Source organism: Mesorhizobium sp. BR1-1-15, assembly GCF_020165475.1.
Classification (GTDB): Bacteria; Pseudomonadota; Alphaproteobacteria; order Rhizobiales; family Rhizobiaceae; genus Mesorhizobium.
Window position 1 is genome coordinate 400943 of the sequence record NZ_JAIUIF010000004.1, and the last position, 57671, is coordinate 458613.

Sequence of the window (57671 nt, forward strand, 5' to 3'; positions counted from 1 at the left end):
AAGGACGAGCCCGACCGCTACCGCAGCGCCTATCTTCGCGTCATGCCGCTGATCCTGCTGGTGGCGCTTCCCGGCGTCGCTTTCGCCACCGCCATGTCCGACATACTCATCCCTTTCGTGCTCGGTGAGCAATGGCGCGCGAGCGCCGGCATTTTCCTGGCGCTGGGCTTCGCCGGGCTGCTGCAGCCGCTCAACAATCCGGCCGGATGGCTGTTCGTCAGCCAAGGCCGTTCCGGCGACTTCATGCGCTGGGGCATCATCACGGCGGTGACGTCGGTGCTCGCTTTCGTGCTGGGCCTGCCTTATGGCGCGCTCGGCGTGGCGATCGCCTATGCCGTCAGCGAATATCTGCGCACGCCTTTCCTGTGGCTCTATGTCGGCAGGAGCGGGCCGCTGCGGGCAAGCCACGTGCTTCGCGCGGCGACGCCGTTCGTGCTCGGCGCGCATGTGGCGCTGGCGGTGGTCTGGTTGGTCAAGCCGCTGCTGCCGCAGCAGCATGTCATTGCCTTGGCCAGCGGCGCGATCCTTGCCTATCTCATCACCATCGTCATCGCGCTGGTCTTCGCAGCCGGCCGTGAAGCCTTGCGCGAGGCCTTGAAAATGCTGCCGGCAAGGCCGCCGGCGGCAGCACCGCGCGAGGCGCAATAATTTTGGCGCTTTCGACCCTTACCGTTCACCCGAGCATCAGGCCTGATCCATGCATTACCGATCGATCTCAGACATGAACGACGCGATCATCAGCAATCTTCACCGGTTGCCTCGCGACATCGACCTGGTGGTCGGCGTCCCCAGAAGCGGCGTGCTGGCAGCGACGCTGGTCAGTCTCGCGGCGAACATACCTATGACCGACCTGGACTCCTTCCTCGAGGGTCGCGTCTACACATCGGGCATCACCAAGCGCCGTGCGGTGCTCGACCGCAAGGTCGCGGAAATGCGCAAGGTGCTGGTGATCGACGACAGCGTCTCCGGCGGCAACGCCATGCGCGACGCCCGCGCCCGCATAGAGGGTGCCGGCATCGAGGCCGACTACACCTTTGCCGCCGTGTTCGGGCTTGAGCCGCAGCATGCCGAGACCGATGTCGTCTTCGAGGTCGTGCCGCATCCGCGCATGTTCCAGTGGAACTTCATGCATCACAAATTCCTGGCGCAATGCTGCGTCGACATAGACGGGGTGCTGTGCCTCGATCCGACCGAAGCGGAAAACGACGATGGTCCGGCCTACGAGAAATTCCTTAGCGAAGCGCGGCCGCTCCATACCGCGACCCGCAAGATCGGCTGGCTGGTGACCAGCCGGCTGGAGAAATACCGCGCCTTGACCGAGGCATGGCTGGCCAAGCACGAGATCAAGTACGATCATCTGATCATGCTCGACCTGCCGAGCAAGGCGGAGCGCCAGCGGCTTGGCGCGCATGGCAGTTTCAAGGCCGAATTCTACCGCAAATCCGATGCCATCCTGTTCATCGAGAGCGAGCACGAGCAGGCGCTGAGGATCACCGAGCTGTCGGGCAAACCGGTGCTGTGCGTCGAAACGCACATGGTCAGCTTTCCCAACGCGCTGTCGCTCCCGGCGCTCGGCCAGGCGGCGCGCAACCTGCCGGCCAGGTTGCGACAGGCCAAATCACAGGAAGGCCGCAAGGGCGCCGCCAAGGCCCTTGCCCGCGCCCTGCTTGGCGCCCGCGGCTACGAGACGCTGAAAAGCCGGGTCAAGCGCCTGGCCTGATCCGCCAAGGCTGCGAATCCAGATTAACGGGTTCCTTCGGAGTGTTCGCCGGCGCGCCGGTCGAGAAGCATCAAACCCTCCTGTGCAGCGGGTTTCCGGCGCAACTCAGCACCATAACCAAAAAACTACCATAGTTGCCTTCACCCTGTCAAGAAAAAATTCCTATTACAGGGCTGCCGAGGTCGGTTCCAGCCTAAGCCTCGGCTACGCCGCCTGTCGCGAACGCTGCTGTGTGGCCTTGTCCAGTATGGAAAAGAAGGTGAGGAACTGGCGGTCAGGATCGAGCTCCGGACGCTCGGAGAAGCTGCGCGCCGTGGCCGAGAGCCGGTCATATTCCTGGCGGTCGTTCCACAGCAGCCTGACAGCCGCGACCCAGTCGGTGAGCGGAGCTTCGTAATCGAGCACCACGCCGCCCGGTCCGATCGCTTCGGGCAGGCCGCCGCGCCGCGAGCCGATGACGGGAATGCCGCTGCAATGGGCTTCCGAGGCCACACGGCCCCAGGCCTCTTCCCATTTGCTGGGCGCCAGCAGGATCCTGGTGCGGCCATAGACGGTCTTCATGTCGCCGGTGCGGTTCTCCAGCCTGATATTGGAGAACGGGGCGATGGTTTGCTCGATGCGGGCGCGATGATCGTCGGCAAGCTTCCAGCTCTCCACGAACAGGAACGGAATCTCGGGGCAGGCGCCGGCGATGCGCACGGCGAGCTCGAAGCCTTTCTCCTCGTACGGATTGATCAAGGTGACGAACTGGCCCGTGGTCGGCGTGCTGTAGAGGGCGGCATTGATGGTCGGCGGCAGCACCGCCGCATCGATGCCGAACTTCTGTTTGTAGGCGCGCGCGGTGAATTGCGAGTTGGCGATGTAGAGCGCCGAATGCAACTCGCGCAGATCGCCGCCCAGCTCATGGAACTCGACATTCCTGAGATAGACGACCAGCGGCACGCCTTCGGCCTGCAGCGCCTTGCCCACCGGAACCGACTTGTGGCATTGGACGACGGCCACGTCCGGCTTCAATCTGCGGACGGCAAAGTCGGCCGCCTTCCAGGGAAACCAGGCCCGCACCACCGGATAGCCGGGAAAACTGTCGATGACCGCCGGCTGACGCAGCAGCTTCATCTTGGCGCGCGCCTTGAAGCCGAAGACACCGTCGCCGAACAGGGCGGCCAGTACGGCCGCCTCATGGCCGTGCTCGATCAACTGCTCGGCCAGATGATGGGTGCTCGACTGGACGCCGCCGCTGAATTCGGGCGTGTATCCGTTGCCGCCTGCAAAAAGAACTTTCATGGTTCCTGGCTCCTGGTTCTTTCGCGTTTCGTTCAATGTGGCCCGAGAGCTTGCTCCGGCACCGCCTCAGGCACTCTGTTGCTCGAGATTGGCGAACGGATTGGTGCATGGCTGCCATCCGGTGAACCGGATCGGATCGCCCGGCGAACTGCGCCAGGCGTAGTCGGTCAGCATGTGGAATTCGGCGATCAGCCAGCGGTCGAAATGCAGGAGGTCCTGCTTCTTCTGCTCCGGCAGCAGAGCGCGGGCTTTGCCCAGCCTTGTCTCCTCGAGCAAGGTGACGGCGTCGCTGAGTTTCTTGCTCGGGAATATCCACGGGTTCCTGTCGCGGAACGCCAGGACGAACTGCTGCAAATGCTCGATGCGCATGTTGAGCTTGCCGAAATATTTCTCGAGCGTGACGCGCACCAGATCCTCATCCGAAAACGAGGATACTGCCGCGTAGGCAATGCCGGTCGACACCACCCCGCCCGCCATGACGGCCAGTGCGGAGCGTCGCGAGATCTCTGTCATCTGGTTTGCTCCTCTCACGCCATCCGGCTCGCCGCCCGCAGGGACAGCGCTGCCGCGGTCAGGCTCGGATTGGCGCATGAACAGCTCGGATATGTGCTGGTGCCGACCACGACCAGGTTCCTGAGCTGGTGATGAATCATGCCGCTGTCGACCACCGAATCGGCCGGGCCCGTTCCCATCCGGAGCGTACCCTGGACATGCGATTCGGTTGGCCGGATGCCGCGATCGAAAAGCTGTTCGACCGGCAGCGGGGCGAGCAGCCCAGGCAGTTTCTCCAGCGCCCGCGCCATGCCCTTGACCGCGTAGTCCGACGGCGCCTTGAAGCTGACGAAGGCGTTGTCGTCCTCGTCGAGCGTGACGAAATTCTCATGGTCGAGCAGGTTCTCGGTCACCACGACGAGCGGCAGCGCCTGGCGCAACCGCCCCTTCTCGGCGCGCATGCCGTGTTGCCAGCGGTTCTCGAAATAGACCAGCGCCGCGGCGTGCTCGGACCGGTGCGGACCGTCATAGAGACCGAAATTCAAGCCGGTGGTGATGGTGCTGCCGTCGAAATTGTCGACACCGTCGAGATAGACCTCGAAATTCCAGCCATAGGATTCATGCAGGCCGCGGCCGACGAATTCGCCTCCCAGGCCGGAGCGCAGCATGATCGCGGCGCTCTGGATGGCATTGGCGCCGAGAATGAAGAGGTCGCCGCTGACCTGATATTCCTTGCCGGCGTGGACGAAGGTGACCGAGCGGACCGTCCCGCCGACATGATCGAGCCTGCGCACTTCCGAACCGAGGCAGACCGACACGTCGGGATGCTCGAAGACATGCATCAGGCCATTGTTGGCGGTGAACTTGGCGTCGACCGGGCATAGCCAGCATCTGAGGTTGGCGCAGCACGAGGTGCGCTGCGCGGTCGGCACGCGGGCGCGCGCGGTGGGCATAACGAAATGCTGGCCTGGCTGCGCCGCCTTCATCATCCGGTCGGGCGTCGACATGCGGTGCGGCGGCTGCGGAAAGGGCTTCGAGCGCGGCAGCATCGCCGCCATGTCGGGATCGCCCGAGATCGACATGATGTCTTCGGCGTCGCAATAGAACGGCTCGACGTCGTCATAGCTGATCGGCCAGTCATTGCCGATGCCGTAAGTGCTTTTCAGCCTGAAGTCGTTGGGATGGAATCTCGGCGTCTGCGCGAACCAGCAGTTGGTGCCGCCGCCCAGCCCGATCGTGTAGTTCCAGGGCTTGTCGGAATTGGTCTTGTAGGTCGACTCGTCCTCGATGTCGGTGTTGACGTTCTGCTTGAGCTGCCATTCATGCGTGTTGTGCCGGCCCCATTCCAGGAGCAGGATGCGCGCCTTACGCCGCTTCGTGAATTCGTGCAGGAAGAAGGCCGAACCGAAACCGGAACCGATCGCGACAACGTCGAAGTGGTCCTTGGTGATCTGCTCCGGCTTTACGTCCAGCACCATCAGCCGCAACTCCTTTCCGGGTCTTGTGTGTTCGTCATGGCAAGCACACCGGCCGGCCGCGGCGATCCCACATTGGATTGCCCAAACCCGGTCTCATGCCGCCATCCTGCCGATCGAGTGATATTCGATGCCGTGGCGGGCGATGACCTTGGGATCATAGAGGTTGCGGCCGTCGAAGATGATCGGCGTGGTCAGCGCGTCCTTCAGCGCGTCGAAGGAAGGCGCACGAAAACTCTTCCACTCGGTGGCGATCAGCAGCGCATCGGCGCCGCGCAGCGCCGCTTCCTTGGTGCCGCACAGAAGCAGGTCGTCGCGCAGCCCATAGATGGCTTGGCATTCCTGCATCGCCTCGGGATCATAGGCCTGCACGGTGGCGCCGACGTTCCAGAGTGCCTCCATCAGCGTGCGGGCGGGCGCCTCGCGCATGTCGTCGGTGTTGGGCTTGAAAGCCAGGCCCCAGAGCGCGAAGGTCTTGCCCTTGAGGTTGCCCTTGAAATAGCGGTTCACCTTGTCGAACAGCACGGATTTCTGCTCGTTGTTGCGCTCCTCGACGGCGCGCAGCAGCTTGGCGTCGAACTTGACGCCTTCGGCGGTCTTGATCAGGGCGCGCACGTCCTTGGGAAAGCAGGAGCCGCCATAGCCGAGGCCCGGATAGATGAAGTGGTAGCCGATGCGCGGATCGCTGCCGATGCCCTTGCGCACCTCCTCGATGTCGGCGCCAAGCTGTTCGGCCAGGTTCGCCATTTCGTTCATGAAGCTGATCTTGGTGGCGAGCATGCAATTGGCCGCGTATTTGGTGAATTCGGCGCTGCGCACGTCCATCACGATCATCTTCTCGTGGTTGCGGTTGAAGGGGGCGTAGAGCTCACGCATCACCGCCTCGGTGGCCTCGCTCGATGTGCCGACGATGATGCGGTCCGGCCTCATGCAATCGGCGACGGCGGACCCTTCCTTGAGGAATTCCGGATTGGAAGCGACGTCGAAGGTCAGGTCCTCGCGGCCTCTTTTCTTCAGCGTTTCGGCGATCCTGGCCTTGATCTTCTCGCAGGTGCCGACCGGCACGGTCGACTTGCCGACGACGATCTTGGGCGCATCCATTTCCCGGCCGATCGCCTCGGCGACCGCCAGCACATATTTGAGATCGGCCGAGCCATCCTCGCCGGGAGGCGTACCGACCGCGATCATCTGGATTTCACCATGCCTGACGGCGGCAGCCGCGTCGGTGGTGAACTTGATGCGGCCGGCGGCGTGGTTCTCCCTGACGATGCTTTCCAGGCCCGGCTCGAAAATCGGGACGAGACCTTGATTGAGCCGCTCGACCTTGTTCGCGTCGATGTCGACGCAGACGACCTGGTGGCCCACTTCGGCAAGCACAGCAGCCTGCACGAGACCGACATAGCCGATACCAAACACCGTCAAATTCATTCTGTTTTGTTCCTGTCCAGGGCAGCGGACCGTGGTCGGCCCGGCCGGTTCAAATCGACTTTTCCAATAGGTTCTATTTTACGCTGCATGCCAGCGATTCCGGAAACTGGCAGGGTTCGCCCTGCGCGGTGAAGGCGACGCGCTCGATCTGCAACGAAAGCTTGCGGCCGGGATCGGCGAATGCGCCCAACCATCCGGTCATCGTATCGCTGCCCCAGAGGCTGAAGAAGATCTTCTGAGCATGGCTGGGCAGCTTTGCCGGATCGGTGATGGTGTTCACCAGTTGGCCGTTGACGTACCAGCGCAAACTGTCCTTCTGCCAGACGAAGGCGTAGTCGTTGAAGGCCTTTTCCGTGCCGCCCGGCACGTCGACCAGCTTCTCGTTCTTGCCCTTGCCGGCGATGTAGGCATTGACCTGCACCTTGGACGTGTCCTTGGTCAGGATCTCGAAGTCAATCTCGTCCCAGGGCTGCTTGTCCGACGGGCCGATATAGGAGAAGAAAGCCGCGTTGAGGCCGGGACCGGTGTCGGTCTTCATGCGCGCCTCGTAGGTGCCGTAGCCGAAGCGCTGCTTGGTCTGGATTTCGCCGCAAGCGTAGTCGCGGTCCTTCGTCTTCTGCTTCTCGAAACCCAATGACAGCACGCCGTCCGCCAGGCTGACCTGCCCCTTCGCCCAGGTGCAATTCTGATGGCCGCCATTCGTCCAGCCATCGGAGACATACCAGCGCTGGCGGTTGAAGCTGGTGAAATCATCGACGAATGAGGGCGCCGACTTCAGATCCTGCGACCAGGATGGCGCCGGCCCGGCGAACAGGCCAGCGAGAGCGACCAGCGCGACCAGGGCAGCCCTGCGTCCGGTGGAACCGCCCGGGCGGGCTTGCCTGGCCTGGCGCGTTGACGATAGGCCGCGAACTGCGACGGTGAACGTGGTTCTCGGATCCGCATTCATACGAAACTCAACCTTTGCGCTGTGCATCCCCAACCCAAAGTAGCCATTCGAGCCGTTGCCAAACGGCGCTTTCTTTCTCTCGTCAGCCCCTCCCCAAGCTGCCTTCTCGCCTCGCGCCAAATCCACCCTTCAGCCTTCACCCTCTGCCGGCGCCTGCCGGTTTGGCGAGCCCCTCGCTGGCCGTCATATCGGACGACCCGTCCTCATCGAAAACCATATCCAGCGAATGACGAAGCTCCCGGACCATGCCGTTCTGGCGCGACAGCGCCGCGATGCGGCGCTCGCAATTCAGGATCGACGTCGTCAATTCATCGACCTCGGCGGAACGGCGCGCAGACGCCGAGCCGTTCTCCATGGCCTCGACCAGAAAGGCGGCGTTGGTGGCCGTCGCCTTGTAGCGATTCTCCAGCCCGTTTCGCTCGGCCTCGATCTCGGCCGCGATCTGCTCGAACAGCTTCGCCAGGCGGTCGAGGCGCGAGATGTCGGTCTGGCGGTCGCGGGCCGGATTCCTTGATCTGAAGCCGAATATCGAGGCCATGCGTTCAAAGTCCTGTGGTAGTCCGGCCGTCGGCCGGGCCCCTTACCGGTTCAATATCGGGCAGTCCGATCGGAGGCCGGTTCGTTGGCCATCCTAATTGCTGCACCGCAACATAGACTGCCATCCTCCGGCCGGCTAGGCAACCACCCAATTCGTAAACTCATAAATCCGCCGGAAATGCTTTGCGCGACGGGCTGGCAAGAGCGCGGCCGGACGCCCGCATTCAAGGCTGCTTGCCCGTGCTGGTGCCGGCCATGAGAAAACGCATTGGCGGCACATGTTGACGACGGGAGGCGAACCCGACGCGGCGAAACAGCGCCTCGAGCTTGTCGGACGCCACGCCCTGGACGATGGGAACCAGGTTGGATTGGCTTGCGAAGGCATAGGCCGCGGCCGACGCCAGGCCCCGCTCGGCCTTGACGTCGAGGAAATTGCGCAGCCGGTATTTGTCGCGCACGTGGCGCTCGTGGCGGCGCAGCACCGCTTTGGAACCCTCAGGCAGGCTGTCGATCGCCAGCAGCGCCAGGTCGGCGTCGGCAAGACGCTTCAGGTCCTGGGTCTTGTGGCGGCCGCTCAGCGAATCGGCCCGCACGATGGCGCCGTAACCGCAGGAGCGGATGACCTTGAAGCGCGCGCCGCTGGCGACCGCGCGCGCGTAGAGTTCGTAATCCTCGCCCAGACGCAAGCTCTCGTCATAGCGCAAGCCGTGCCTGTCGAGAAAAGCGCGGCTGATCACCGGCTTGAGGAAACCGAGTTCGCCTCTGCGCACGTTGCGCCTGGAGATGTTGCCTTCGACGAAGCGCTCCAGGTCGAGGAATTCCGGCTCGGCCGCGAACTGCGGTGCGACGATCTGGGTGACATCGCTCAAGGCGTCGTCCCTGATGAGCATGATGTTGTCGGCCGCGAAATCCCAGTCCGCGCCGGCAAACAGATTGTGAAATCTGCCCGCGAGAAAGAAGTCGTCGGCGTCCAGAATGGCGATGAATGGCGATTGCGAGGCGGCGATGGCGGCGTTGCGGGCGAAGGAGGGGCCGCGATTGACGTCGAGACGGATCACCGCGAGCCGGTCGCTGCCGTCATCGGCGGCGCGGGCGACTTGGGCCGTGTCATCGGTGGAGGCGTCATCGACGACGACGACTTCGGCCACTTCCGGTTCGCGCAGCGCGGACGCGATGGCGACCGCGATTGTTCGCGCCGCGTTTCGGGCCGCGATGATCACGCAGACCTTTGATTCCGTCATCGACATGAATTTGCCTCTTGCACAGGTTCCATTCTGCCCTCGCCCTGTACGTGTTCGATGCCCGACAGGCTTCCCGTCACGGGCTGCCCTGCCGTTCGAAGATGCGGCGGCTGATGTCGGCCGATGCCGCCCAGCCGGCTTCCGCCAGATAGCGGACCGGCGCACGACCGCACAACTCCCACAACACGGTGCGCCGCTGCGGCCAGCGCAGGGATGACAGCCATGGCGCGATGACCATGTTGAGCAGGTCCTCATTGCCGATCCGCGACAGCATCCGCGCGGCGCGCTGCGACAGGAGCGTGTCGGCGCCGCCGAGGAGCACGTCGGCGGCGCGCAGGCCAAGCAGCAGCGTGTCGTCCAGCCCCTGCGCCGCGGCGGCATCGAGCAGGCGCTGCTGCTCGGCTTCGTCCAGGCGGTCGGCGCTGGCGCGCACGTCGCAGACGTAACCGGCGCAGGGTTCCCGGTTGAAAAGCGCCTTGGCGACGCTGATGCAGGACAACAGCAGAGTGTCGGCCGCCGATGTGAACGGCACCTCGACGCCGGTGATCTCGACATGCCGTTTGCGCCGCAGGAAGCCATCCGCGTCGCGCGGGCTGGGCGAGCCGGGCTGCTGGAGCCGATAATGCAGATCGACAGTGGATTGCGTCGGCCCGTCGCCGCGGATCATGTGCTGTTCGCCGAGGAAACGGACCCACCAGACGGAGCGCGACTTGCCGGCGATCTCGTAGCCGATCGAGCGGAGCGCCTCGCGCGCCCTGAAAAACCCGGCCGGCGCCACCAATATGTCGACATCGCCCGAAGGCTTCATGAAATGATCGTCGTAAAGCAGATGCTGCTGGAAGGGACCTTTCAGGAAAACGAAATCGATCTGCCTGTCGCGCAGCGCCGCCTGGATCGCCATCGAATCCATGATGCAGGACGCGTTCATCGAAACGGTCTTCCGGCGGTAGGCGTCGAGCCATTGGGAGAGCTGGGCCGGCGGCCCGTTCGCGGGTGCGCTCGACAGCACCTTGAGGATAAAGGTCGCGACCTTGTTCAACCTGGCTATGTCGGTGACATTGGTTACGGAGAGGCCGGAGGCATCGCCGGGCGCGGCGCCGGATCGCGCCGCGAAGAACAGCCGCAGACAGGCCTGCACATAGGCGATCTCGCTGGCGCAATCGGCGGCGCGCAGTCGCTCATATGAACGTTCGGTCAGGGCCATCGGGCGCACGGTTCTCCAGAAGCGATCGGCGCGACGCCTATGCTGCAGGTGCGAAGCAAAGCATCGCCAAAAACTTTTGCGCCGTCCAGTTTTTCCTTTTGCAGCGCAAAAATCCGGCCCCGACGTTTATCGAAACCGGCTCGGGCGAACGATGAGGAGAACTGCTGGACCACAAGGGACGAGTGGCCTTTTCGGCGTTCCGTAGCAAACCTACCGGGAGACCCGGTGCTACGGCATTATTGTCGCCATGCCTTGAAGTGACAGGGCTTAAAAAGTTTATATATGCAAATCAATTTCTTATGCTGACCTAGTGCATTAGGCCCATATGCAGGGATCTCGAGGCGATCAAGGCCAAAGCTTGAGATCGTTACTCACGACTGTGTCTGCGCGCGCAGTCCATAATTGATTAATGCGCGGTAAATCAGGCTTGACTCATAAATGCTGCCATGCAGCTATTGCATCGCAGCATGAAAGTGCCGCCGGCAATCGACAGGCCGTTTCCAGTCCTTGATGGAGTGTAAAATGGAACAGAATGTTGAAAAACAGGAGTACGAAACGCCCAGCCTGACGGTTCATGGTTCGATTGAAACCATCACTCAGGGCGGTGGCGGCAACACGGCGCTCGACGCAGCATTTCCTGCGCACACGCCGATTGGCGACCTGACGTTCTCCTGAACCTGTCCTGATTCTGGAGGGACACGTTGGGCCTCTGGAATCCAAGAACCATACAGGGAGTCGGGGTGAAAATCCCGGCTTCTCTTCATTGCCTGACCCGGCTTTTCTTCATCGCCAGAATGGTCGGCACGCATTGCGGACAGTGTGTAGCAAACGAGGTTTTCGGATGAACTGGAACCCATCTGACCACGATCGCGTAAGTGCGACCAAGGAAGCGGTTGCCTGCGAATTCGGCAATGGCCTGGCGCTTCTTAACCTGAAATCCAACATCTACTACAGCCTCAACGGGGTGGGCACGTTCATCTGGGAGTTGATCCAGGAGCCGAAACCAATTGCCGAAATCCACCGGGCCGTGCTCGCGCGCTATGATGTCGACGCCGAGCGCTGCAGGGCCGATGTCGACGCACTGTTGAAAGGTCTGGCCGATAGCGGACTTGCGAGGCTGCATCATGAGGAACCTGTGTAAGCAGGTTCCGCAAAAGCGGGTCACGGTTTTGCGGCAAGAACCTGCGACGGAGAAAAGTCCCGGCCAGACGAAGCACCGGCGGCGCCTGCTTCGAGCTCTCTCCCTGAGCGGCCCGGAAATGCTGTTCCTCTGCCGCTGCCTGCTGGTGGTCGCGGCCGTTCGCCTGGGGCTGACCCTGTTCTCCTACAACCGCCTTCGCGGCATCGTCACCCGGCTGGAGGCGCGTGAATGCGCCAGCACGGGAGAACTGCGCCGTGTCGCCTGGGGCGTTGCCGCCGCGGCCCGCCTGGTGCCGCGCGCAAGCTGCCTCACCCAGGCGCTCGCCGGCCAGTACATTCTCGCCCGCCAGGGCAACGCCTCGAAGATCCGCATCGGCATCGAGCGCGACACCGGCCGGCAGCTGAAGGCGCATGCCTGGCTGATCAGCGGCAACCATGTCGTCCTTGGCGGCTCGATAGACAGGTTTGTCCCTCTCGTCGACTATGGTCAATGACCGATGAGCGGCGTGGCCGGTATCCTGCACGGGCACGAGGCGCCGGAGTCCGCAGCCGATATCCAGCGCATGCTGGCCCGCATGCGTCATCGCGCCCGCGACGGCAGTTCGTGGTGGACCGACAAGGCTGTCGCGCTCGGCCACGCCTGGCTCAACACGACCGATGAAGCCGGCCCCGGCCCGCTGACGATGGCGGGCGGCAAACTGGCCGTCACCGCGGATTGCCGCCTGGACAATCGCGACGAGCTGACGGCACGGCTCGGCGTCCGCGACGCATCGGTTGCCGACGCCGTGCTCCTGATGCGGGCCTATTTGCGCTGGGGCGAAGCCTGTCCCGTGCACCTGCAAGGCGATTTCGCCTTCGCCATCTGGGATGCCGAGCGGCAGGTGCTGTTTTGCGCGCGCGATCATTTCGGCGTCAAACCGTTCTACTATCACGCGGACGGGCAGCGCTTTGTCTTTGCCTCCGAGATCGGCCCGATCCTTGGCGTCACCGGGGCCGGCGCCCGCCTCAGCGAACATCAGATCTCGGGTTTCCTGGCAGGGCTGCCAGACGATCCGCAAGCGACGCCTTATACCGATATTTTCCGCCTGCCGGCGCGCCACAGCCTCACTGTGACGGGGCAGCGCGTGACGCTGCAGCGATACTGGCAGATCGAGCCGTCGTCGCGGCCTATGCGGCCGGACGCCGCCGAGGAATTCGCCCACCTCTTCTCGCAGTCCGTGCGCAACCGCATGCGCGGAAGCGCGGCGGTCGGGGCCATGCTGAGCGGCGGCCTGGACTCCTCTTCGATCGCCTGCGTGGCGGGCCGGCAAAACCTGTCCGAGGAAAAGCCGAGGCTGCCCACCTTTTCGCTGGTTTTCGAACGCGGTTCGGCGATGGACGAAACCCCCTTCATAGACGCGGTGCTGGAACAAGGGCGCGTCGACGGCACGCTGATCCCGGTCGGCAACTACGCGCCGTTCGCGGAATTCGAACGGGTGCTGGAAGAGCAGGAAGGAACGTTCCTGGCGCCGGGCCTTACGCTCACCCGGGAGGTATACAGGACGGCGGGCGCCAAAGGCGTCAAGGTGCTTCTCGACGGCCATGGCGGGGACGAAGTCGTATCGCAGGGGCACGGCCATCTGCACGAGCTTGCCAATGCAGGCAAGTGGCTGGAGCTGTGGCGCGAGATCCGCAGCGCTTCCAACACCTATGGCGACGGCATGCTCGGCATGTATTTCCAGTTCCTGACCATCTACGGGCCTGCCTGGCGCGTGGCCAGGCTCAGGCACGCCGCGAACCGGCTCCTGCACAGGCTGCGAAAGCCGGCCCAGGGCGGAAGCTGGCGCGACCTGATCAATGCCGATCTTGCCGGCCGCACCGAGCTCATCGAGCGGGTTCACCGAGCCGGCTACAAGCCGCCCGACGTCAGCGCCAGCGAGGCGCTGACCCACCGCTGGATTCTTTCCAACGGCTATGTGCCGCATGCTTTCGAAGTCCTCGACAAGGCGGCCGCCAATTTCGGCGTCGAACCTCGTTATCCCTTCTGGGACAAGCCGCTGGTCGAGTTCTGCCTGGCATTGCCGGGCGAGGAGAAGCTCAGCCGCGGTTTTGGCCGCTACGTGCTGCGCCGCGCCATGCAAGACGTGCTGCCGGCGGCGGTCCAGTGGCGGCGCGACAAGATCGATTTCACCGGCAATCTCGTCAACGGCATGCTGCGCAACCACCGCGACCTCCTGGAACAGGTGCTCGGCCCGGACGCCGGCCGCATCGAGCCCTATATCAACCTGCCGGCCGTGAACGCTGCCTATGCCCGGCTGCTCAGTCGGCCCGACCGGCCGGCGCCGCTCGACGTCCAGTATGTCTGGCGCTCGGCGTCGCTGTCGCTGTGGCTGCGGCAGGTGCAGCGTGCCGGGAGTGCCGCATGACGCCGTTGAACGAGCCGCTGGCCCTCCGCCCGCGCGCGCAAGGCTGGCCGCGCGGACAGCGCCGTTTTTATCGAGCCTACGGCCTGACCATCGCTTCCGAGGTGACATTGCCAGAACTGGAGCCGGCCGAACCCGCAGCGGCGGATATCGTGATCAGTGTCGGCGCGATCGATATGCCGAAGCCTTCGCCCGAGGCCGCGACCATTTTCCGCTTCGAACCGGATCGGCAATATCTGGCATGGCACGCTGTCGCCGCGTTCCTGATCAGCGACGCCTGCCGCATCGAGGTCGAGCCGGCGCCCGGCATCGACGACGCGCTGATCGCGTTCCCGCTGCTGGGACCGGTGATGGCGCTCATCCTGCACCAGCGCGGCCTGCTCGTGCTGCATGCCAGCGCCGTCGCGATTGCCGGCAAAAGCGCCATCTTCATGGGCGACAAGGGCGCCGGCAAATCGACGACGGCAAGCGCCATGATCCGTGCCGGACACGAACTGCTTACCGATGACGTCGTGGCGCTCGATCTCAGCCATCCGGACGAGCCGATGATCGTGCCGGGTTTTCCCCAGATCAAGCTGGCGGCCGACGCGGCTGCCGCGATTTCGCTCGAAGGGGCACAAGTGCGGCCGCAGGTGCATCCGGCTATCAACAAGGCCCAGCACCGATTGCACGGGGCGTTCTCGCGCGACAGGGTTCCGGCGACCCGCATCTATATTCTCGAGCGCGGCCAAAAGACTGAGATCTTGCCCATGCCCGGCATCGCCGCTTTGCCGGCCGTGATCAGATTTTCATACGTCACGCGTTTCGGCCGCGCCGCCCTGGTCGGCGATTTCGCGGCGGCGCATCTCGGGCATTGCGCACGGCTCGCCGATCGCGTCGGCGTGTGCAGGCTCGAAGTGCCGACGGGCCTCGACAGGATCGGCGAGGTCGTGAGCCTCGTCGAGCATGACCTGATGGCCGGACAGGGATAGCAGGAGATGTCGAAATCATCGCTCCTTCGCCCGTCATTGTTTCGGGAAATCGCCGGGTTCGGCGCCGTTATCGCCCAGATAGGCGGGCGGCGGGCCTGGACGGCGCTGCTCTTCCTGATCATGGGCAGCCTGACCGAAGGCATATCCATCCTGTTGCTGGTCCCGCTGTTGCAACTGGTCGGACGCTCCGGCCAGGATTTCGCGATCAAGCTGCCCGACAATGATTTCATGCGCTGGCTGGTGCCGGACGGCACGCTGAAGCTGACCACGATGTTGTGCATGCTGGTGGCGCTGGTCGCGCTGCAGGCCGCCTTCAACCGCTTCAAGTCGGTCTACATGGCCAGGCTTCTCTTCGATTTCATCAACCGCCTGCGCATGAACCTGTTCGAAAGCATCGGCAAGGCACGGTGGGGCGTCTTCACGCGCATGCGCGGCTCCGACCTCGACCATGCGCTGACCGGGGACATAGACCGCGTCCAGGGCGCGGCCTTCTCGCTGCTGATGCTGGTGCAGATCGCCGTGCTTCTGGCCGGCTATCTCGTGATCTCCATGTTCATTTCGCCGGTCATGACGCTGTTCGCCGTGGTCATCGGCATGCTGATGTTCCTCGCGCTGCGGCCATTCCGGTCGCGGGCCACCGCCTTTGGCCAGGTCCTGACCACCAACCGCCAGGATCAATACCGGACGGTCTCGGAATTCCTCGGCGGCATCAAGGTGGCCAAGAGCCTGAACATCGAGGCGACCTATTTCGCGCAGTTGCAGGCGACACTTGAAAGAATGAAGGCCGACAACATCGCCTATGTGCGCAACAGTTCGACCGGCACCGCCCTGTTCCAGGTGGCGAGCGTGATCGGCTTGAGCCTGTTCATCTATGTGGCGCTGGTTCGCTTCGACCTCTCACTGGCCGAGATCGTGGTGCTGCTGCTGGTCTTCATGCGCATCGCGCCGCGCTTCATGGACATGCAGACGCAAGCGCAGCAGGTCCTGATCAACCTGCCCGCCTATGCCGCGATGCGCAGCCTGCAGATGCGTTTCGACGCCGAGCGGGAACCTGGCCATGCCGGGATCGAGGACGCTCGAAAGCTGTCGCTCGATTTCGGACTGAATGTTCGCGGCGTCTCCTTCGCCTACGAGGACGGCGCCGCCAAGACGGTGGTGAGCGACATCACCTTCGGCCTTCCGGCCGGCAAGGTCACCGCCCTTATCGGCCCTTCGGGATCAGGCAAGAGCACGATCGCCGACATGCTGCTCGGCCTGCTCGAGCCGACAGCCGGCACGATCCTCGTCGATGGCGTCGAGATCGACGCCGCCAATCGCCGGGGCTGGCGCGACCAGGTCGCCTACGTGCCGCAGGACGTGTTTCTCCTGCACGACACGATCGCGGCGAACCTGCGCCTGGCCGCACAGCAAGCAAGCGACGATGAACTGTGGGCCGCATTGCGATCGGCCCATGCGGCCGAATTCGTCGAACGGCTCGACCTCAAGCTCGAAACGGTGGTCGGCGACCGCGGCGTGCGGTTGTCGGGCGGCGAACGCCAGCGGATCGCGCTGGCGCGCGCCTTGCTGCGCAAGCCGTCGCTGCTCATCCTCGATGAGGCGACCAGCGCGCTCGACTGGCAAAACCAGGCGCTGATCGCGCAATCGATCGACGGGCTGCGCGGCTCGATGACGATCCTGACCATCGCGCACCGGCCATCGATGATCGCCTTCGCCGACTGGGTGGTGGCGATGGAAAACGGCCGTGTCGTCGAGGCCGGGCAATATCGGCGGCTGAAGGCGAAAGCAGGAAGCCGGTTGTCCCGGATGCTTTCGGGCGAACAATCTCAGTCCGAACCCGCCGACGTGGCCTGAGGCCAGCCCGGTCTGGGTCAGTGAAGGCTTCGCCCGGCGCCGCCGAGCTTTTCACCCTCGGCCACCTCGGCCGAACTCAGCTTTCTTTCGGCCTCGCGTGTCCTGTCGGCCGGCGTCGGCGCGCTTTTGACGATCATGGCATAGACGAGCACGAAGTAGCCCGCCTGGATGACCACGGCACAGATGATGACGCGCAGCAGCGTCGTGCCTATTGAAGCGCCGCCCAGCCATGACCAGCCAACGACGATCGCAAGAGCGAAAATCATCCCAACGATGAATTTTGGAAGCGACATACCCAACAGCCCACAAACCGGCCCGGGTATATTCCAATCATTGCCCCACCCGAGCGTCGTCCCTTGTCATGCGGGCTTGTTAAGTCGCCCGCTCCCGGCCGGTTGCTTCCGGCCTTTCAACCTGTCGCCACTTTGACAGGTATAATTTGCAATTCTATTAAGGCGAGCAAAAGGCCGCAAGGGCAACTGCATTTATTTTTAGGTGAGCTTTTGCGCTCGACTCGCTCATGCTGCAACGCACACGACGGGATTACGCGCAACTTCGGCTCTTTGGTGTTTTTCAGTAGAATCTACAATATTGAATAGTATTTTATATGAATACCACCGAATATCGTGCCGCGCTAAAGCACCAACGAGCTCCATTCAAGGGCATAAAGAACGCCCCGCCTAGAAGTTGCCCCAAAAGCGCCTCTATTTTTCCGGCTATGCCCATTTATTGTCATAAATGTGCTAAATATTCCGAAATTTGTGCAGGGCACGCTTATTATTTAGTCAATTCATGACGTGACTATTTCAAAGGTGCGGGAAATTGTGTGTTGCGCTGCAACATTTTTTTGATATCGTGCCGTAAACCATCCGGTCAACGCATGGAGTTTTGGCATGAGGGATGTTGCCAAGTCGGCCACAGCGGAGTTTTCGCAGGCTGGCGTCGATTTTCCACCGCCGATCGGCGGCCTTATCAAGCGCAGTTTCGATATTGCCGGTTCACTGGCCGCCCTGATCGCTCTCAGCCCGCTGTTCGTGATGATAGCGCTGCTCGTCAAATTCTCCGATGGCGGATCGATTTTTTACGGTCACCGGCGAATCGGGCGTGGCGGACGGGTTTTCCCTTGTCTCAAGTTCCGCACCATGGTGCCGGACGGCGAAAGGGTGCTGGCTGCCTATCTGGCGGCCAATCCGGAAGCCAAGGCGGAATGGATAGCCACCCGCAAGCTGAAGAACGATCCGCGAGTCACCCGGGTCGGCGCGGTCCTGAGGAAACTCAGTCTCGATGAGTTGCCGCAGGTCATCAACATCCTTCAGGGCGACATGAGCCTTGTTGGACCTCGCCCGGTCGTGCGCGACGAACTGGAGATCTATGGCAGCGCCGCCGTGTATTACCTGAAGTCCCGCCCCGGCCTGACCGGCCTGTGGCAGGTCAGCGGCCGCAACGACGTCTCCTATGACAGCCGCGTCGCGTTCGATCGCCACTATGTCGAGAATTGGTCACTTTTTGAGGATATTCGCATCATCATCAAGACAGTTCCGGCTGTCTGGATGTCGCGCGGCTGCTACTGAGCGGTCGCGAACCGGATCGCACGCGGGAGATTTCTCCCGGCAGGCATCGGGCGCAGGCTCATCGGGCTGGTGGGGCCAAAGCGGATCGGAACATTCAGTTGAAGATAGACATGTTCGAAGTTTTTTGCAGCGGCCCGCATTCGGGCCGCTCGCGGCGTTTGCGGCTCGTGGCCAGCTGCCTGGCCCTGTCGCTCGCCCTGCCTCGGATCGCCCTTGCCGACGAGTACCATCTCGGATCGCAAGACAAGCTCACCATCCGTATCGCGGAGTGGCAGACCGTCGAAGGCACGTTCCGCGACTGGTCGGCGGTGAATGGCGTATACACGGTCGGGCCGGCCGGAATGCTGTCGGTGCCTTTCGTCGGCGAGCTGCCGGCATCCGGCAAGACAACGGCCGAAGTCGCGGCGGCGATCGGCGAGGCGCTGCAGCACAAGCTCGCCTTGTCGGACCGGCCCGAGGCATCGGTCGAAATGGCGCAGTTCCGGCCGTTCTATATTTCGGGCGAGGTGCAGAACCCCGGCCAATTCCCCTATGTGCCCGATCTTACGGTGCTGAAGGCGGTCAGCATCGCGGGCGGCATCCGGCGAAGCGCCGACTACGGCCCGCAGCTCGGCAAGGACCTGGTCACCGCCAAAGGCAATTTCGACATATATGACGATCAGCGCGTTCGACTGATCGTCAAGCGCGCGCGCATCGATGCCGACCTTGCGGGCAAGTCCAGCTTCGACGTGCCGAAGGAGGTCGAGGGCGATCCGAGACTGCAAGCCATCGTCGCGGACGAGATGACGATCCTCACGGCTGACCAGAAGGCGCTGAAGCTGAAGCTCGAGGCGCTCAGCGACCTGAAAGGGGTCCTGCAGGCCGAGATCGAATCGCTGCAGAAGAAGATCGTCAACCAGCAGAAGCAGGTCGACCTGGCGCAGCAGCAACTCACCAGCATCGGTCCGCTGGCCCAGAAAGGCCTGGTCGCCAACGCAAGACTGTTGGATTCGCAGCAGTCCGTCACCGACCTTCAGGGCAAGATCCTGGACTACGAAACGGCCATCCTCACCGCCAAGCAAGCGATCAGCAAGGCAACGCAGGATGCCATCGATGCCCAGAACACGCTGAGCTCGAGCCTCGCCGCCGACCGGCAGCAGACCGAAGCCGACCTGAACGAGGCCGCGCTGAGGGTCAACATGCAGAAAGGATTGATGGCCCAGGCCACCGATCCCGCCACCGTGGCCGCCAGCGCAACCAACGAAGAGCCCACCCTGATCTATTCACTGCTGCGCGCTGCCGACGGCAAGACGAGCGAGATTGCGGTCAAGGAAGACACGCCGGTGCTGCCGGGCGATGTGATCAAGGTCAAGCTGGCGCCAATGCCCAGCCAGTAAGTGGTCGAACGGCCGAGATAAGAGCAGCTCACCGTTCACGAAAACGGTGAGCTGCTCTATCCCTTTGTTTTTGCGCAATTCCGGACGGAAAGCGCTGCGCGCGTTTCCCGGGGAAGCCGTACACACTTTCCTGAAATTGCTGGAGCGGGGCGGCGTTTGAGGGAATCGCCAGCCGCTCTATCGCCTTGCTCTGGCGCAATCCCAAACGGGAAACCGATCGGTATTCATCGAGCGGCGTCCGTGCCAGGCTCGGGGCCGCTCCAGCCTCTGGCGGCATTTGCCTCTTCGATCCTTGCCGCAGACAGGCGAGGACGGGCAACGGGCAGTCGCGCCAGCTTGAAGAAGCTGAAATACATCAGGAAGGAACCCATGATGTAGGGGTTGAGGATCTCGACCTCGACGAAGGAGCGGATCAGGAGCAGCACCATGACGCCGGCCAGAACGACCGAATCCGCCCGCCATGTTCCGAACGCGACCGCCGAGACATGGCCGTAAAGCGTGCGCAGGATGACCAGCGAAACCAGCGTCGCCCCGACGAAGCCGAGTTCGACAAGGGCTTCGATGTAGGTGTTGTGGAAGTGGAAGCCGGTGCGGGTGGTGATGTAGAACTCGTTCCACAGGCGCTCGGCCTCGGCAAAACCCTGGACCCAGTATGCGGCATAGCCGACGCCGAGCATGGGCGCCCTCTGCGCGGCGTTCCAGCCCTGCTCCCACAGATAGGTGCGCCCGGTGAGCGTCGAATCCTTGCCGAACAGGCCGAGGACGAAGTCCATGAGGCCGAGATTCAGCGCCACAAGGATAGCGACGACCAGCATGCCTGTGCCGACCAGGAAGATCACCCGGCGGTAGCGTCGCGACAGCACCTTGCTCATGGCAAGCAGCATCACCAGCGCCAGCACCGCCGGTGTCGAGGCCATCGAGGTGGCCGAATGCGAGATGACCAGCAGATAGGCCGACAAAAGCACCACCGGCACGGTCAGGAACAGGCTCAGCCGGCCGTGCCTGAGGAAGGCGATGAAGACGACGCTGAAATAGATGCCGAGCGAGGCGACGAAGCCGATCTGGTTCTTTGAGGCGAAGGCGCCGACGAAATTATAGGTGCCGTCGAGGACGTCCTCGGAATAGGCCCCGACCTTGAGAGAGTAGAGCAGGACGACGAATATGCCGACCAGGGCGCCTATCGTCAGGGTCCGCACACTGACGGCTCGCGCCGCGACATAGGCGCAGGCGATGTGGGAGAAGTACTGGACGGCCGTTCTCGCGGTGATGCCGGGAGCGTCCGACCAGAAGACGGAGAAGCATACATAGGCCGCGAACGACAATGGCAGCCAGGCGCTGGACAGATGCCGCAGGAACCGCCTGTAGTCGACCATGATGAGGGGCAGCCACACCGCATAATAGGCCAGGATCAGCACCTGGCCGAATATGACGGAGTAGGAGAATGCCCAGACCGAAACGGCAACGGCAAAACTGCCGTAGACCGAGTTCCTCTCGGGATCGACCAGCAAGGACTTTGGAATCTTCATCTCAGGTTCTCGCCGAGCCTACCCCGGACCGCCGCGTAGCCGGCAGGCATCTCCGTAAGAAGGGTGCAATCGACGGCATCTCCATTGTGCAGTGCAATATAACCTATCGCGCCGCGCGCTCAATGGCAAATGCGGTCACCTTGTCTTACAGCCAGGCGAGCGCCGAGAGATCAGGTCCGGGACACGCCCGGACGGGATCGGACTTCTCTTTCCATTGCCGGCCTCTCCATCGAGGCCCGCAAACAGCCGTGCGCGCTACCAAAGTGCTCCGCCGGTGACCTGTATGTTTTCCATGGTGATGCCCTTGGCCATATCCGAGCAGAGGAACACGGCCAGCGCCGCGATCTCCTGCGGCTGGAGGATGCGCTGCTGCGGGTTGCCCCTGGCGATCTCGGCCATCGCGTCCTCGGCCGTGCGGCCCTTGCCCTCGCGCTCGACGACCTGCGCCACGTTGCGGCGCATCAGTTCGGTCTCGACCCAGGTCGGGCTGATCATGACGCAGGTGACGCCATGCGCCGCCCCTTCGAGCGCCACGCAACGGGTGAGGCCGAGGAGACCGGCCTTGGAGGCGCAGTAAGCGGGATTGTCCTTCCAGCCGACCGAGGCGGCGGTCGAGCCGATGTTGACGATGCGGCCCCAGCCGCGCTCGATCATGCCGGGCAGCACAGCGCGGGTGGCGCGGAAGGCGCCGGTGAGATTGGTGTCGACGATCTTGTCCCACAGCGCGTCGGAATGGCCGCAGACCGGCTGCTCGGCCGTGGTGCCGGCGGCGTTGACCAGGATGTCGACAGGACCCACCGCCGCCTCGGCGTCGGCCGCGAAACGGTTCGTGACGTCGCTGTCGCGCACGTCAAGATAGGCGGCGTAAATCCTCGTTCCATGCGCGCCGAGAGCCGAACGCACGCGCTCTATCTCGTCGGCGCCGGGATAGTAGGCGGCGTCGGATCTCTCCACGCCGCCAGGTGCGACATAGGAGCCGACGGCGACATTGGCGCCGGCCTGCGCCAATGTCGTGGCAATCGCCAGGCCCATTCCGGAGAAGCCACCGGTGACGATTGCGCCGCGGCCGGAAAGGTTTGTCATCGGGCATGGCCTCCGCGCGGCACGGGACGGTCCATCAGTCCCGAGAGTATCCGAACTTCATAGGCCAACATAACCTCAATCGCCCGTTTCGGAGCCGGTGACGAAACTTGCGTCCTTGGCATCAGCTTCCCTTGTCCATCGGCTCGAGCGGCTTGCCCAGCCAGTCGCGGTAGAAACCTTCCAGGTCGGGTTCGAAATCATGGACGATGGGATAACCCGGCGCCGCGGCCTCGACCTCGTGCAGCGTGCCGCATTGCGGACAGATGAACTCGCGGATTTCCATCCATTCGGGATCCGGCAGGTCGCTGTTGGGATAGATCTCGCGCAGCGCCTCCTCGCTGTCGCGCACGATGATCGAAGCCTTCAGCTTCCAGTTCTTGCGGTAGTCGCCGAAGGAATGGCCGCATTCGCAACGGGTTACCCGCTCATCGCCGCTCTGGCAGATGAAGAGGTGGTCGCCGACGGGGAGCAGTATCGGATCGCTCCAGCCGACACGGTCCTGCAAAACCGCGACATATTTGAAGAACCGGTCGTCGTCCTTGTAGGCGCTCATGACGCGGCGCGTCTGCGGCCAAGGCAGGGTGCCCGCGACCAGATCGGCGATGACTTCCTTGCTGTATGAGGTCATGGTCCCTACTCCACGCCGAAGGTCGATTTGGCGTCGACATCCCAGAAGGTTGAAAAATCCCTGGTGAAGCGCGGCGAGAGCTTGATGGCGCTGGCATACATCTTCTTCACCTCGGGCGCGAAATCGGCCGCCTTCACCCGCTCGCGCTCCTTGGCCATCCACTCCGAGACCGGCCTGGCCCGAGCGAGCCGGCGCGACCGCATCTCGGCGCGGTGGCGCTTGGTGGCTTCGAGGTTGGCGACGGGATAGCCGTCCTCGTCCTCGTCAAGCACGATCCCGAAGACATTTTCGGCAGCTTCCCTGGTGAGATAGCCGTTCTCGACGTCCGATGCCGTCTTGAGCGGATCGCGCTCCAGCACGTCGCCATAGCCGCCACCGCCATTGTAGGAATGGGTGAACACGTCGCCGGTTTTGTGGGGCGCGGTGATATAGGGCCCTTCCATCGTCACGTGCTGGCCTTCGAGCCGGACCTCGAGTTCGGAACGATAAGGATTGGTGCCGGTATGGTGCGCCAGCGGCGCGCCCTTTTGTGCAAGCTCGAAGATGTTGCTGTCGCGCACCGCACGGTGTTTTTGGCAGGTCGGCGCCGGATAGCCGCCGCAGAGCCCGCCATTGTCGAAGACGCGCGAGGAGTGTTCCGAGGTGACCAGCCGGAGATGGTCGGTCTTGCTGACCAGCCAGGTCGACAGGAAGGCGCAGCCGCCGCGATATTTGCCGGCGCCCCCGGAATTGGCAACGATTGAACGGCCGATATAGACCATCGGCATGTTCTGTTCCCAGATCTCGATGTTGCCCATGTCGGATTCAGGATTCCAGCCGACATAGGCGGTGTCCAGCCCATCCTTGATGGCAAGCGCGCCGGAACCGGCGGCCGCGCATTCGAAATGCGCCATGCCGAACAGCGTGCCGTACTGGCTGGTTCCCCCCATCTCGATCATCGGGCTGTTGACCTGGCCGACGAAGGCCTCCTCGACGAAGCCGCGGGCGATGAATGATCTCGACAGGAGCCGCTGGAAGACGCCATAAGCCGGCAAGAGCAGCGCCCAGGACGTGGCGGTGGCCACCATCTCATTGTCGGGATTGGTCCAGGTGCCATGCGGCAGCTTCAGCTCCGTCGCCATCCAGGCGCCGTCATTGACCAGGCCTTCGAAATTCATGTGCTGGGTCAGCGTCACGAACATGCCGCCATCCATGCCGGCCGGCGTGCAGTTCATGGAATGGTAGCCCCAGGGCTGCGTGCCCTCGAAATCCATGATGATCTTGCCGCCCGTGGTGATCTCCATTTCGATCGGAATGTTGTAGAGCCAGTCGGGGTCGCCGAGCGGCTGGTAGCCCGGCTTGCCCTTGGTGACGTGACCGTAAAAAGTATGCCCCCGATAGATGCCGGGAACGGTCAGTTGCCGCGTGCGGGCGAGTTGCGCGCGGCGGCCCTCCTCGATGAATTCCTTGGACACCTTCATCCAGTAGTCGAGGCCGATCTCGTCGATCAGCGCCTTGACGCTTTCGCGCATGTCGATGCAGGAGGCGACCTTGGCCTTCTCGTCCAGCACCCAGTAGATGGGCATGCGCAGATTGCGCTCGCAGCGGATCACGTAGTCGCGCCGCAGTTCGTCGTTCTGGCCGACTTTTTCGGCACAGACGAACAGGCCTTCGGTGAAGCGCTCCTGGGCCAGCGCCACGTCGCCGCCCGGCGTGATGCCGCCGGCCTCCAGCTCATGGCAGACGGCGCCGGCCCAGCCGACGAGCTTGCCCGAGTGGAAGATCGGCACCACGTCCATCACGTCGGGCACCTGCACCGTGCCGATGAAGGCGTCGTTGTTGGCGAAGATGTCGCCGTCGACGATGCGGGGATTTTCCTCGTAGCCTTGTCTGATCATCCATTTGATGAAGCGGCTCATCGTGTGCACATGCACCATGATGCCGTTGGAGAGCGCGATCGCGTCGCCCTCGGGCGTGTAGATGGCGACGACCATCTCGCCGACCTCGCGCACGCCGGGCGAAGCCGAGATGCGACGCGCCATCTCGCGCGCCGAGACGCAGTAGGCGCGCAGCTTGGTGTGCAGCGTCTCGAATTTCAGCGGATCCTGGTTGCGCAGTTCGAGATCGGTGATGCCGTCATAGCAGCCGGTCTCGTCCATGAGCCGTTCGGATTCGATCAGCCGCTCGCGGAGGCGCAGGGCGGAGGCGGGTTTGTCCAGCATGGCGTTCGCCTTCTCAAGCGTGAGAGTAGTGGAGCAGCGTCCATTCGTCGACGAAGACACCGTCCCGCGGATGGACGACGAGGGTGGTGGCGGGGTGTTCGATGATGGCCGGGCCGGTCACCTCATGCCCCGGCAGCAGAAGATCCATCTCGTAGAGATCGGCCTTGTGCCAGCGGCCGCCAATATAGGCCTCGCGCACGCCCTTGTGCGCGGATGCGGGGCTTGAGGCGCCGAGCGGCCGCTTGAGCAGCACGGGCTTGACCTTGTCGGCGGTGGCGATCAGGCCGAGCTCGGTGATCGAGAAGCCGGCTTCGCCATAACGCGAGACGCGATGGTTGACCTTGGCGTAGACCGCCTCGAACTCGTCGATGACCTTGCGCATCTCGTCGACCGAATTGATCGCCGAGAGCGGCGCCATCACCTCGACATCCTCGAGCTGGCCGGTATAGCGCATCATCAGGAACGGCGCCGTCCTGATCTTGTCCAGCGCATGGCCGTCGGCCACCATCTCGTCGACCGCGGCCTTGGTGAGATCGTCCCAGACCGCGGTCACTCTGGCACCGAAAACCAGCAGCTCGGCCTCGCTTGCGCGCGCGCCGATGTCGATCTGCGTGGATACCGAATGCCGGCGCATGAAATCCGCCGTGGTGCAGCCGAACGCGGAGAAGGCGGCCGCGAACTGGAAGGTGATGATATCCTTGAAGCCGATGCCCCTGGAGCAGCCGGCCAGATGCAACGGCCCCGAGCCGCCATAGGAAAGCAATGTGAACTCCGAAGGATGGATCCCCTGGCCGGAGATGACGCGGCGCAGCGCGTTGTTGGCGTCTGCTTCCAGCATGTCGATCATGCCTTCGGCGGCTTCATCCACGCCGACGCCGAGCAGACGGGAGCACTTTTCCTCGAAGGCCTTGCGCGCCTTCTCGACCTGCAGCACGACCTTGCCGCCGAGGAAATAATGCGGGTTCAGCCGGCCGAGGATGGCGTCGCAATCGGCGATGGTCGGCTCGGTGCCGCCCCTGGCGAAGCAGATCGGGCCGGGATCGGCACCGGCGCTTTCGGGCCCGAGCGAGACTTTCTTCGTCAGCGGATCGACCTTGAGGATCATGCCGGCGCCGGCGCCGATCGTGTCGAGATGCAGCGTCGGCACATTGAGCTTGAACCGGTCCATCAGGGGCTCGTTCTCGATCCGTGTCTGGCCGCGCGTGATGACGCCCATGTCGAAGGAGGTGCCGCCCATATCGGAGCAGATCAGCGAGTCATTGCCGATCAGCTTGCCGACATAAGCCGCGCCCAGAATGCCGCCGATCGGACCCGAGATCATGGTTTCGTGCAGGCGCGGATGATTGATCGAGGTGAGGCCGCCGAAGGAGAGCAGCGTCTGAACGCCATATCTGAAGCCGTATTTCTTCGAGACGTCCTCGATCCCCTTGAGCTGCTTGCGGCCGCGCGAGGTGGCGTAGGCCTCGATCAGCACCGAGTTCAGCCGCGACTGCTCGCGGATGACCGGGCGCACCTCATGGCTGCTGTAGACGAGGATGTCGGCTCCGGCGGCGGCGATCTCCTCGCGGCAGATCTCGGCGATGCGCTTCTCATGCACCGGATTGACATGCGAGAAGATCGTCATGATGCAGACCGCCTCGACCTTGTCGGCGATCAGCTTTTTCGCCGCGGCACGGACCTCATGTTCGTAGAGCGGCAGGATGATGTCGCCGAACTGATCGATGCGCTCGGTGACGCCGTGAGTGCGGCGGCGCGGCACCAGCGGATCGGGATGATGATGTGTCACAGCGTGCAGCCGGTCGGCATAGGAATAGTCAGCCCAGGCCTGCAGGCCGCGACCCATCAGGATCATGTCCTCAAGGCCCTTGGTGGTGATCAGGCCGAGTTTCCTGCCGGTGCGCGACAGCAGCGTGTTGAGCATGCCGGTGCCGGAATAGAGCACCACATTGACGCCCGAAAACAGGGCCTCGAGCGAGATGCCCCAGGCGTCCGCCGCGTCCTCCGCCGAGGCGAGGAACCCCTCGGCCTCGTTCTTCGGCGTCGTTGCCGACTTGCCGATCTTGAAGCGGCCGTCCTGATCGACAAGGATGGTGTCGGTCATGGTGCCGCCGGCGTCGATGCCGATGACGATGGGATTGGTAGAGATATGGTCCACGGGTCGCCTTCCCTTGCCGAGCATGACCACAGGCTAGATTCGCGGGACCGGATCGCGCCATATGCCTAAAGGCACAATGACGGGCGAGAGCTCGTCGCCGAAAAAGAGGCATGCGCATGGGCAACATCTGGGCGCCGCTCGCCATGGCGATCGCCGCCACCGGCACCGACAGGCATGTCGACTGCCTGATCGACCTGATCGGCGCCGACATCGCGCATGACCTGGTGACGGTGACGCGCTACTCGGCGACGCAGACGCCGCAATTCGTCAAGCACCGGCGCTTCTCCGACGAGATGGTGCGGCGCTACCTTGATAATTATTACGTGTTCGACCCCTTCTACGCTTCCTGGCGGCGCGAGCGCCGGCTGGGCATCATGCCGCTCAAGCGGCTGTCCGACGACGAGGCCAAACGCGGCCAGTACATAGCCGGCTTCCTCGCGCAATCGGAGATCTGCGATGAAGTCGGCATCATGCTGGCCGATGGCGGCGACTGGTGCCTCGGCATTTTCCTCGATCGCTCGACGACGGCGTTCAAGGACAGCGAGATCGCCCTGCTGACCGAGCGGCTGCCGGTGTTCGAGGCGCTGCACGCGCTCGACATCAAGGCGCGTGGAAGCGATTTCTCGCGCAGTTCGGCGCCCTCCAGCCCCGGCGCCTCGCCGCGCCAGCAGCCCACAATTCCAGCGAGCCTGTGGCCGGAACTGTCGCTCAGGGAAAGGGAGCTCGTGCAACTGATCCTGGCCGGCCATCCGACCGCCAACATTGCCGAGCGGCTCGGCATCACCGTCGGCACGGTCAAGAACCATCGCCGGCGCATCTATGAGAAACTCGACATCACCACCGAGCGGGAATTGTTCCTGCAGTTCTTCCTGTACCGCTCGGACAAATAGGCCTGGCGCTGGTGCAAGCGCTGGACAGGCAGATCGAGGGGAGCCCGGCATAACGCGCCTCAGGGATTGGCCCAGACGATCGAGGTGCATGCCGGCTTGAACTTGGCCGGCGGCGACCTCACAGTCACCCCCGAACATGGTTTCGCCGAGCGGAGCCGATTTGCGCCAGGACAGGGGAAAATGAGATGCCGACGATTTTCGCGGAACGGTTTGCCGGACGCTCGGCGGTGATTACGGGCGGCGCATCCGGCATCGGCCTCGCCGTCGCACAGAGGCTGATCCAAGAAGGCGGGCGCGTTTCGGTTTGGGACCGCGATCCCGCCCAGATCGAAGCGGCCAGGGCTTCGATCCCAGCGCTGCATGGCCAGACCGTCGATGTCGCCGACCCGGCGGCGGTGGATCGGGCGGCGCGGTCGACGATCGAGGCGCATGGCGGGGTCGACATCCTGATCACCAGCGCCGCCATCACCGGTCCCAACATGACCGCCTGGGACTATCCGGTGGAGGACTGGCGTCTGGTCATCGACATCAACATCAACGGTGTCTTCTACTGCAACAAGGCGCTCGTCCCGCACATGCTGGAGCGCAATTACGGCCGCATCGTCAACATCGCCTCGATCGCCGGCAAGGAAGGCAATCCCAACGCTTCCGCCTACAGCACATCCAAGGCCGCGGTGATCGGCCTGACCAAATCGCTCGGCAAGGAACTGGCCAAGACCGGCATAACCGTGAACTGCGTCACGCCGGCGGCGGTGCGCACGGCGATCTTCAAGCAGATGAGCCAGGAGCATATCGATTTCATGCTCTCCAAGATACCGATGGCGCGCTTTGGCGAGCTCGACGAGGTGGCGGCGCTGATTTGCTGGATCGCCTCGGAGGAATGTTCGTTCACGACGGCTGCCGTCTTCGACGTCTCCGGCGGCCGCGCCACCTACTGATGTGGTGCGGCGCTTTCCGGCTGGCGGCAAGCCACTACAATTGCGCGTGAGGAAGCAACCAACGGAGCTGGACAAGCGTACAGTGGCCGAAGCCGGAACCCGGCAACGGCAACAATGAGGGCGAAGACATGACCAGGCGTGACAGTTCGGCCCGCGCGCAATTCCTGCACCTTTCCCCGGCAATCGCGACGACCGGACCGGAGCTTGCCGCATTTGCTTAAGGTCGAGCCTGCCATCCTGTCGGACGACGACCTTCTGGATCGTTTCCAGCGCGCGGCCTTCGGCTATTTTCTGGAAAACGTGAACCCCGCAAACGGGCTGGTCGCCGACACGTCGCGGTCGAATTCACCGGCCAGCATCGCGGTCGTAGGCTTTGCGCTCTCTTGCTATCCGATCGGGGTCGAGCGCGGCTGGATGGAGCGGGAAGCAGCGGTGGACCTGACGCTCGCCGCGCTGCGTTTCTTCTGGACCAGCACGCAAGGCAGTGGCGCTGATGTCACCGGCCACAAGGGTTTTTACTATCATTTCCTCGACATTCGCACCGGACTTCGGGTGTGGCGCTGCGAACTGTCGATGGTGGATACGGCATTGCTGATGGCCGGCATTCTCGTGGCGGGCGCCTATTTCCGGGGCGACAATGACGAGGAAGCCGAAATCCGCCGGCTGGCCGAGGCGCTCTACCGGCGCGTCGACTGGCGATGGGCGCAAGGCAGCAGTCCGACGTTGCGACAGGGCTGGAAACCGAAGAGCGGCTTTCTCCACTATGGCTGGGAAGGCTACAATGAGGCGACGATCCTCTATGTCCTGTCGATGGCCTCGCCCGACAGCCCGACGTCCGACGACAGCTACGCGGGCTGGACGGCGACCTATCAGTGGGAAAACATCTACGGCTACGACGTGCTTTATGGCGGTCCGTTGTTCATGCACCAGTTCTCTCATGCCTGGATCGATTTCGCCGGCATCCGCGATGCTTTCATGCGCGAGAAGAATTCGGACTATTTCGAAAACAGCCGCCGCTCGACCTACCTCCACCGCGACTATGCTCGGCACAACCCCCATGGCTATGACGGCTACGGAGAGAACCTCTGGGGGCTTTCGGCCGGGGACGGACCGGGCGGCTTTCGCAGCAGCATACAACGGCGGCGGCGCCGGTTTTCCGGCTACGTCGCGCGCGGTGCGCCTTTCGGGCCGGACGACGGCACGATCGCGCCGTGGTCCTATCCGGCGTCGCTGCCTTTTGCGCCTGATATCTGCATGGCGGCGCTGCGCCATCTCGCGGATCGCTACCCCCAGGTGATCGACAATTTCCGGCTGCCGAGCGGCTTCAACCCGACGCTGGCCAACCGGCGAAAATTTGGCCGCGACGGCTGGGTGTCGGAAGGCCATTTCGGCCTCGACCAGGGCATCGTGGTGATGATGATCGAGAACCACCGCTCGCGCCTGTTGTGGGAGCTGATGCGTTCCAACCAGTACATCCGCCGCGGCCTTAACAAGGCGGGGTTCACAGGCGGATGGCTGTCGCAGCCGGCAAGCCCGGATGGCCGCGATGTCGCTTGAAGGGACGAAAGCTGCCGGTTTTCCGGCCGACCACAATGATGTCGAGCTGGTCAGGGGCGCCCATCCGCCGCATTGGCGAAACCCGCCGCCCACCGGACCATACAATCTCGTCGTCGTCGGCGCCGGGCCTGCCGGCTTGACTGCCGCGACCGAAGCGGCAAGCCTCGGCGCGAAAGTGGCGCTGATCGAACGCGGGTTGATCGGCGGCACGTGCATCAACACCGGCTGCATCCCGTCCAAGTCGATCATCCGTACATCCAGGCTCTATGCCGACATGCGCGATGCCGAGAATTTCGGAGCCGATGCGCCGGACCATCTTCGCGTCGATTTCCAGCGCGCGATGACCAGAATGCGGCGCATCCGGCAACGGATCAGCCATGCCGACAGCGCAGAGGCGCTTGCTGCGCTGGGCATCGACGTTCATTTCGGCGAAGCCCGGTTCGAGGGAAGCGATTGCGTGACCGTCGCGGGAACCACGCTGCGCTTCCGCAAGGCGCTGATCGCGACAGGCGCGAGGCCGGAGTTTCCATCCATTCCCGGCCTGGTCGAGGCCGGCTATCTCAGCAACGAGACGATGTTCGACCTTGTCGACTGCCCGAAGCGGCTGCTGGTCATCGGCGGCGGGCCGCTTGGCTGCGAGACAGCGCAGGCCTTCTGCCTGCTCGGTGCGAAGGTCATCCTGGCGCAGAGCGATCCGATGTTCCTGCCCGGCGAGGAACGCGACGCCGCGCAGATCCTTTCGGAAGCGCTGGCGCGCGAGGGGGTCGAGGTCCGACTGAACACCGAAGTGGTGGCGGTGCGCAGGGACGGCGACAAGAAGCTCGCCGACCTGGTGCGGGACGGCGACACGACGACCATTTCCGTCGACGAGATCATCACCGGCATAGGCCGCTCGCCCAATGTCGACGGTCTTGGCCTCGACGAGGCGGGGGTTGCCCACGATGCCAAAGGCATCAAGGTGGACGACTATCTCAGGACCTCAAACCCGCGCATCTATGCGGCGGGCGATGTCTGCCTCGACTACAAATTCACGCATACCGCTGAAGCAACAGCCCGCATGGTCGTGCAGAACGCCCTGTTTCTCGGGCGCAAGAGGCTGAGCGAATTGGTGGTTCCGTGGTGCACCTACACCGATCCGGAAATCGCCCATGTCGGCCTCTATCCGGTGGAGGCGCGCCGCGACGGCATTCCGGTCAAGACCTATACGGTGCTGATGCACGATGTCGCCCGCGCGGTGATGGACGGCGAGGAAGAGGGTTTCGTCAAAATCCATGTCAGGGAAGGATCAGACCGCATCCTCGGTGCGACCGTGGTCGCCGCCCATGCTGGCGAGATGATCAACGGGGTGTCGCTCGCCATCAGGTCGGGCATGGGATTGCACGCGCTGGCCGACGTCATCCATCCCTTCCCGACACAGGCGCAAGGCATCAAAATGGCCGGCGACGCTTACCGGCGAACGCGGTTCACCCCTTTGTGGAGGCATCTGGCGGCACGCTGGCTGGCGTGGTCCAGGCGATGACACTTGTGTCCCGTCGGCGTTGGCGCGGGCTTCAGCCGTGCAGGTCCCGCGAAATCGGCGGGCCGACCGAAAAGCCGGTGAAGGTGACCTCGAAGCCTTCGCGCTGCGGCGAACAGCACATCATGCCGACATCGACCGCCTTCGAGACCGGGAAGTAGGCGAGCCGCACCGGCTTCCAATGACCGTCGGAGACATCCAGGTACTGGACGCGGATGGTCTCGGCATGGCGGGTCAACCGGATCGCAACGCCATCCGGACCGGCCGGAATGGTGGCCAACGACCAGTCCGAGGCATCGTTGGTGACGACGACCGAAAAATACATGACGCCGTCGGTGTATTCGATGCCGGCCTTGATCCAATGCGTTTCGCTGAGGCGGAGCATCAGCCCCGCCTGGTCGTAGAGCACCTCATAGCGTCCGTTGACGGTGACTTCCGCGGTGAAATCGCCCTCTACGCGCTTGTAGAGGAAATGGCCGTTGTCGCGCCAGAAACCGTAAAAGGTCTCGCGCCAGAAGTCCGTCTCCTTGCCGGTGCGCACATGAACCGCATCGCCGTCGATGGAATGATGCGGCGGCGGATTGAGCCAGGTCAGATCCTTGTCTTGAACTGTCATCGCCTTGTCTCTTGGTGCACGCGAAGGCTTCGCCGGCCCGGTCAGCCGGCGCCCCGATCAGCCTGCGCCCCGATCAGCCTGCGAATGTGTAGGCGGTCTTCACGGTGGTGTAGAATTCCATGGCGTATCGGCCCTGTTCGCGCGGACCGTAGCTCGAGCCCTTGCGGCCACCGAAGGGAACATGGAAATCGACACCCGCCGTCGGCAGGTTGACCATCACCATGCCGGCCTCCGAATTGCGCTTGAAATGCGTGGCGTGCTTGAGGCTGGACGTGCAGATGCCGGACGTCAGTCCGAATGGCGTATCGTTGGCGACGGCGAGCGCCTCGTCATAGCCCTTGACGCGGATGACGCTGGCGACAGGTCCGAAAATCTCCTCTCGCGAGCTGCGCATGGCGTTGGTGGCATCGGTCAGCAGCGCCGGCCGCAGGAAGAAGCCCGGCGTCTTGCGGTCAAGCCGCTCGCCGCCGAAGGCGAGCGTGGCGCCTTCCCTGACGCCGATGGCGATGTAGTCTTCGTCCTGCTTGAGCTGCGTCGCATCGACGACGGGACCGATCTGGGTCTGCGCGTCGAGCGCATCGCCGACGACCAGTTTGTCCATCCGTTCCTTGAGCGCTTCGACGAAACGGTCATGAATGCCGTTCGTCACGATCAGCCGGGACGAAGCCGTGCAGCGCTGACCGGTCGAGAAGAAAGCGCCGTTGATCGCGCAATCCACAGCCGTAGCGAGGTCGGCATCATCGAGCACCACCAGCGGGTTCTTGCCGCCCATTTCGAGCTGGAACTTGCGCATGTGCTCGACGCTCGCCGCGGCGACGCGCTTGCCGGTGCCAACCGAGCCGGTGAAGGTGATGGCGTTGATGTCCGGGCTGTCAAGCATCGCCTGGCCGACCACCGAGCCCTTGCCCATGACGAGGTTGAGCACGCCCTTGGGCAGGCCGGCACGGTGCAGTATGTCGACGATGGTCCAGGCGCTCTCGGGAACGAGATCCGCCGGCTTGAAGACGATGGTGTTGCCGTGGGCAAGCGCCGGAGCGATCTTCCAGGCGGGAATGGCGATCGGGAAGTTCCAAGGGGTGATGATGCCAACCACGCCGACCGCTTCGCGCGTGATCTCGACACCGACGCCCGGCCGCACGCTAGGCACGACTTCGCCCGAGAGGCGCAGTGTCTCACCGGCGAAGAAATCGAAGATCTGGGCGGCTCGAATGGTCTCGCCAATGCCTTCGGCCAGCGTCTTGCCTTCCTCGCGCGCAAGGTTGCGGCCGATCTCGTCCTTGCGCGCCAGGATCTCGTCCGACGTCTTCTTCAGCACCGCGTGACGGACCAGCAGACCCGAGCGCGACCAGGCGGGAAAGGCCGCCTTGGCCGCGGCGATCGCCTGTGCCGCATGTTCGACACCTGCGGAAGCGTATTCGCCGACGATGTCGCCGGTATCGGACGGGTTGATGTTGCGGGAGCCGGCATCGCCGACCCACTCGCCGTCGATGAGGTTCTGTCGAAGCGGTGCCATGTCGTGTCTTTCCTGCTGGTTCGCCGCGCGGCGGCATCTGTGTGATTGTATTTGCCAGACAATTGCGCTGCGGGAAAGCACGCTTTGCGCGGACGGCCGCGACAAAGTCTCTCGGTTCGCGGCCCCGCGCGACCTGCTGCCCGCGTCGCATCGTCCTTGGCCCAACAGGTTCGGCGACACATCGTTCCAATCACCACGAAACGGGTCTGTACATGTATGTCCATAGTCTTGATTTGCCCGGGGCGGCGTGTCATGCGTCGTGCCGATGGAAGCCACCGACACGACAACCCAGCGCGCCGGCGCCACCGGCAACATCAAGGTCACCCGGGAAGACTGGCTCAAGCTCGCGCTTGAAACGTTGATTTCGGACGGCGTCGAAAGCGTCCGTGTGCAGACGCTCGGCCAGAAGCTCGATGTGTCGCGTTCCAGTTTCTATTGGTACTTCAAGAGCCGCCAGGACCTGCTCGACCAACTGCTGGATTATTGGCGGCAGACCAATACAAGGTTCATCGTCGAACGCGCCGCGCGGCCTTCCGCGACCGTCATCCGCGGGGTGATGAGCATCTTCGAGTGCTGGGTGGACGAGAAGCTGTTCGATCCGCAGCTGGATTTCGCGATCAGGGCGTGGGCCCGGCGATCGCCCGTCATCAGGCGGGCTCTCGACGACGCCGACGAGGAGCGCGTCGACGCCATTCGCGACATGTTCAGGCGCCACGGCTATGACGAGGAAGACGCCTTCGTGCGCGCCCGCGTGCTCTATTTCATGCAGATCGGCTACTACTCGCTCGAGCTCGATGAACCGATGAGCAGCCGTCTGCCGCACGTCGCGTCCTATCTGCGCAGCTTCACCGGCCAGGAGCCCACGGCACAGGACGTCGAGGATTTTTCGCGCTATGTCGAGGAAACGCTTTCGCGCAGCCGTTAGCGACAGCCGCGCTTTTACATCACGGCACGAACTAGACATATATGTACAATAGCGTTACGCCTCAGCCCATTGAACCAACCTCCTCCAGCACGCCATGACCAGACGCTATTCCGCTTTGTCGCTCTTGAAGGAAGGCCTCGCCGGCCAGACCGGCTGGGAGCCGGCCTGGCGCTCGCCCGAGCCGGAGCCGTCCTACGACGCGATCGTCATCGGCGGCGGCGGCCACGGGCTGGCGACGGCCTATTACCTGGCGAAGAATCACGGCATCGCCAGAGTAGCGGTTTTGGAAAAGGGCTGGATCGGCGGCGGCAATACCGGCCGCAACACGACCGTGGTGCGCTCCAACTATTACTATCCGCAGAGCGTCGAGCTCTATGGGCTGGCGCACCGGCTCTATGAGGGACTGTCGAAGGACCTCAACTACAACGTCATGCTGTCGCAGCGCGGCATGGTCAGCCTGTGCCACTCGACCGCCGAAATGGAGACCGGGGCACGCACAGTCAATGCCATGCAGATCAACGGCATCGATGCGGAGCTGTTTTCGCCCCAGGATGTGCGCCGGGTGGCGCCGATCTACAATTTCACGGCCAATGCGCGCTTTCCCGTGTTCGGCGGCATCTGGCAAAGCCGGGCCGGCACCGCGCGCCACGACGCGGTCGCCTGGGGTTATGCACGGGCCGCGAGCCGACTCGGCGTCGACATCATCCAGAACTGCGAAATCACCGACTTCATCGTCGAGGGCGGCCGCTGCCGCGGCGTCCAGACGACGCGTGGCGCCATCCGCGCGGACCGCATCGGCATGGCCGTGGCAGGACATTCCTCGGTGCTGGCGGCCAAGGCCGGCTTCCGCCTGCCGATCAATTCCTATGCGCTGCAGGCCTGCGTAACCGAACCGGTCAAGCCGATCCTCGACACGGTGGTGCTGTCGCCCGGCACGGGCGTCTATGTCAGCCAATCCGACAAGGGCGAGATCGTCATCGGCGGCGGGCTCGACCGCACTCCCTCCTATGCCCAGCGCGGTAACCTGCCGACGCTGGAGGGGGTGATCGCGGGGCTGTTGGAAATGTTCCCGATCTTCGGCCAGCTGAAGCTGATGCGGCAATGGGCCGGGATCGTCGACGTCGTGCCGGACTCCTCGCCGATCATCGGTGAATCGCCACTGCCCAATCTGTTCCTCAATTGCGGCTGGGGCACGGGCGGCTTCAAGGCGATCCCCGCCGGCGGCACGCTTCTGGCGAACCTTTTGGCAACGGGCAGGCACAACGACATCAGCCGCCCCTTCGATCTCGACCGCTTCGCCAGCGGGCGGCTGATCGACGAAGCGGCCGGTTCCGGCATCGCGCATTGATGCATGTCGCGCAAAAGCGCCGAGCGGCCTTAGGGCAACGACATGCATAAGACGACGACTGAGGTTTGCCATGCAGCTTTTCCCTTGCCCGTTCTGCGGCCCGCGCGACGAGACCGAATTCCACTATGGCGGCGATGCCGGCAATGTCAGGCCTGATGGCGCCGAGGTGCCGATCGAGCACTGGGCCAACTACCTCTATCTGCGCTCCAACCCAAAAGGCGCGGCGCGCGAGATCTGGGTGCATATGAACTGCGGCGAATTCTTCGTCATGGAGCGTGACACCGTTACGCACAAGGTGCTGTCTTCGGCTGCCCTGGGCGGGGAGCACGCGGCGTGACCGCCTCGCGCCTTAGCACGGGTGGCAGCGCCATCGACCGCTCGCGCCCGATCCGCTTCAGCTTCGACGGCGCCACCGTACAGGGATTCGCCGGCGACACCATCGCCTCCGCGCTGCTGGCCGCCGATGTCGCGGTCGTCGGCCGCAGCTTCAAATACCACCGGCCGCGCGGCATCTGGGGCGCGGGCGTCGAAGAGCCGAACGCGCTGGTGGATATCAGCGGCCCGCAGACGACGCCGAACACGCGTGCGACGACCGAGCCGGCGCGCGACGGGCTGGTGGCCAAAAGCGTCAACGCGACACCCAATGCGCTGGCCGACCGCAACGCCTTCCTCGACCGCTTTTCCCGCTTCATTCCGGCCGCCTTCTACTACAAGACCTTCATGTGGCCGGACTGGCACATGTTCGAGCCACGCATTCGCGCCATGGCGGGACTGGGTCAGGTAGACAAGGACTGGACGTCGCCCGGCCCGGCCGACCAGATCAACCACCATTGCGACGTGCTGGTGATCGGCGCCGGACCGGCCGGGCTGGCAGCGGCAAGGCTGGCGGCCGGCGCAGGCCGGTCCGTCATGCTGGTCGACGACCAGCAAAAGCCCGGCGGATCGCTCGGTCACCGAGCTGGCGAGATCGACGGCAAACCGGCCGCCGTCTGGGTCGAGGAGACGGTTGCGGGGCTTTCCGCCGGCGGTCACCTGGTCCTGCCTTCGACCACCGCATTCGGTATCTATGACCATAATCTGGTCGGGCTCAACCAACGCCATTTCGACGGCCGGCCGGACACGCTGTGGCGGGTCAGGCCGCGCCGGATCGTGCTGGCGACGGGCGCCATCGAGCGGCCCCTGCCATTCGCCAACAATGACCTGCCGGGCATTCTCTCGGCGGACGCAGCGCTCAGCTATCTCAGGCGCCATGCGGTGCTGGCCGGCCGCCATATCGTCGTCGCCGCAAACAATGACAGCGCCTATGAAGTGGCGGAGGCGGCCGCCGAGGCTGGCGCCGACGTCACGCTTGTCGACATCAGGCGCGACGGTATGCCCGCCGCGCCCGCCAAGGTGCGGATGCTCAAGGGCTGCGCGCTCACCGCCGCGGCCGGCAAGCTGCGCGTCGAGGGTGTGATGCTGGACGACGGCACCAGGCTCGACGCCGATTGCGTGCTGGTGTCGGGCGGCTGGACACCGACCATCCATCTCTTCGGCCAGGCCAAGGGCAATCTCGCCTGGAGCGAGGCGCGCGCGGCCTTCCTGCCGGGCGACCCGGTCGAGGCCATAGCGGTGGCCGGAGCTGCCGCCGGCGCGGTTTCGTTGTCGGAGGTATTCGCCGGTTCGCAGAAAGCCGTCGCGTCGCTCGGCCCGACGAAGGCAGCAGTGCCGCGCAGCAGCGGAACGGAGGCGACCAGCGGGATAGTAGCGGCATGGCCAACGCCGGGTTCGAAGGGACGCATCTGGATCGATTACCAGAACGACGTGACGGTGAAGGACATAGAGCTGGCGGCGCGCGAAAATTTCGTCTCGGTCGAACATCTGAAGCGCTACACGACGCTCGGCATGGCGACCGACCAGGGCAAGACCTCCAACCTGCCGGGCCTGGCGCTGATGGCCGGGATCACCGGCCGCACGGTGCCGGAAGTCGGCACCACGACCTATCGTCCGCCGTTCACGCCGGTTCCGCTGGCGAGCTTCGCCGGCGCGCGCAGCGGCGAACTGATGGCGCCGGTTCGGCGGCTGCCGCTGGAGAGCGTGCATCGTGCCAGCGGCGCCGTGTTCCAGGAGTATGGCGGCTGGCTGCGCCCGGCCCACTACGGCGGCGGCGGCGATACGGATCGCTCGATCCAGGACGAGGCGCGCCGCGCCCGCCAGTCCGTCGCATTGTTCGATGGCTCGACGCTGGGCAAGATCGAGGTGATCGGACCCAAGGCGGCCGCGTTCGTCGATTTCGTCTATTACAACACGATGTCGACGCTGAAGCCGGGCCGCTGCCGCTACGGCTTCATGTTGTCCGAGAATGGCGTGGTCTTCGATGACGGCGTGCTGGTGCGGCTGGACGAGCATCGCTTCGTCGTGTCGTGCTCGTCCTCGCACGTGGCCGCCGTGCATGCGCGACTGGAGGAGTGGCGCCAGGACCGGTTCGGGCGCGGCGCGGTCTACATCCACAACGCCACCGCGGAAATGGCGACCCTGACCGTTTCGGGACCGAACGCCCGGAAACTGCTCGAGACGGTTGATCTCGGCCTTTCGCTCGAGGATGGCGAGCTGCCGCACATGGCGGTCGGCCAGGGCAGCTATGACGGCGACGAGGTGCGCATCACCCGCGTCAGCTTCACCGGCGACAGAAGCTACGAGATCTCCATCCGGGCCGATCGCGCGGAGTCCTTGTGGGCGCGCCTGCGCGACGCCGGGCAGGCGTTCGATGCGGTTGTCATCGGCCTCGAGGCGCTGATGATCCTGCGCGCCGAGAAAGGCTTCATCGTGATCGGCAAGGACACCGACGGCACCAACCTGCCGCACGACCTCGGCGTCGAGGGCCCGCGGGCAAAGCGCCAGACCGAATTCGTCGGCCGCCGCTCGCTGTTCACCGAAGAGGCTTCGCGCGGCGACCGCATGCAGCTGGTCGGGCTGACGGTGCCGTCCGGCGAAGCGCCGCTGCCAACCGGTGCGCATGGCATCAAGCGCAGCGGCGGCAAGCTGCGCAGCCAGGGCTTTGTCACATCGAGCTACCGGAGCCCCACGCTTGGCCGGCCGGTTGCGCTCGGCCTGATCGAGCGCGGCGCGGCCCGCCACGGCGAAACGATCGAAATCCAGCATCTCGGCAAGGCGATGACGGCGACGATCACCTCGCCATGCGCCTTCGACCCGGCAGGAGACCGGCTCAATGCGTGATCTCGCCCAAAAATGGCCGGTAGCGCCGGACTGGCAGTCGGCAACCATCAGTGCACCGGGTCTCGAGGCGCGCACGATCCCGGGCCTTCACCAATTGCTGGTCAGCGGCAACCTCGACGCCTGGGCGCGGAGATCCGGCATGGATGGCAACGGCGTGGGCGCCTTTGGCAGCGCGCAAGGTGACCGCTATGCGGCGCGTCTGGCGCGCGACCGCCTGCTCGTCGTGTCGAGCACACCGCTCGCCATCGCCGCGGGTTGGCGCGCGGAAGGTTTCGCGGTGACGGCGATCAGCGCTGGACTTCATGTGTTCGAGGTCAAAGGCTCGGCGATCGACGCTTTCATCGCGCGCGGATCAACGCTTGACCCAAACAAGGAAAGCGCCAGTGCCGCACTTTCCTTCGCCGGCGTCAGCGCCATCGCCTACCGCCACCGGGACCGACTGCGCATCCATGTCGATCGCGGCCTGGCATCCTATCTCTGGACGTGGATCGAAACGGCTCTCAGAGCGTGAACGACCAGAACAGGCAGGCCAGCGTGGCCGCCGCGAAGATAACGAAAAACAGACTGCGCAAGAGCACGTTGCGGCGAAGCTCGTTCATGACGAAGTGGCAACCGACGATAGCCGCCGCAAACAGGAACCGCCAGTTCAGCAGCGCCCATAGGGCGTCGCGCTGGCCGAATGCCCATCTGGCGACGAGACAGCCTACGATGGAGGCAAGGAGCACGATCACGGTCCAGAAGATGGCATCGGCTGCATGGGTGAGCACGATGCTGGCGGCTCTGATCGGCAGGATCATCATCAGCAGCGCGCTGAAGAAATAGACAGCGGCGAGTGGTATGAACATCCCGGCATCGGCAATGCCGTCGAGGCGCCTGACGCCGATCGCACCGTAGGGGTAGCCGTGCCTGGCCACCACCAGGCTCAAGGCCATGAGCAGCGCTGTCAGCACCGCGACCAGGGCGAAGGACGTGAGGGCTTTGCTCATGACGGTCCCGTTCAAAGCGAATCAAACAGGAACCGTTTTAGTCAATGGCCGCATATTGCGTAAGCACCGGCGCGCCCGACGGCAGCGAAATCGGCAGGCAGCCCAGCATCAGTGGAGCGGGCGGCCAGAACGAAACCGCCGCGTCGACCGCCTGAGCGGCGCGCTTCAGGCTGCGGCGGGCAGCGATGTCCAAAAATTCCGAAGCTGAATCCGGTTTCTACAACCCCGAAATTTGGAAAAGTGACTGTTTGGTGGAGCCAATCGGAATCGAACCGACGACCTCTTGAATGCCATTCAAGCGCTCTCCCAACTGAGCTATGGCCCCACTTCCGGCAGTCAACCGGCGCCGTTTCCGGCGAAGAGATCCGGCGCGGGTTGGAGACCGCGCCGTTAGTGCAGGCGGCTTCTAACCCCGCCCTTCGTCAATATCAAGCCTTCATCAGCGGCTTTTTCTTCACAAGCTGCGAAAGCCGGCAAACGCTTGCGTTCCCGGCCTTGTCAGACCTCGTCGTCGTCGTCGCCGACGCCGATCATGTCGGCGACATCGTCGTCCTCTTCCTCTTCGTCGGCGAGGAACGTATCGTCCTCGTCGTCGCCCAGGTCGACATCATCCTCGTCGTCGCCGAGATCGGGCAGATCGTCGCCCTTGACGTCTTCGTCAGCCTCTTCGAGCGAGACGACTTCTACGCCCTCCTCGTCCTCGGCGTCCACTTCCTTCTCGGCCACTTCCTCTTCCTCCTCGAGGGCGGCGATCTTGCCTTCCTCGAAATAGGAACGCGGATAGGTCTTGCCGGTATAGGGCGAGACGATCGGGTCCTTGTTCAGGTCGTAGAATTTTCGACCCGTTTCAGGGTCGATACGCTTTGTGCCAAGTTCGGTTTTTGCCACGGCAAGCCTCGTCGATAAAAGAGTGGTCCCCTTAACCACTGTTTGCAGCGCTGTCAAAGCCAAAAGCCGGCGTCACAAAACCATGCGTTGAAAGGCCTAGCGTCAAGTGACGACCATGGGGGATGACCATTTCGGCCCACCGTGATACGAGACCGCCGCAACAAATGAAAAGCGCCGGCCCGCCGGCATTCCGTCCAGGGAACTTCCATGTCTCACGCCGCCGCTTCCAAGCCGGCCACCGCCCGTAAATGTCAAGCGCTTTCCGGTACGGCGCGCGTGCCGGGCGACAAGTCGATCTCGCACCGCTCCTTCATGTTCGGCGGGCTCGCCTCCGGCGAGACCCGCATCACCGGCCTGCTCGAAGGCGAGGACGTCATGCGCACCGGTGCCGCCATGAAGGCGATGGGCGCGCATATCGAGAAGCGCGGCGACGAATGGGTGATCCGCGGCACCGGCAACGGCGCGCTGCTGCAGCCGGAAGGGCCGCTCGACTTCGGCAATGCCGGTACCGGCTCGCGGCTGACCATGGGGCTGGTCGGCACCTATGACATGGAAACGACCTTCATCGGCGATGCTTCCTTGTCAGGCCGGCCGATGGGCCGCGTGCTGGAGCCGCTGCGCCAGATGGGCGTGCAGGTGCTGAAGGCAACGCCCGGCGACCGCATGCCGATCACGCTGCATGGGCCAAAGCATGCCGCCCCGATCACCTATCGCGTGCCGATGGCCTCCGCGCAGGTGAAATCGGCGGTGCTTCTCGCCGGCCTCAACACGCCGGGCATCACCACCGTCATCGAGCCTGTCATGACGCGCGACCACACCGAAAAGATGCTGAAAGGCTTTGGCGCCAATTTGTCGGTCGAGACCGACGAGCGCGGCGTGCGCCATATCTTCATCGAGGGCCAGGGCAAGCTCACCGGCCAGACGATCGCTGTGCCGGGCGACCCATCCTCGGCCGGCTTCCCGCTGGTGGCCGCGCTGATCGTGCCGGGTTCCGAGATCGTGATCGAAAACGTGCTGATGAACCCGACCCGCACCGGGTTGCTTTTGACTTTGCAGGAGATGGGCGGGCAGATCGAGATCTTGAACCCGCGTAACGCCGGCGGTGAGGATGTCGCGGACCTGCGCGTGCGTTACTCCGAACTCAAGGGCGTCACCGTGCCGGCCGAACGGGCGCCGTCGATGATCGACGAATATCCGGTGCTGGCGGTTGCCGCCAGCTTCGCCGAGGGCGAGACGCTGATGCAGGGGCTGGAGGAACTCAGGGTAAAGGAATCCGACCGGCTGTCGGCGGTAGCCAATGGGCTCAAGCTCAACGGCGTCGACTGCACAGAGGGTGAGGCATCGCTCGCGGTGCGCGGAAAGCCCGGCGGCAAGGGGCTCGGCGGCCACCCCAATGGCCCGGACACGACCGTGCAGACCCATCTCGACCACCGCATCGCCATGAGCTTCCTGATCATGGGGCTGGCGACCGAGAGGCCGGTGACCATCGACGACGCCAACATGATCGCGACAAGTTTCCCGGAGTTCATGAGCCTGATGACGGGGCTTGGGGCGGAGATCGGGTGAGAGTTGATGGGTTGGGGCCAAACTGAAATGCCGGCAGGACAGAGGGGGGCGCGACGGATCGCAAGCTCTCTCCGGACCGCTACGCTGTTCGGTTTCAGGTATGCTGGCCTGCCAATGACACACGTCTTCACCATCGCCATCGACGGTCCGGCCGGAGCCGGCAAGGGCACCCTCGCCCGGCGTCTGGCCGATCACTACCGACTGAACCTGCTCGACACCGGCCTCACCTACCGTGCCGTCGCCCATGCCTTGCTGCGGCTTGGCTTGCCGCTCGACAATGTCTCGGCGGCCGAGACGGCCGCGCGCCAAGTCGACCTGGCGAAGCTCGACCGGGCCGTCTTGTCGGCGCATGCGGTTGGCGAAGCGGCCTCGAAGGTCGCGGTGTTTCCAACGGTGCGGCGCATCCTGGTGGAGAAACAGCGCGAGTTTGCCAAATCCCCTCCGGGTGCCGTGCTCGACGGTCGCGACATCGGCACCGTGGTGTGCCCCGATGCCGACATCAAACTCTATGTGACCGCGAGCGCCGAGGTGCGGGCAAGGCGCCGGCTGGCGGAGATCGAGAGCATCGGCGGCACGGCTGATTTCACCGAAATCCTCGCCGATATCCGGCGCCGCGACGAGCGTGACATGGGCCGCGCCGACTCGCCCTTGAAGCCTGCCCCCGACGCGCACTTGCTTGATACCAGCGAAATGGCTATAGAAGCCGCGTTTCTCGCGGCCAGAACTGTCATCGACGACGTGCTGTCCAAGGGAAACAAGGCCTGATCCGGGTTTTCCCTCGAGTTTCCGTTGCTGGAGGCAAAGGAAATACCCATATCGGGCACGAACCAGCCTGCCAGCATTCTTCATGCGCCGGACTTGCCGCCTTAAGCGGCCAAGGGCTCTTTGCCCGGAACGCCGGCAGGCCAACGCAACGCTAACCCACGGCGCACGCCCCGCTAAAGATGCGGGGTATTCCAGGAGAAACAATGTCTGTAGCAAATCCCTCTCGCGACGATTTCGCGAGCATGCTCGAAGAATCATTCACCGCCGGCCATTCCGGCGAGGGCCAGGTTGTCCGGGGCACGATCACCGCGATCGAAAAGGACATGGCCATCATCGACGTCGGCCTCAAGGTCGAAGGCCGCGTGCCGCTGAAGGAATTCGGCGCCAAGGGCAAGGAATCCACCCTCAAGGTCGGCGACACGGTCGAAGTCTATGTCGAGCGCATCGAGAACGCGCTTGGCGAAGCCATGCTGTCGCGCGAGAAGGCTCGCCGCGAAGAGAGCTGGGTGCGTCTCGAAGAGAAGTTCACCAAGGGTGAGCGCGTCGAAGGCGTCATCTTCAACCAGGTCAAGGGCGGCTTCACCGTCGACCTCGACGGCGCCGTGGCGTTCCTGCCGCGCAGCCAGGTCGACATCCGCCCGATCCGCGACGTGTCGCCGCTGATGCACAACCCGCAGCCTTTCGAGATCCTCAAGATGGATCGCCGCCGCGGCAACATCGTGGTGTCGCGCCGCACCGTGCTCGAGGAGAGCCGCGCCGAACAGCGTTCGGAAATCGTGCAGAACCTCGAAGAAGGCCAGGTGGTCGAAGGCGTGGTCAAGAACATCACCGATTACGGTGCGTTCGTCGACCTCGGCGGCATCGACGGCCTGCTGCATGTCACCGACATGGCATGGCGCCGCGTCAACCATCCGACCGAGATCCTCAACATCGGCCAGACGGTCAAGGTGCAGATCATCCGCATCAACCAGGAAACGCACCGTATCTCGCTCGGCATGAAGCAGCTCGAGAGCGATCCGTGGTCGGAGATCGGCACCAAGTTCCCGATCGGCAAGAAGATCAAAGGCACCGTCACCAACATCACCGACTACGGCGCGTTCGTCGAGCTGGAGCCGGGCATCGAAGGCCTTATCCACGTTTCGGAAATGTCGTGGACCAAGAAGAACGTGCATCCCGGCAAGATCCTGTCGACGACGCAAGAAGTCGATGTCGTGGTGCTCGAAGTCGATCCGGCCAAGCGCCGCATCTCGCTCGGTCTCAAGCAGACGCTGGAGAACCCGTGGGAGGCTTTCGCTCGCAGCCATCCGGTCGGCAGCCAGGTCGAGGGCGAGGTCAAGAACAAGACCGAGTTCGGCCTGTTCATCGGCCTGGAAGGCGACGTGGACGGCATGGTGCACCTTTCCGACCTCGACTGGACCCGTCCGGGCGAGCAGGTGATCGAGGAGTACAATCGCGGCGACATGGTCAAGGCGCAGGTGCTCGACGTCGACATCGAGAAGGAGCGCATCTCGCTCGGCATCAAGCAGCTGGCCCGCGACACGGTTGGCGAAGCGGCGACTTCAGGCGAGCTGCGCAAGAACGCCGTCGTCACCTGTGAGGTCATCGGCGTCAAGGATGGCGGTCTGGAAGTGCGGCTGGTGGAAAGCGGCATCGAGACCTTCATCAAGCGCTCCGACCTTTCCCGTGACCGCGACGAGCAGCGCCCCGAGCGCTTCACCGTCGGCCAGAAGGTCGACGCCCGCGTCATCGCCTTCGACAAGAAGACCCGCAAGCTGCAGGTCTCGATCAAGGCGCTGGAAATCGCCGAGGAGAAGGAAGCGGTCGCCCAGTACGGCTCGACCGACTCCGGCGCTTCGCTGGGCGACATCCTGGGCGCCGCGCTGAAGAAGCAGGGCAGCTAAGCGCCCTTTCGCACAGGCCCGAAACAAACCCCCGCCGGAGCGATCCGGCGGGGTTTTTCTTTGTCGGAAACTCGGACGCAGCCCGAGGATCGTCGAAGTCAACTATGCGCGTTATGCGCGACCGTAGAGCGGCACCAGCGTGCCGCTCATCGCCTGGTTGGCGGGCGAGGCCAGGTAGGCGATGGCCTCGGCCGCCGCTTCGAGGCTGACCCATTTGCTGAAATCGGCATCCGGCATGTCGGCACGGTTGGCCGGCGTGTCGAGCGTCGAGGGGGCCACCGCATTGACCAGGATGCCCTGGTGCTTCAGCTCTTCCGCCATCGCCACCGTCATCGCCGCGACCGCTGCTTTGGAGGCGGCATAGGCGACCATGCCCGAGCCGCGGCGCGGATCGAGCCCGGCGCGTGCCGTGACATTGACGACGCGGCCGGCGGTGCCCGCCGCCAGCATCGAGCGCACCGCCGCACGGCTGCACAGGAACGCGGTGCGGGCATTGGTGTCCATCATCTCGGCAAAGGAGGCGGATTCGATCTTCTCCACCGGCGCCATGGCAAAGCCGCCTGCCAGATGGATCGATCCCCACAAGGCGGGAACCTGGGCATAGAAGGCTTCGACCTTGGCGGAGTCGGAGAGGTCGACATTGTGCGCCAGCCTGACGTTCTCGTGCGTGGTGAAAGGGAAATGCGAAGGTGCCGCGGCATGGGCGTTCGGCACATGGCAGACCGCGCCCTCGCCCAGCAGCTTGCCGACGACCGCGCCGCCGAGCGCACCGGTCCCACCGGTCACAACGATGTGCCTGCCCTGAAGTGTTTCCGTCATCCTGGACCGCTCCTGTCTTTTTTTGATTATGTCGCTTGTTTCGCCGCGCCGACGCGAAGCGTCGCGCCTTTCGTGCGATCACTCAATTGATATCTCGACATGGCAGCCGTCGCGTCTTTGCATGTGTCGGGCAGCGGCGACTGTTGCCGCGCAAAAGCCAAGCCGGCGAATGACCACGATGCAGGTAGGAAAATCGACGCCGGCGTGAAGCTTCAATCGACCGTGATTTCGATGACGCGCGGCAACCCCGTTGCCCGGGCGCGCTTCAGCGCGAGTGGCAAGGCGCCGGTATCGGCGATCCGTTCGGCGCCGATGCCATAGGCCTCGGCCAGTTTGCAGAAATCCGGCGGTGCCGGGGACACGCCGACGGGTTCCACGCCGACGTCGAGCATCGAAGTCTCGATCTCGCGATAGCCCCTGTTATTCCAGACGACGAAGATAACGGGTGCCGCGGCATCAAGCGCCGCGCCAAGCTCGGGTAAGGTGAACTGGAAGCCACCGTCGCCGGTGAGGCAAACGACGGGCGCGTCGGGCATGGCGAGCGCCGCGCCCACCGCCGCCGGCGGGCCGTAGCCCAGCGCGCCGAAGCCGGTGGCGGCGTTGAACCAGCCGCCCGGCCGGTCGTGATCGTAATAGAGGTTGGCGGCGTAGACGGGCTGGGTGGAGTCGCCGACGATGATCGCGCCCGGCAGGGCGTCGCGGATGGCTTCCACCGCATGGACCTGCGCCGTATGGACGGGGGTCAGTTCGGCGCGAGCCGCCTTTCGCGCCGCCGCGGCGCGGTTCTTCCCGTCCTGCCTGCCCGCGTCGACCGAGCCGAGCGCGGCAAGCAAGGCTTCGATCGCCTCGGCGCAGTCGGCCTGGATGGCCACCGTCGCCGTACGGCGCGCCAGCTGATCGGCGCCGATGTCGATGCGGATCAGATTGGCCGGCAGGACAAATCCGCCATCGCCATAGCCGTCATAATCGGTCGGGCCGAACTCGGTGCCGGCGGCAATGACCAGATCGGCCTCGCCCATCAGCGCGCGGACGGCTTTCAGGCTGGGACTGGCCGGTACGCAGAGCGGATGGCGGTGGAGCAGGCCGCGCGCATTGGTCGTCTCGACGACCGGCGCGTCCAGCCTTTCGGCCAGGCGCCGCAGCGCATCCTCGGCACGCTTGGCGCCGCCGCCGGCCAGGATGAGCGGGAGCCTAGCCGCCGCACAAAGGTTGGCCGCCGCGGCGATGGCCGTCGCCCCGGCAGCCGGTGGCGCGGCGTTGCTCAGCACCGCCGCGATCCCATCGGCAGGCTTGACCATGACGTCGGTCGGAATCTCGATATGCACCGGGCCCGGTCGCGATGAGGAAAACAGCGCGAAGGCACGGGCGAGCGCGCCCGGCAGTTCGCTGGCCTCGGTGATGCGTTGCGAAAACAGCACCACCTTTTCCATCATGCCGCGCTGGTCCGGCAGTTCGTGCAGGAAGCCCAGGCCCTTGCCTAGCGTCGGCGTGGCGTTGACGCCCGAGATCACCAGCATCGGCACCGAATCGGCGCGCGCCTGCCCCATGGCGGTGATGGTGTTGGTCAGCCCCGGGCCGGTGATGACGAAGGCGACCCCCGGCCGGCCGCCGGCGCGCGCATAGCCGTCGGCCATGAAGCCCGCGCCCTGCTCGTGGCGCGGCGTGACATGGCGGATCCTCGAACGCGCCAACCCGCGATAAAGCTCGACCGTGTGGACGCCGGGAATACCGAACACGGTGTCGACGCCATGCGCCTCGAGCAGTGAAATCAACGCTTCGCCAATGGTGGTCATTAGTGTTCTCCCCTTTCCGGCTCGAGGCCGAGCTCGGCTTCGACAGCCTTGATCCCAATCGCCGCCAATTCGCCGGGCGAGAACATCTCGCCGGCCAGGCAGCCTTCGATCCAGAGTCCGTCGATGATCGCGTTGATCGCGATGGCATGGTGGCGCAACTGGCTTGCGTCCGGCTTGCACTGTTCGGCGGCGAGCACTTCGGCCACAACCGCCTCCACCTCGTTGCGAAAGCCGAGATAGCCTTCGCGGTGGGCACGGGCCAGGGTCGGATCCGCACCGGCGCGGCCGATGAAGGTTGCCCAGAGCGAAAAAACCCGCGCGTCGATGATCGGCGCGTTGAGGTTGGCGGTGACGAAAGCCGCAAGGCGTTGCCGCGGCGAGGCATCTTCCATGACCAATGCTGCTTTCGCCTGCTCGGTCATGCGGCCGACCAGTGCCGTATAGGCCTCCTGCAGCAGTTCTTCCTTGCCGGGGAAATAGTGCCGGATCAGCCCCGCGGTGACGCCGGCACGCAATGCGATGGTGCGCAAGGTGGCGCCCTGCAGCCCATGTTCGGCCACGCTGTCCAGAGTCGCCTCGATCAGATCCTGCCGCCGCCGCTCCTCGCCCTCGCGACGAAACTTGCGGCGGGATGGCGCATTCATTGGCGCAGGATCGGCCGCGTCAGGCATGTCGGCCCACCTTCGCAGGCGATGCAGAGCGCATCCGCCTCGAAGACTTCAACCATGCAGCCCGCGGCCTCCATCGCGGCCTTGGTCTTGGGAAAGCCTGCAACGGCAATGACCTTGAGCGGGCTAGTCGGCAGTACGTTAAGGCTGAGGCCGTTGGAAGCAGCGAACTCCTCGGCATCGCCTTCGACCAGCCGGATGCCGCGTGCCTTCAGCATTTGATAGAACGGGGCCGGCAAAAGCGGCGAATAAACCAGCGCGAGGTCGTCGGCCAACGGGCTGATCACCGACATCAGGTGCAGGCACGCCTCTTCGCCCTGCCACAGCGGCAGATCAAAGCCGTAGACGGAAACGCCCAGCGGCGTCAGCAGGTTGGAAACCTGCTGGATGCCTTCCTGGTTGGAGCGGACACCGCGCCCGATCGCCAGCGTGCGGGCGTCCACCCAGACACAATCACCGCCTTCGACCTGACCAGGAGCCTCGACGCGGCCGAGGATCGGAATGCCCAGCCTTGTGTAGGTTTCCTCATGCAGCGAGGGCTCCCTGGCGCGTAGTGGCTTACCCATGGACAGGATCAGCGCGCCGCGACCGGTCATCAGCGATGGGTCGTGCGTGAACACCGAATCCGAAAGTCCGTCGGCCTTGTCTTCGACCCATTCGATTTCAGCGCCGGAAGCCGCTACCAACTCAGCAAGGGCCGCGTGCTGCGAGGCAGCTTTCGCCGGATTGAACCCCGGGCCATAGTGCCAGGCAGATCTGTCGGCGTCGCGCATGGCGTTGGCCGCCGACCGCATCAGCACGCGCCGCAGCGTCGCCGCCATGGACTGTGATCCGAAAGCGCTCATCGGTGCCCTTTTTAGCTGAAAAAAATCGAGAAAATTTCATGACAGGCTATTTATACACTTGCACAACAAGGCCGCAAGTGCCGTAATGAGCGGGATTGACGGGCTCGCGCAGTTGGGTCCATGCTGAAGTCTGGAGCGGGGCAGTACAGCGTATGTTGATTAGCCGGGTAGACGTTCGACGAGCTGCCAATGACTACACGGAGGTCACCTGTTGAGCACGGCGGGAGTTGCCGCAGCCCCATCCGGTGAGGCGCAAAATGGCGCCGCCGAAGCCATCCACGTCGAGAACCTGCACAAGAAATTCGGTGAGCTGCACGTGCTGAAGGGCGTCTCGCTGTCGGCGCGCGACGGCGAGGTCATCGCCATCATCGGCGGTTCGGGCTCAGGCAAATCGACGCTGTTGCGCTGCATCAACTGCCTGGAGAATCCGACCAGCGGCATCATTCGCGTCAATGGCGAGGAGATCAAGCTGAAGGCGGACAGCCACGGCCATACCGTGCCGGCCGACCGCAGGCAGATCGAACGCATCCGCTCCAAGCTCGGCATGGTGTTCCAGAATTTCAATCTGTGGAGCCACATGACGCTGATCGAGAACGTCATCGAGGTTCCCGTGCATGTGCTGGGCGTCAAGCGCGACGCGGCGATCGCCCAGGCCGAAAAACTGCTCGTCCGCGTCGGCCTCGCCGAAAAGCGGGATGTCTATCCGGCCTACCTGTCGGGCGGCCAGCAGCAGCGCGCCGCGATCGCTCGCGCATTGGCGATCAATCCGCGCGTCATGCTGTTCGACGAACCGACCTCGGCGCTCGACCCCGAACTGGTCGGCGAGGTGCTTAGAGTGATCGGCGATCTGGCGCGCGAAGGCCGCACCATGGTGCTGGTCACCCACGAGATGAAGTTCGCGCGCGAGGTCGCGACGCATGTCGTCTATCTCTACAATGGACTGGTCGAGGAGGAAGGCCCGCCGGAGCAGATCTTCGGCGCGCCCAGATCCGAAAGGCTCAAGCAATTCATTCGCAACATCGGCTAGCAAACCGAGGGCGGAAGAAAACCGGGAACCAACAACAAACTGGGAGTCGTGAAATGAAGACTGTTCTGAAGACGTTCGCCGCAGCGCTGCTGCTCGGCGTCGCCGCCATGGGCGTAGCCAAGGCCGATCCGGTCAAGATCGGCATCGCCGCCGAGCCGTATCCGCCGTTCACCTCGCCGGATGCTTCGGGCAAATGGGTCGGCTGGGAGATCGAGTTCATCGACGCCGTCTGCGCCGAGGAGAAGCTCGACTGCGTCATCACGCCCGTCGCCTGGGACGGCATCATCCCGGCGCTGACCACCAAGAAGATCGACCTTATCGTCTCTTCGATGTCGATCACCGACGAACGCAAGAAGACGATCGACTTCTCGGATAAGTACTACAACACGCCGACGGCGATCATCGGACCGAAGGACCAGAAATTCGGCTCCGCGCCGGACGATCTCAAGGGCAAGATCCTGGGCGTCCAGGTATCGACCGTGCATGCCGTCTACGCCAAGAAGCATTTCGGCGCCACGGCATCCGAGATCAAGGAGTACCAGACGCAGGACGAGGCCAACAACGACCTTGCCGCCGGCCGCCTCGATGCGGTGCAGGCCGATTCCATCGCGCTTGGCGAGTTCCTCAAGACCGACCAGGGCAAGGCCTGCTGCGACCTGAAGGGCATGGTGGCTCCGGATGACGAAGTGCTCGGACCGGGCGTCGGCGCCGGCGTGCGCAAGGAAGACACCGAGCTGAAGGAAAAGATCAACGCCGGCATCAAGGCGATCCGCGCCAATGGCAAGTATGACGAGATCTCGAAGAAATACTTCGATTTCGACATATATGGCGGCAGCGGCCCCCAGTCGAACTGACGTGGCGATGCCACGCAGCCGGACTGACGTGGCGGTGCCACGCAGTCGGACTGACGACCATCGCATGGGCTGGAAGACAAGGCGCTGACGCCAAGTCCTCCAACCCGACCTTTCCCACGCACCCTTGCCGCCGGCGGCTTGCGCCGGCGGATTGAGCCAGCAATCCGGGGGCGAAGCTGATCGATTCATTTCTTCCGGCCTCTGCGGCCGGCATCATCGAACTCCTGTCGCCCGCGCCCGTCGGCTGGGGCGGGACGCTCATGCTTGGGCTGCTGCATTCGCTTGAGATCGCCGTCGGCGCCACGATCGTCGGACTGTTGATCGGAACCGGCGGCGCCTATGGCAAGCTTTATGGCGGCCCCGTGGTGCGCGACCTGCTGGCGGTCTACACGACCATCGTGCGCGCGGTACCGGAACTGGTGCTGATCCTGCTCCTCTACTACGCCGGTACCGACCTGATAAACCAGATGCTGACCGCCATGGGCTATCAGCGCGTCGACATCAGCGGGCTGGTGGCCGGCATCGCGGTGCTCGGTTTCGTCCAGGGTGCCTACTCGACCGAGGTCATACGCGGCGCAATCCTTGCCGTCCCACAAGGCCAGATCGAGGCCGCCCGCGCTTACGGCATGTCTCCCGGCCTTCTCTTGCGGCGCATCACGTTGCCGGCAATGCTGCCCTTCGCCATTCCAGGTCTCGCCAATCTGTGGCTGATCGCCACCAAGGATACGGCGCTGCTGGCCGTGGTCGGCTTCTTCGAATTGACGTTGGCGACGCGGCAGGCGGCGGGCGTCACCAAGGCCTATCTGATATTCTATCTCGCGGCCGGCATGCTCTATCTGGCCGTGACGCTGTTTTCGAACCTCATTCTTGGTCGCGTCGAGAAATGGGCGCGGCGCGGCATGCCTTCGATCAAGGAAGCACACTGATGGCGAGCGAAGCGGCCATCATCAACAGCGCGGCTCGCGCCTCGCTCTGGCTGCAACCGCATCGCATCGTGCTGATCCTGATTGCGCTGGGGCTGGTGCTGTCCGCTGCGTTCTTCATGCGCTGGGACTGGCTGCCGCAATATTACGGCCTGGCCCTGCTCGGCATCTGGCGCGCGCTGTGGATCCTGGCCGTCACCTGTCTGTTGGGCTTCCTGATCGCCGTGCCGGTCGGATTGGCACAGGCTGGCGGCCCGATCTGGTTCGCGGCGCCGGCGAAGGTCTTCTGCACCATCATCAGGGGAACGCCGCTGCTGTTACAGCTGTGGCTGCTTTACTACGGGCTGGGTTCGTTGTTTCCGCAATATCCGTGGATCCGGGAATCCTGGATGTGGCCCTATCTCAGGCAGGCATGGCCTTACGCCGTCCTGGCGCTGACGCTCTCGTTCGCGGGTTACGAGGGCGAAGTGATGCGCGGCGCCTTTGCCGGCGTGCCGAAGGGGCAGCTCGAAGCCGCACGTGCGTTCGGCATGAGCCGCTGGAAGATCTTCCGGCGTATCTGGCTGCCGCAGGCCTTCTACCGGGCGCTGCCGACGCTGACGGGGGAAACCGTGCTGCAGTTGAAATCGACGCCGCTGGTGGCTACCATCAGCGTCATCGACATCTTCGCCGTTTCGTCGAAGGTCAGACAGGACACTTACCTCACCTATGAGCCCTTGCTGCTGCTTGCCTTGATCTATATGGCGATCACCGGCATTCTGGTCTTCGCCTTCGGCAGGATCGAGGCGCGGATTCCGAACAAGATCGGCTAGGGACCTAGTGAGTAGGGGTTAGTGAGTAGGAAGTGGCTAGTCGCCACTACCCATTGCTGACTACTCACTACTCACCACTCACTAAAGGCAGTCGCCATGCAACTCAGTCTCGAACAGGCAACCGGGCTGTGCCGCATGGCGGCGCTGGGTGCGGGCGCCAACGAGGAAGCGGCGCAATCGCTCACCGCCTCGATCATATCGGCCGAGGCGGAAGGACTCTCGACCGTCGGGCTGTCGCATTTCATCGACTATCTCGAAGCGCTGGAGGCCGGCCGCATCGACGGCAATGCCGAGCCGGTGATCACCCGGCCGGCGCTAGCAGTCTATCTTTCCGATGCGCAAGGCGGGCTGGCGCATACCGGCTTCGACCGCACGCTCGACGAGCTCGCCAAGGCGGCAAGACTGTTCGGCGTCGCCATCTTTTCGCAGAAGAATGCCTATACATGCGGCGCCCTCGGCTACTTTACCGGAAGGCTGGCAGCGCAGGGGCTAGTCTCCTTCGCCGCCACCAACGGTCCCGCCGTGCTTGCCGGTTCGGGCTCGGTCAAGCCGGTCTATTGCACCAACCCGATGTCCTTCGCCGCACCCGCCGCCGACGGTCCGCCGCTGGTCATCGACCAGTCGTCGAGCGCCACCGCCTTCGTCAATATCCGCAAGGCGGCCGAGGACGGCAAGAAGATCCCCGAAGGCTGGGCGCTCGATGCCAGCGGCAATCCCACTACAGATCCGGCCGCAGCCATGAAGGGGGCCATGCTCGCCTTCGGTGGCCAGCGCGGCGCCAACATCGCGCTGATGGTCGAGGTGCTGGCGGCGGGTCTGTCGGGGGCAAACTGGTCGCTCGATGCGCCCTGGTTCACCGGCGGCCCGGACAATCCCGGCACCGGCCTGTTCGTGCTGGCCGTCGAGCCCAAGCTGCTCGATCCGGATTTCGAGCAGCGGATGAAGGATCAGCTCGACCGGCTGCGCCGGCGCTACGGCGTGCACATACCGGGCCGCTCCCGGGCCGAGGCGGCGGAGAAGGCCGCGGCACGGGGCATCAAGGTCTCCAAGGCCGTGGTGCAGCGCATTTCCGAATTCGCCGAGCGCTATTCGGCCTGAAATAAATTCTTCTTTTCAGCTCATCAGCCGCCGGCGCCTGCCCGCGGCATGGCCATGCGTGTTTTTTTCGCGCGCGGTCTGAACCTTTTCGAGCGTCGGGGCGACCAATGCCTGTCCAGGGCAGGATGAGCTTGCCCGATTCAGACCGGGGGAACAGCAAGTCACATCGAAACCTGCTCCACGCCAAGGCATGCCCTTCGCGTCCCGGAAAGCCCAACCTCAATGAAAGGATACCACCATGACCAGCACCAAGACAACCATTCTGACCGCAGTCCTTCTCCTCGGCTCGTTCATGGGCGCGACCCAGGCGGCCAACCTGAAGGCCGCGCCGGTCAAGCCGTCCAGTCCAGGCGTCATTGCCGCGCCGGGCGGCGGCGCTACCGAGGACCACTATTGCAAGAACGGTCACGCGAAATTCGCCAGTTGCAGCGCCGATTTCATCGCGGCCTGCAAGAAGGTCGGTGGCACCATGTCGGATGTCCAGGGCTGGGGTGGGCGTACTTGCTTCACGCCCTCCTGATACCGTCTCAGGTCAGGCCGCTCCGTTGGCCCCTGGCTTCGCATGGATGTCATCCGGAAAACCCCGCCTCGGCGGGGTTTTCTGCGTCATCCAAGGCGTTCTGAAGCGCTTTTGTCCCGACGCAATTCCCAAGCTCTTTTCCTGGGAAAGCCGCTTCACACTTTTCCTGGAATTGCTCTGAGAACCAGGGCGGCAGCGACGACGCGTCACCCTTTGCGTTTGACGCGAAACGGATTATGAAACGGCTTCAGCCAAGCTTTCGAGCGCCGGAGCCAGCCATGACCGAAATCCTGCAGACCCCCAAGCTCGTCGTCATTTTCGGCGGGTCGGGCTTTGTCGGCCGCCACGTGGTGCGGGCCTTGGCCAAGCGCGGCTATCGCATCAGGGTCGCCTGCCGCCGGCCCGATCTCGCCGGCCATTTGCAGCCGCTCGGCAATGTCGGCCAGATCCAGCCCGTGCAGGCCAATGTGCGCGTGCGCTGGTCGGTCGACCGCGCCGTGCAGGGCGCCGATCATGTCGTCAACCTGGTTGCCGTGCTGCATGAGAGCGGCCGACAGAAATTCACGGCCGTGCACGAATTCGGCGCTCGCGCGGTGGCCGAAGCGGCACGCGCAGCGGGCGCCGGCCTGACCCATATTTCGGCCCTGGGCGCCGACCTGGAAGCCGCATCCAACTATGCACGCACCAAGGCGCTTGGTGAAAAGGCCGTTCTGGAGACGATCAAGGACGCCGTGATCCTGCGGCCGTCGATCAATTTCGGACCGGAAGATAGTTTCTTCAACCGCTTCGCCAACATGGCGCGTTATTCGCCGGCACTGCCGCTGATCGGCGGCGGCCATACCAAGTTCCAGCTGGTCTATGTCGGCGACGTCGCCGAAGCGGTGGCGCGCTCGGTCGATGGCAAGGTCAAGGGCGGTCATATCTACGAGCTTGGCGGCCCGCAGGTGCTTACTTTCAAGGAAAGCATGCAGGAAATGCTCGCGGTGATCGAGCGCAAGCGCCTGCTGGTTCCGGTGCCGTGGTGGGTGGCGAACCTGCAGGCGTCGATCCTGGGCCTCTTGCCCAACCCGCTGCTGACCAAGGACCAGGTGCTGCAATTGCGCGAGCATAATGTCGTGTCGGAGGAGGCCGCCAGGGCCAACCGCACGCTTGCCGGCCTCGGCATCCAGCCGCAGGCGCTCGGCACGATCCTGCCAAGCTATCTCTGGCGTTTTCGCGCGGCCGGCCAGTTCCAGCGCAAACCGGCGGTCTGAACATAGGCCGACGGCGGGCGATTACAGGCGCGAAGTGATCCGCATGGGCAGCCCGCCTTGCGGCTGGGTGGTCAGCTTCTGGACCGGCCACGGCCTGGTTTGCGCGATGGAATCGAAGCGGAAACGCGACAGCAGGACGGCGAGCGCGATGATCGCTTCCTGCATGGCGAAGCTGGCGCCGATGCAGACGCGCGGCCCGGCGCCGAACGGCAGATACTGAAAGCGGTCGATCTTTTCGCGGTTGCCCGGATGGAACCGCTCCGGCATGAACGCGTCCGGCCTGTCCCACAGCTTCCTGTGACGGTGGACGACCCAAGGCATGACCAGCACGGCCGCGCGCCCCGGGATGTGGAGATCCCTCCAGTTCTCCGGCTCGATCGGCTCGCGGTTGATCGACGGCGCCGGCGGATAGAGCCTGAGCGCCTCGTCGAAGGCGGCGCGGGTGAGCGGCATGGCGTCCAGCCATCTGGTCGGATCGGGCTCGCGCGCCAGCACGGCATCGATCTCGCGCTCGATCTTTTCCCGCTCCCATGGCGCCTCGGCCAGGCAATAGAGCGTCCAGCCCAAGGCTCGCGCCGTGGTCTCATGGCCGGCACCGATGAAGGTGATGATGTTGTCCTCGACTTCCGAGCGTGTCAGCCCGTCCGGCCCCTCGGCCTTGAGCAGGAGGGTCAGGAAATCCTGCGGCACGGCATCGGCATCGCGCCTGAGTTTCTGTTCGCGTATCTTGACCGTATTGCTGACGATCTTGCGGAAATAGGCCATGGTCTTGCGGCCGCGGATGCGGGTAAGCCGTGGCAGCCATTCGGGCGCGCGCAGCAGGTCTAGCGGATCGACGCGGCCCATGGTCTCGAACAGCCGGTCGATCTCCTTGGCGAAACTGCCCGGCTCCCCCGCGATTTCCCCGGAGAACAGCGTCTCGGCCAGGATGTCGTAGGTCAGCAGCGTCATGTCGTGGGCAATGTCGGAGGTGCCGCCATCCTCGTAACGGGAGGCGAATTCAAGCGTGCGCTTGAGCATCGGCCCCGCGAAACCAAAGATGTGACGCGGCGTGAACACCGGCGCCATCGCCTTGCGCGAACGCTTCCAGACCTCGCCTTCGGCCGTCAGCAAGCCGTCGCGCAGGATCGGCCGCAGGATGAGCTGGCGCACCGTCGCCATCTTGTAGTTCCTGGCATTGTCGACCAGGACATGGCGAAT

At 64.0% G+C, this 57671-nt stretch carries 53 protein-coding genes and 1 tRNA gene (2 of these 54 running past the window's edge); 29 read left to right on the forward strand and 25 right to left on the reverse strand.

Annotated elements, in window-relative coordinates; genetic code table 11:
- A protein-coding gene (locus LB541_RS10425) for a lipopolysaccharide biosynthesis protein (RefSeq protein WP_224618319.1) crosses the window boundary here: on the forward strand, positions 1–648 show its 3' end. Its footprint begins 849 nt before the window's first position; 648 of the gene's 1497 nt are visible here — the last part of the coding sequence; the start codon falls outside the window, past its left edge; the stop codon is at positions 646–648.
- Between the two features lie 49 nt (positions 649–697).
- Positions 698–1720, forward strand: a complete 1023-nt coding sequence (locus LB541_RS10430; RefSeq protein WP_318012604.1) for a phosphoribosyltransferase family protein — start codon at positions 698–700, stop codon at positions 1718–1720.
- A 204-nt stretch (positions 1721–1924) separates the two neighbouring features.
- Here LB541_RS10430 and LB541_RS10435 read toward each other — a convergent pair whose 3' ends face one another.
- The 8 genes from LB541_RS10435 to LB541_RS10470 form a co-directional block, all read right to left on the reverse strand.
- A complete protein-coding gene (locus LB541_RS10435) occupies positions 1925–3004 on the reverse strand; it encodes a glycosyltransferase (RefSeq protein WP_140523562.1) in 1080 nt (359 codons plus the stop codon).
- A gap of 66 nt (positions 3005–3070) precedes the next feature.
- Positions 3071–3517, reverse strand: a complete 447-nt coding sequence (locus LB541_RS10440; protein ID WP_140523560.1) for a hypothetical protein — start codon at positions 3515–3517, stop codon at positions 3071–3073.
- 14 nt (positions 3518–3531) lie between these two features.
- Positions 3532–4974: a GMC oxidoreductase gene (locus LB541_RS10445; protein ID WP_224618321.1), complete on the reverse strand. Its 1443-nt coding sequence runs from the start codon at positions 4972–4974 to the stop codon at positions 3532–3534.
- A 93-nt stretch (positions 4975–5067) separates the two neighbouring features.
- Positions 5068–6399 carry a UDP-glucose dehydrogenase family protein gene (locus LB541_RS10450; RefSeq protein ID WP_140556874.1) on the reverse strand — a complete coding sequence of 444 codons (1332 nt, stop codon included), beginning with the start codon at positions 6397–6399 and terminating at the stop codon, positions 5068–5070.
- A gap of 73 nt (positions 6400–6472) precedes the next feature.
- Positions 6473–7348: a family 16 glycosylhydrolase gene (locus tag LB541_RS10455; protein WP_224618323.1), complete on the reverse strand. Its 876-nt coding sequence runs from the start codon at positions 7346–7348 to the stop codon at positions 6473–6475.
- Between the two features lie 136 nt (positions 7349–7484).
- Positions 7485–7886 (reverse strand): hypothetical protein, encoded by a 402-nt coding sequence (locus tag LB541_RS10460; RefSeq protein ID WP_140512927.1) that lies wholly within the window; start codon positions 7884–7886, stop codon positions 7485–7487.
- A 223-nt stretch (positions 7887–8109) separates the two neighbouring features.
- Positions 8110–9132: a glycosyltransferase family 2 protein gene (locus LB541_RS10465; RefSeq protein ID WP_140512925.1), complete on the reverse strand. Its 1023-nt coding sequence runs from the start codon at positions 9130–9132 to the stop codon at positions 8110–8112.
- A 70-nt stretch (positions 9133–9202) separates the two neighbouring features.
- The gene (locus tag LB541_RS10470) at positions 9203–10330 is read right to left on the reverse strand and encodes a nucleotidyltransferase family protein (RefSeq protein ID WP_140624896.1); all 1128 of its coding nucleotides are present in this window, start codon (positions 10328–10330) and stop codon (positions 9203–9205) included.
- 522 nt (positions 10331–10852) lie between these two features.
- Between LB541_RS10470 and LB541_RS10475 the strand changes: the two genes are divergently transcribed.
- From LB541_RS10475 to LB541_RS10500, 6 genes are all read left to right on the forward strand, one after another.
- Complete coding sequence (locus LB541_RS10475; protein WP_140497189.1) at positions 10853–11005, forward strand: lasso peptide; 153 nt, start codon at positions 10853–10855, stop codon at positions 11003–11005.
- 166 nt (positions 11006–11171) lie between these two features.
- A complete protein-coding gene (locus LB541_RS10480; protein ID WP_140564960.1) occupies positions 11172–11471 on the forward strand; it encodes a PqqD family protein in 300 nt (99 codons plus the stop codon).
- Positions 11472–11589: 118 nt separating this feature from the next.
- Positions 11590–11964 (forward strand): lasso peptide biosynthesis B2 protein, encoded by a 375-nt coding sequence (locus LB541_RS10485; RefSeq protein WP_224618327.1) that lies wholly within the window; start codon positions 11590–11592, stop codon positions 11962–11964.
- A gap of 3 nt (positions 11965–11967) precedes the next feature.
- A complete protein-coding gene (locus LB541_RS10490; RefSeq protein WP_140624897.1) occupies positions 11968–13875 on the forward strand; it encodes a lasso peptide isopeptide bond-forming cyclase in 1908 nt (635 codons plus the stop codon).
- On the forward strand, positions 13872–14843 hold the full coding sequence (locus LB541_RS10495) for a serine kinase (protein WP_140624898.1): 972 nt from the start codon (positions 13872–13874) through the stop codon (positions 14841–14843). The genes LB541_RS10490 and LB541_RS10495 overlap by 4 nt, the downstream gene beginning before the upstream one ends.
- Before the next feature lie 6 nt (positions 14844–14849).
- Positions 14850–16694: an ABC transporter ATP-binding protein gene (locus LB541_RS10500; protein WP_140670773.1), complete on the forward strand. Its 1845-nt coding sequence runs from the start codon at positions 14850–14852 to the stop codon at positions 16692–16694.
- Positions 16695–16711: 17 nt separating this feature from the next.
- Here the strand turns inward: LB541_RS10500 and LB541_RS10505 are convergent, their stop codons facing one another.
- Positions 16712–16987 (reverse strand): exopolysaccharide production repressor exox, encoded by a 276-nt coding sequence (locus tag LB541_RS10505; protein ID WP_140512914.1) that lies wholly within the window; start codon positions 16985–16987, stop codon positions 16712–16714.
- 600 nt (positions 16988–17587) lie between these two features.
- Between LB541_RS10505 and LB541_RS10510 the strand changes: the two genes are divergently transcribed.
- Together LB541_RS10510 and LB541_RS10515 are read left to right on the forward strand one after the other, a co-directional pair.
- Entirely contained in the window at positions 17588–18265 is a 678-nt protein-coding gene (locus LB541_RS10510; protein ID WP_140497203.1) for a sugar transferase, read from the forward strand.
- A 110-nt stretch (positions 18266–18375) separates the two neighbouring features.
- Positions 18376–19641, forward strand: a complete 1266-nt coding sequence (locus LB541_RS10515; protein ID WP_181165291.1) for a polysaccharide biosynthesis/export family protein — start codon at positions 18376–18378, stop codon at positions 19639–19641.
- 224 nt (positions 19642–19865) lie between these two features.
- Here LB541_RS10515 and LB541_RS10520 read toward each other — a convergent pair whose 3' ends face one another.
- From LB541_RS10520 to LB541_RS10540, 5 genes are all read right to left on the reverse strand, one after another.
- Positions 19866–21167, reverse strand: coding sequence for an O-antigen ligase family protein (locus tag LB541_RS10520; protein WP_140512908.1), 1302 nt, complete (start codon positions 21165–21167; stop codon positions 19866–19868).
- A 255-nt stretch (positions 21168–21422) separates the two neighbouring features.
- Positions 21423–22250 carry an SDR family NAD(P)-dependent oxidoreductase gene (locus LB541_RS10525; protein ID WP_140624901.1) on the reverse strand — a complete coding sequence of 276 codons (828 nt, stop codon included), beginning with the start codon at positions 22248–22250 and terminating at the stop codon, positions 21423–21425.
- Between the two features lie 121 nt (positions 22251–22371).
- Entirely contained in the window at positions 22372–22878 is a 507-nt protein-coding gene (locus LB541_RS10530) for an acetone carboxylase subunit gamma (RefSeq protein WP_140624902.1), read from the reverse strand.
- 5 nt (positions 22879–22883) lie between these two features.
- Complete coding sequence (locus LB541_RS10535; RefSeq protein WP_224618328.1) at positions 22884–25079, reverse strand: hydantoinase B/oxoprolinase family protein; 2196 nt, start codon at positions 25077–25079, stop codon at positions 22884–22886.
- 13 nt (positions 25080–25092) lie between these two features.
- Positions 25093–27234: a hydantoinase/oxoprolinase family protein gene (locus LB541_RS10540; RefSeq protein ID WP_224618330.1), complete on the reverse strand. Its 2142-nt coding sequence runs from the start codon at positions 27232–27234 to the stop codon at positions 25093–25095.
- A 110-nt stretch (positions 27235–27344) separates the two neighbouring features.
- Between LB541_RS10540 and LB541_RS10545 the strand changes: the two genes are divergently transcribed.
- The 4 genes from LB541_RS10545 to LB541_RS10560 all read left to right on the forward strand — a co-directional run bounded on the left by LB541_RS10545 (position 27345) and on the right by LB541_RS10560 (position 32138).
- Entirely contained in the window at positions 27345–28124 is a 780-nt protein-coding gene (locus LB541_RS10545; protein ID WP_140630126.1) for a helix-turn-helix domain-containing protein, read from the forward strand.
- A gap of 185 nt (positions 28125–28309) precedes the next feature.
- Entirely contained in the window at positions 28310–29062 is a 753-nt protein-coding gene (locus tag LB541_RS10550; RefSeq protein ID WP_140512897.1) for an SDR family NAD(P)-dependent oxidoreductase, read from the forward strand.
- 213 nt (positions 29063–29275) lie between these two features.
- Positions 29276–30619, forward strand: coding sequence for a glucoamylase family protein (locus LB541_RS10555; protein ID WP_140664246.1), 1344 nt, complete (start codon positions 29276–29278; stop codon positions 30617–30619).
- The gene (locus tag LB541_RS10560; protein ID WP_140523518.1) at positions 30609–32138 is read left to right on the forward strand and encodes a mercuric reductase; all 1530 of its coding nucleotides are present in this window, start codon (positions 30609–30611) and stop codon (positions 32136–32138) included. Before LB541_RS10555 ends, LB541_RS10560 begins: the two co-directional genes overlap by 11 nt.
- A 31-nt stretch (positions 32139–32169) precedes the next feature.
- Here the strand turns inward: LB541_RS10560 and LB541_RS10565 are convergent, their stop codons facing one another.
- Both LB541_RS10565 and LB541_RS10570 read right to left on the reverse strand, forming a co-directional pair.
- Positions 32170–32751, reverse strand: a complete 582-nt coding sequence (locus LB541_RS10565; protein ID WP_140556896.1) for a DUF1349 domain-containing protein — start codon at positions 32749–32751, stop codon at positions 32170–32172.
- A gap of 73 nt (positions 32752–32824) precedes the next feature.
- Entirely contained in the window at positions 32825–34264 is a 1440-nt protein-coding gene (locus LB541_RS10570) for an aldehyde dehydrogenase family protein (protein WP_140664173.1), read from the reverse strand.
- Between the two features lie 265 nt (positions 34265–34529).
- On the opposite strand from LB541_RS10570, the gene LB541_RS10575 reads away from it, so the two are divergent.
- The 5 genes from LB541_RS10575 (at position 34530) to LB541_RS10595 (ending at position 40264) form a co-directional block, all read left to right on the forward strand.
- Positions 34530–35189, forward strand: coding sequence for a TetR/AcrR family transcriptional regulator (locus tag LB541_RS10575; RefSeq protein WP_181169871.1), 660 nt, complete (start codon positions 34530–34532; stop codon positions 35187–35189).
- A 94-nt stretch (positions 35190–35283) separates the two neighbouring features.
- Positions 35284–36537 (forward strand): sarcosine oxidase subunit beta family protein, encoded by a 1254-nt coding sequence (locus LB541_RS10580; RefSeq protein ID WP_140523508.1) that lies wholly within the window; start codon positions 35284–35286, stop codon positions 36535–36537.
- Between the two features lie 70 nt (positions 36538–36607).
- Positions 36608–36874, forward strand: a complete 267-nt coding sequence (locus tag LB541_RS10585; RefSeq protein ID WP_140512890.1) for a sarcosine oxidase subunit delta — start codon at positions 36608–36610, stop codon at positions 36872–36874.
- Positions 36871–39753: a sarcosine oxidase subunit alpha family protein gene (locus tag LB541_RS10590; protein ID WP_224618332.1), complete on the forward strand. Its 2883-nt coding sequence runs from the start codon at positions 36871–36873 to the stop codon at positions 39751–39753. The genes LB541_RS10585 and LB541_RS10590 overlap by 4 nt, the downstream gene beginning before the upstream one ends.
- Entirely contained in the window at positions 39746–40264 is a 519-nt protein-coding gene (locus tag LB541_RS10595; protein ID WP_140497233.1) for a hypothetical protein, read from the forward strand. The genes LB541_RS10590 and LB541_RS10595 overlap by 8 nt, the downstream gene beginning before the upstream one ends.
- Here LB541_RS10595 and LB541_RS10600 read toward each other — a convergent pair.
- The 4 genes from LB541_RS10600 to LB541_RS10615 form a co-directional block, all read right to left on the reverse strand.
- On the reverse strand, positions 40254–40739 hold the full coding sequence (locus LB541_RS10600; RefSeq protein ID WP_140497235.1) for a hypothetical protein: 486 nt from the start codon (positions 40737–40739) through the stop codon (positions 40254–40256). The genes LB541_RS10595 and LB541_RS10600 overlap by 11 nt on opposite strands.
- A 37-nt stretch (positions 40740–40776) precedes the next feature.
- Complete coding sequence (locus LB541_RS10605) at positions 40777–40932, reverse strand: hypothetical protein (RefSeq protein ID WP_181168359.1); 156 nt, start codon at positions 40930–40932, stop codon at positions 40777–40779.
- Between the two features lie 56 nt (positions 40933–40988).
- Positions 40989–41064, reverse strand: a tRNA-Ala gene (locus LB541_RS10610).
- 173 nt (positions 41065–41237) lie between these two features.
- Positions 41238–41627 carry a TIGR02300 family protein gene (locus tag LB541_RS10615; RefSeq protein WP_140497238.1) on the reverse strand — a complete coding sequence of 130 codons (390 nt, stop codon included), beginning with the start codon at positions 41625–41627 and terminating at the stop codon, positions 41238–41240.
- 207 nt (positions 41628–41834) lie between these two features.
- Here LB541_RS10615 and aroA point away from each other — a divergent pair, with 207 nt between their 5' ends.
- The 3 genes from aroA (at position 41835) to rpsA (ending at position 45859) form a co-directional block, all read left to right on the forward strand.
- Positions 41835–43193, forward strand: coding sequence for a 3-phosphoshikimate 1-carboxyvinyltransferase (gene aroA / locus LB541_RS10620; protein WP_224618334.1), 1359 nt, complete (start codon positions 41835–41837; stop codon positions 43191–43193).
- 114 nt (positions 43194–43307) lie between these two features.
- Positions 43308–43958 carry a (d)CMP kinase gene (gene cmk, locus LB541_RS10625; protein ID WP_140512881.1) on the forward strand — a complete coding sequence of 217 codons (651 nt, stop codon included), beginning with the start codon at positions 43308–43310 and terminating at the stop codon, positions 43956–43958.
- A gap of 203 nt (positions 43959–44161) precedes the next feature.
- Positions 44162–45859 (forward strand): 30S ribosomal protein S1, encoded by a 1698-nt coding sequence (gene rpsA / locus LB541_RS10630; protein WP_140497246.1) that lies wholly within the window; start codon positions 44162–44164, stop codon positions 45857–45859.
- Between the two features lie 111 nt (positions 45860–45970).
- Here the strand turns inward: rpsA and LB541_RS10635 are convergent, their stop codons facing one another.
- The 4 genes from LB541_RS10635 to LB541_RS10650 all read right to left on the reverse strand — a co-directional run bounded on the left by LB541_RS10635 (position 45971) and on the right by LB541_RS10650 (position 49984).
- Positions 45971–46678, reverse strand: coding sequence for an SDR family NAD(P)-dependent oxidoreductase (locus LB541_RS10635; RefSeq protein WP_140512879.1), 708 nt, complete (start codon positions 46676–46678; stop codon positions 45971–45973).
- A 212-nt stretch (positions 46679–46890) separates the two neighbouring features.
- Positions 46891–48471, reverse strand: a complete 1581-nt coding sequence (locus tag LB541_RS10640) for a 5-guanidino-2-oxopentanoate decarboxylase (RefSeq protein WP_224618337.1) — start codon at positions 48469–48471, stop codon at positions 46891–46893.
- Positions 48471–49142 (reverse strand): TetR family transcriptional regulator C-terminal domain-containing protein, encoded by a 672-nt coding sequence (locus tag LB541_RS10645; RefSeq protein WP_140497252.1) that lies wholly within the window; start codon positions 49140–49142, stop codon positions 48471–48473. Before LB541_RS10645 ends, LB541_RS10640 begins: the two co-directional genes overlap by 1 nt.
- Entirely contained in the window at positions 49112–49984 is an 873-nt protein-coding gene (locus tag LB541_RS10650; RefSeq protein WP_140497254.1) for a dimethylarginine dimethylaminohydrolase family protein, read from the reverse strand. The genes LB541_RS10645 and LB541_RS10650 overlap by 31 nt, the downstream gene beginning before the upstream one ends.
- A 211-nt stretch (positions 49985–50195) precedes the next feature.
- Here LB541_RS10650 and LB541_RS10655 point away from each other — a divergent pair, with 211 nt between their 5' ends.
- The 7 genes from LB541_RS10655 (at position 50196) to LB541_RS10685 (ending at position 56471) form a co-directional block, all read left to right on the forward strand.
- Positions 50196–51011 (forward strand): ABC transporter ATP-binding protein, encoded by an 816-nt coding sequence (locus tag LB541_RS10655; protein WP_140497256.1) that lies wholly within the window; start codon positions 50196–50198, stop codon positions 51009–51011.
- A gap of 53 nt (positions 51012–51064) precedes the next feature.
- Positions 51065–51865, forward strand: coding sequence for a transporter substrate-binding domain-containing protein (locus LB541_RS10660; RefSeq protein ID WP_140880599.1), 801 nt, complete (start codon positions 51065–51067; stop codon positions 51863–51865).
- A 260-nt stretch (positions 51866–52125) separates the two neighbouring features.
- The gene (locus LB541_RS10665) at positions 52126–52791 is read left to right on the forward strand and encodes an ABC transporter permease (protein ID WP_140556911.1); all 666 of its coding nucleotides are present in this window, start codon (positions 52126–52128) and stop codon (positions 52789–52791) included.
- Positions 52791–53600 (forward strand): ABC transporter permease, encoded by an 810-nt coding sequence (locus tag LB541_RS10670; protein ID WP_224618339.1) that lies wholly within the window; start codon positions 52791–52793, stop codon positions 53598–53600. The genes LB541_RS10665 and LB541_RS10670 overlap by 1 nt, the downstream gene beginning before the upstream one ends.
- A gap of 96 nt (positions 53601–53696) precedes the next feature.
- Positions 53697–54698, forward strand: coding sequence for an Ldh family oxidoreductase (locus tag LB541_RS10675; RefSeq protein WP_140497264.1), 1002 nt, complete (start codon positions 53697–53699; stop codon positions 54696–54698).
- 238 nt (positions 54699–54936) lie between these two features.
- Positions 54937–55218, forward strand: coding sequence for a hypothetical protein (locus LB541_RS10680; RefSeq protein WP_140512869.1), 282 nt, complete (start codon positions 54937–54939; stop codon positions 55216–55218).
- Positions 55219–55496: 278 nt separating this feature from the next.
- Positions 55497–56471 carry a complex I NDUFA9 subunit family protein gene (locus LB541_RS10685; RefSeq protein ID WP_224618341.1) on the forward strand — a complete coding sequence of 325 codons (975 nt, stop codon included), beginning with the start codon at positions 55497–55499 and terminating at the stop codon, positions 56469–56471.
- A 21-nt stretch (positions 56472–56492) separates the two neighbouring features.
- On the opposite strand, the gene LB541_RS10690 is transcribed toward LB541_RS10685, so the two are convergent.
- Positions 56493–57671: the 3' portion of a cytochrome P450 gene (locus LB541_RS10690; RefSeq protein ID WP_140564984.1), read on the reverse strand. 192 nt of this gene lie beyond the right edge of the window; the window shows 1179 of its 1371 coding nt (coding positions 193–1371); its start codon lies beyond the right edge, outside the window — the gene reads right to left on this strand; the stop codon is at positions 56493–56495.

Coding starts and splice junctions, on each gene's coding strand:
- LB541_RS10575 (WP_181169871.1), top strand. CDS start 34,530: ATGGAAGCCACCGACACGACAACCCAGCGCGCCGGCGCCACCGGCAAC.
- LB541_RS10455 (WP_224618323.1), bottom strand. CDS start 7,348: ATGAATGCGGATCCGAGAACCACGTTCACCGTCGCAGTTCGCGGCCTA.
- LB541_RS10670 (WP_224618339.1), top strand. CDS start 52,791: ATGGCGAGCGAAGCGGCCATCATCAACAGCGCGGCTCGCGCCTCGCTC.
- LB541_RS10480 (WP_140564960.1), top strand. CDS start 11,172: ATGAACTGGAACCCATCTGACCACGATCGCGTAAGTGCGACCAAGGAA.
- LB541_RS10475 (WP_140497189.1), top strand. CDS start 10,853: ATGGAACAGAATGTTGAAAAACAGGAGTACGAAACGCCCAGCCTGACG.
- LB541_RS10440 (WP_140523560.1), bottom strand. CDS start 3,517: ATGACAGAGATCTCGCGACGCTCCGCACTGGCCGTCATGGCGGGCGGG.
- LB541_RS10675 (WP_140497264.1), top strand. CDS start 53,697: ATGCAACTCAGTCTCGAACAGGCAACCGGGCTGTGCCGCATGGCGGCG.
- LB541_RS10495 (WP_140624898.1), top strand. CDS start 13,872: ATGACGCCGTTGAACGAGCCGCTGGCCCTCCGCCCGCGCGCGCAAGGC.
- LB541_RS10580 (WP_140523508.1), top strand. CDS start 35,284: ATGACCAGACGCTATTCCGCTTTGTCGCTCTTGAAGGAAGGCCTCGCC.
- LB541_RS10685 (WP_224618341.1), top strand. CDS start 55,497: ATGACCGAAATCCTGCAGACCCCCAAGCTCGTCGTCATTTTCGGCGGG.
- LB541_RS10585 (WP_140512890.1), top strand. CDS start 36,608: ATGCAGCTTTTCCCTTGCCCGTTCTGCGGCCCGCGCGACGAGACCGAA.
- aroA (WP_224618334.1), top strand. CDS start 41,835: ATGTCTCACGCCGCCGCTTCCAAGCCGGCCACCGCCCGTAAATGTCAA.
- rpsA (WP_140497246.1), top strand. CDS start 44,162: ATGTCTGTAGCAAATCCCTCTCGCGACGATTTCGCGAGCATGCTCGAA.
- LB541_RS10435 (WP_140523562.1), bottom strand. CDS start 3,004: ATGAAAGTTCTTTTTGCAGGCGGCAACGGATACACGCCCGAATTCAGC.
- LB541_RS10635 (WP_140512879.1), bottom strand. CDS start 46,678: ATGACGGAAACACTTCAGGGCAGGCACATCGTTGTGACCGGTGGGACC.
- LB541_RS10445 (WP_224618321.1), bottom strand. CDS start 4,974: ATGGTGCTGGACGTAAAGCCGGAGCAGATCACCAAGGACCACTTCGAC.
- LB541_RS10500 (WP_140670773.1), top strand. CDS start 14,850: ATGTCGAAATCATCGCTCCTTCGCCCGTCATTGTTTCGGGAAATCGCC.
- LB541_RS10560 (WP_140523518.1), top strand. CDS start 30,609: ATGTCGCTTGAAGGGACGAAAGCTGCCGGTTTTCCGGCCGACCACAAT.
- LB541_RS10660 (WP_140880599.1), top strand. CDS start 51,065: ATGAAGACTGTTCTGAAGACGTTCGCCGCAGCGCTGCTGCTCGGCGTC.
- LB541_RS10470 (WP_140624896.1), bottom strand. CDS start 10,330: ATGGCCCTGACCGAACGTTCATATGAGCGACTGCGCGCCGCCGATTGC.
- LB541_RS10535 (WP_224618328.1), bottom strand. CDS start 25,079: ATGCTGGACAAACCCGCCTCCGCCCTGCGCCTCCGCGAGCGGCTGATC.
- LB541_RS10525 (WP_140624901.1), bottom strand. CDS start 22,250: ATGACAAACCTTTCCGGCCGCGGCGCAATCGTCACCGGTGGCTTCTCC.
- LB541_RS10645 (WP_140497252.1), bottom strand. CDS start 49,142: ATGCCTGACGCGGCCGATCCTGCGCCAATGAATGCGCCATCCCGCCGC.
- LB541_RS10565 (WP_140556896.1), bottom strand. CDS start 32,751: ATGACAGTTCAAGACAAGGATCTGACCTGGCTCAATCCGCCGCCGCAT.
- LB541_RS10430 (WP_318012604.1), top strand. CDS start 698: ATGCATTACCGATCGATCTCAGACATGAACGACGCGATCATCAGCAAT.
- LB541_RS10550 (WP_140512897.1), top strand. CDS start 28,310: ATGCCGACGATTTTCGCGGAACGGTTTGCCGGACGCTCGGCGGTGATT.
- LB541_RS10570 (WP_140664173.1), bottom strand. CDS start 34,264: ATGGCACCGCTTCGACAGAACCTCATCGACGGCGAGTGGGTCGGCGAT.
- cmk (WP_140512881.1), top strand. CDS start 43,308: ATGACACACGTCTTCACCATCGCCATCGACGGTCCGGCCGGAGCCGGC.
- LB541_RS10515 (WP_181165291.1), top strand. CDS start 18,376: ATGTTCGAAGTTTTTTGCAGCGGCCCGCATTCGGGCCGCTCGCGGCGT.
- LB541_RS10545 (WP_140630126.1), top strand. CDS start 27,345: ATGCGCATGGGCAACATCTGGGCGCCGCTCGCCATGGCGATCGCCGCC.
- LB541_RS10460 (WP_140512927.1), bottom strand. CDS start 7,886: ATGGCCTCGATATTCGGCTTCAGATCAAGGAATCCGGCCCGCGACCGC.
- LB541_RS10490 (WP_140624897.1), top strand. CDS start 11,968: ATGAGCGGCGTGGCCGGTATCCTGCACGGGCACGAGGCGCCGGAGTCC.
- LB541_RS10595 (WP_140497233.1), top strand. CDS start 39,746: ATGCGTGATCTCGCCCAAAAATGGCCGGTAGCGCCGGACTGGCAGTCG.
- LB541_RS10450 (WP_140556874.1), bottom strand. CDS start 6,399: ATGAATTTGACGGTGTTTGGTATCGGCTATGTCGGTCTCGTGCAGGCT.
- LB541_RS10640 (WP_224618337.1), bottom strand. CDS start 48,471: ATGACCACCATTGGCGAAGCGTTGATTTCACTGCTCGAGGCGCATGGC.
- LB541_RS10680 (WP_140512869.1), top strand. CDS start 54,937: ATGACCAGCACCAAGACAACCATTCTGACCGCAGTCCTTCTCCTCGGC.
- LB541_RS10485 (WP_224618327.1), top strand. CDS start 11,590: ATGCTGTTCCTCTGCCGCTGCCTGCTGGTGGTCGCGGCCGTTCGCCTG.
- LB541_RS10530 (WP_140624902.1), bottom strand. CDS start 22,878: ATGACCTCATACAGCAAGGAAGTCATCGCCGATCTGGTCGCGGGCACC.
- LB541_RS10505 (WP_140512914.1), bottom strand. CDS start 16,987: ATGTCGCTTCCAAAATTCATCGTTGGGATGATTTTCGCTCTTGCGATC.
- LB541_RS10510 (WP_140497203.1), top strand. CDS start 17,588: ATGAGGGATGTTGCCAAGTCGGCCACAGCGGAGTTTTCGCAGGCTGGC.
- LB541_RS10465 (WP_140512925.1), bottom strand. CDS start 9,132: ATGTCGATGACGGAATCAAAGGTCTGCGTGATCATCGCGGCCCGAAAC.
- LB541_RS10600 (WP_140497235.1), bottom strand. CDS start 40,739: ATGAGCAAAGCCCTCACGTCCTTCGCCCTGGTCGCGGTGCTGACAGCG.
- LB541_RS10520 (WP_140512908.1), bottom strand. CDS start 21,167: ATGAAGATTCCAAAGTCCTTGCTGGTCGATCCCGAGAGGAACTCGGTC.
- LB541_RS10665 (WP_140556911.1), top strand. CDS start 52,126: ATGCTTGGGCTGCTGCATTCGCTTGAGATCGCCGTCGGCGCCACGATC.
- LB541_RS10650 (WP_140497254.1), bottom strand. CDS start 49,984: ATGAGCGCTTTCGGATCACAGTCCATGGCGGCGACGCTGCGGCGCGTG.